We start from the raw sequence: 54,095 nt of genomic DNA, 5'->3' as shown, positions 1-54,095 counted from the left end.
GCGGCTTCGTTGCCTCGCCCGTGACGGGCACGCCCCAAGGCCTCGCGGTGTATCAGAATGGCGTCCGCATCAACGAAGCCTTCTCCGACGCCGTCAACTGGGATCTGATCCCGACCGCGGCGATCCGGTCGGTGACGCTCGTGACCAACAACCCCGCCTTCGGCCTCAACGCGCTGGGCGGCGCGATCAATTTGCAAATGAAGGACGGTTTCACCTATCAGGGCGCGGAGCTTGATCTCATGGGCGGCTCGTTCGGCCGCATCCAGGGCTCGGCGCAATGGGGCAAGACGGTCGACAAGAACTTCGGCGTCTATGCCGCGCTCGAAGGCTTGCACGACAGCGGCTTCCGCAATTTCTCCCAGTCGGACGTGCGCCGCTTCTACGGCGATGTCGGCTACAAGGCCGGCGACAGCGAATTCCACGCCAACATGGGCGTCGCCAAGAATGATTTCGGCGCCAGCGCCGCCGTTCCCGCCGAGCTGCTCGACAAATATTGGGGCGCGACCTACACGACCCCGCAGACCACTTCCAACCGCGTCGGCTATCTCAACCTGACGGGCAAGGTCGATGCGACGCCGACCTGGACGCTCGAAGGCACCGCCCATGTGCGCCGGTACGAGCAGAAGCTCGTCGACGGCAATCCGACCGACGCGCAGGAATGCACCGATCCGGGGCTCAGCGGCCTTCTTTGCTTCGGCGACGGCGCCACACCGGCCAACGGCGTGAACGGCCTGCCGCTTGCCAATCCTTTCGCGTCCGGGACCATCCTCGGCGAGATCGACCGCAGCTCGATACGCTCGACCACCTTCGGCGTGTCGGGGCAGGCCACCAACACCGATCAATTGTTCGGCCACGACAACCGCTTCGTGATGGGCACGACCTATGACGCCAGTGTCACGCGCTACAACGCCACCGCCGAAATCGGCACGATCGGAGAAAACTACGTCGTCAGCGGCAGCGGCCTCTTCCTGGGGCCGACCGGCGTACCGGATACCGTTGCCGGCCCTGTCTCGCTGCGGACCGTCAACCAGTATAACGGCCTCTACGCAATGGACACGTTCAATATCACGGACGCCTTCGCTGTCACCGGCGGCGGCCGTTTCAACGTGGCGCGCATCACGCTGGAGGATCAGCTCGGGACCGATCTCAACGGCGATCACACCTTCACCCGCTTCAATCCGGTGATCGGCGGCACCTACAAGATCACGCCGGAGCTGACGGCCTATGCCGGCTATTCCGAGGCCAACCGCGTTCCGACGCCACTCGAGCTCGGCTGCGCCGATCCTGCCCGTCCCTGTCTCATTGCCGCGTTTCTCGTCTCCGATCCGCCATTGAAGCAGGTCGTGTCCAAGACCGTGGAAGCGGGCCTGCGCGGCAGCAGGGAGCTGAACATCGGCACGCTCGGCTGGAAGATCGGCGGCTTCCGCGCCACCAATTACGACGACATCGTCGCCGTTCCCGCAGTCGGCCGCACCGGCTTCGGCTATTTTTCTAATGTCGGCCGTACCAGGCGTCAGGGGCTCGAAGCCGAGGTCAACATCAAGTCGCCCACGCTTCAGTTTCAGGCGAGCTACGCGTTCGTCGACGCACGCTATCTCGACGCTTTCGCGCTCGGTTCCGAAAGCCCGTTCAGGGATACGGTCACCGAGACCATTCAGGTGCTGCCCGGCAACAAGCTCCCGGCGATCCCGCGCCATCGCGTCAAGGTCGGCATCGACTATGCCGTCACCGACGTCTGGAAAGTCGGCGGCAACGCGCTGTTCGTCTCCAGCCAATATCTGGTCGGCGACGAGTCCAACCAATATGCGAAGCTGCCGTCCTATACCGTGTTCAACCTGCACACGTCCTACCAGGTGACCAAGAACGTCCAGCTCTACGGCAAGATCGACAATATCTTCGACAAGCGCTACGCGACCTACGGACAGTTCTTCGACACCAAAGCCGTGCCCAACTTCACCAATGGCGGTGCCGAGTTCACCGACCCGCGCTCGCTCAGTCCGGCAAGGCCGCGCGCCTTCTATGCGGGGATGCGGGTGACGTTCTGATCTGGCTCGGTAAGCCCGGGGGCTGGCGCGGGGTGGCGCCGCCCGGAACGGCGTGTCACGCCGGCTCTGTTCTACCTCAAGCCGATTGACTCATTGTTCATGTTTTGTTCTTATGTTGCTCGTCCAGCCAAGGGAGCGAGCCATGGACAACCGCATCAACGAAATCCGCAGGATCATCAGGGCATTACGCGTCAGCATGCGTGAGACCGAGGCGATCATGCATGAGCAGATCAACAGGGACGAGGACTGCAGCTTCGTCGCAGGCGAAGTCATGAAGATGCGCACCGTGATGAGCGGCCTCGTTCAGGAGCGGGCCGCGCTCGGAGACACCGACCCGATCGTCGTCGCCAGCCTCTTCGTTCCCCGCCGTCGGCCGATGCCATCGCGCGTTGGTGGTGAGAAGCACCGCCTTGTTCCGCCGCGAGAGATGGCACGGGCATGAAGGGGGAGAGGCCGACCTACTTCTCCGACATGCAGGAGCCCCCGGAATTTCTGAAGGCGCTCCATCATGCGCGGCGCCTGTCCTGCCTCGAGGGCTGGTGCCGCATGCACATCGAGGCCATCCAGGTTGCGATTGATCAATACGCGGAAGCGGCTCTCGGTAACCGGGAGTTCTTCCTCAACAAGCCGCACAGCATCGGCGAGAGTCGGAGAAGCGGTAATGTGCCGTAACAGCGGCGCATGTCGGCGTATCGACCTTTGACACGTCCGATGATCCCGCGCGCCGGCGAAGCCCGGCGTCGCGTTGTTTTTACCGATCGGAAACCATAGCGAATGATCCTAAAATTGTAACGAAACGACTTGGCTGTCTCTGCGTCGGTTTGTCGGAGGGCCCGTCCGATGACAGAGCACCAGTTGAGAGAGCAGGAATTTCAGATCGCGCGTTACCGGCGTTTGGAGCGCGAAGTGACCGATCCACTTGCCGCGTGTCTGCTTCACAGCATCATCGAGGACTTGGAAGCCGAGCTGCGCAGGGATAGCCCGGATTGGCACGGGCCGCGCGATTAACGCTTTGTTAGCGCTGATCGTGTGGATGATGCGCGAGGGAATACCGGGAGACTGCTCCCATGCTGAAGGACGGCACCTACGCCGCCTGGTACAAGACACCGCTCGATCAGGGGACCGGGATCGTCCACGTCGCAGACGGACAGATCTGGGCCTGCGACAGTCTGATGACCTATCACGGCTCTTGCAAGATCGACGGAGATCGCTTCACCGCCACCGTGTCGACGAAGCGCCACACCGACGGACGCGCAACGGTGTTCGGCGTCGATGATGAGCTCACGCTGGATATCGAGGGAAACTGCCCGGGCAAGGTCGCGACCTACACGGCGACGGCAGTGCAGGTGCCGGGAATGGTCCTCCAGGGTACGCTGATTTTGACGGAACAGCAGACGCCCGCACCTGAACGAAGCCGGCAGATGCCGCCGTTCAATCCCGACAAGCTGCCAAAGTTGCCGAAGCGCTCGCGCTGATCGCGGACGCCACCGTCATCAAGCAGATCACTGCGAATACGAAAGCTGATCTTCCGTGACGACTCGCTCGATTTTCTCCGACTTGCACTTGATGCGGTATCGGAGACGTCCATCGGCCTCGATGGGCATATGCTGGACGATGGTGTAAATCATCGGTGGCTCAGTTGCGGCACGTCCTTGCGGGCCTTGCGGCTGGTGGCGAACGTCTTCATTCAGCTTGTAGGCATACGACATATATCTACCTCGAAATTCACAGTGGCTCTGACGTGGGGTCAGTCGTTGTATCCCTGGCAGGACAGGCGCTTGGTCAAGCGGAAGAGGTCACCACAGTCCCATGCGGTCAAATCGCGTCATAAGTCAGTCGTTCCCTTGCTTGACCGGTGCAGACAGACAATCGCCCAGAGCGGAGCGGCGATGGCGCACCATACGCCATATTTGCGAACTTTGGTCGTAATTTCCGAGCGGTTTATGGCATTCTGTGAGCCTACGGGCCTTCGTATCGAGGGAACTGACAACTTCCTCGCCGGATTGGGCTGGAATTCAAATCACGGCGGGGCTGGTATTTCGGCTTTGGGGTAGCTCTGCCGACGATCGCCGTGGCCCCTTTCGGACAACTTTGTCGCATTCTGCAATCCTGCATCCTCGGCCCTCGGCTCGCCCGCTTCTCAAACGACCCGCGATTCGCCATGGTGCCGCCGCAAGAGCATCACCCCGGAGCAGGATCAATGTCGGACAAGGTCTCGCGTCGCCAGTTCGCCACGCTGGCGGGATTGTCCGCAGCCGGAATCGCCAATCCTCTCGAGGTCACGGACGCCAAGCCCGCATCGCCGCCGCGGAACGTGGACGGCTTTCCGGCGGGCTTCGTCTGGGGCACGGCGACTTCGTCCTATCAGGTCGAGGGCGCGGTCAACGAGGACGGGCGAGGGGCCTCGATCTGGGACAAGTTCGTTCGCATCCCCGGCAAGATCGAGGACGGCACCACCGGCGACCGCGCCAACGAGCACTATTACCGCTACAAGGAGGACATCGCGCTCATCAGGGAGCTCGGTTGCAAGGCCTATCGCTTCTCGGTGGCCTGGCCGCGGCTGTTTCCGGACGGCGACGGCAAGCCCAACCCGAAGGGGCTCGACTTCTACAACCGCCTGGTCGACGAACTCCTCAAGAACGGTATCGAGCCGTGGCTGACGCTCTATCATTGGGACCTGCCGCAATCGCTCCAGGACCGGTTTGGCGGCTGGCGATCGACGGAGACCTGCAGGATCTTCGGCGATTACGCGGCCTATGTCGCCGAGCACCTGACCGATCGCGTCAAGAACGTCTTCACACTGAACGAGAGCGGTCGCTTCGTCCATTTCGGCTACGGCATCGGCATCGACGCGCCGGGCGTGACGCTGCCGCAGGCCGAGGTCAACCAGATCAGGCACAACAGCGCGCTCGCGCACGGGCTCGCAGTGCAGGCGGTGCGCGCCCATGGCCGCCGCGGCACCAGGGTGGGACCGGCCGAGAACATCGATGCCTGCGCGCCCGCGATCGACACGCCGGAGAACGTCCGTGCCGCCGAGATCGCGCTGCGCGAGATGAACGCGGGCTATCTCAACGTCATCATGACGGGCCAGTATACCGATGCCTTCCTGAAGTTCGCCGGGCGCGCTGCGCCGAAATACACCGATGCGGAGCTGAAGATCATCTCTTCGCCGGTCGATTTCCTCGGCCTCAACATCTACGCGCCACAGAACTACGTGGTGGCCTCCGACCAGGGTGCGGGCTTCATGCCGCTGCCGATCCCGAAATCGTTCCCGCACATGAATTCGGACTGGCTGCGCGTCGGCCCCGAGACGATCTACTGGGTGCCGAAGCTGGCGGCGAAGATCTGGAAGACAGATGCGATCTATATCAGCGAGAACGGCACCTCCGGCGAAGACGCCGTGACGCCCGATGGCAAGATCTACGACACCGACCGCATCATGTATTTGCGCAACTACCTCGCCCAGCTCCAGCGCGCTACCGCCGAAGGCGTGCCGGTGCGCGGCTATTTCCTCTGGAGCCTGATGGACAATTTTGAATGGGTGTTCGGGCTCAACAAGCGCTTTGGGCTCTACCACGTCAATTTCGACACCCAGGCGCGCACGCCGAAACTCAGCGCCAGCTTCTACCGCAACGTGATCGCGAAGAACGCGGCGGGGGCGTAGCGGCGTCTCTTCGCCTCTCCCGCTTGCGGGGAGAGGCCGGATTTTACGCGCAGCGGAAAATCCGGGTGAGGGGGAGTCTCCGCGAGTCCGTCTGTCACCGTCTTTGTTGAGGCAGCCCCTCACCCCAACCCTCTCCCCGTAAGAACGGGGAGAGGGAGTGCAGCGCCGCGCATTGACTCCACTCTCTGCCTTATTCAAAACCGTCCTCAACCATTCATAACAAGAGGACACGCCAATGACCGACGCACTCATCATCGATGCCTGCCGGACCCCGCGGGGCGTCGGCAAGGCCGGCAAGGGGGCGCTCTCCGGCATTCATCCGCAGCAGCTCGGAGCAACCGTGCTGCGTGCGCTCGCGACGCGCACCGGCATCGACACCGCCGACGTCGACGACATCATCTGGGGCTGCAGCGCGCAGGTCGCAACGCAAGGCGGCGATCTCGGCCGCATGTCGGCGCTGGACGCCGGCTACGACGTGCGCGCCAGTGCCGTGACGCTCGACCGCTTCTGCGGCTCCGGCATCACCAGCGTCAACATGGCCGCAAGCTCGATCATGGCGGGCGCGGAAGATCTCGTCGTCGCCGGCGGCTGCGAGATGATGTCGATGGAAGGACGCCGCGGCGGTGGCCCGATGATGATGGACAACGGCAATCTGCGCCTGCGTGCGCGGCATCCGCAGTCGCATCAGGGCGTCTGCGCCGACGCGATCGCGACGCTGGAGGGCATCACGCGCAGGGACGTCGACGCGCTCGGCCTCGAAAGCCAGAAGCGTGCCGCGCATGCGATCGCGAACGGCCACTTCAAGAAGAGCCTCGTGCCGGTGCATCGCGAGGACGGCAGCCTCGCGCTCGACCATGACGAATATCCGCGGCCGCAGACCACGATGGAAGGGCTGAGCGCTTTGAAGCCTGCATTCCCCGCGGTCGCCGACCATGCGCTCGACGACAAGGGCACGACCTATCGCGGTCTGATCCTGCAGAAGTACCCCGACCTCGAGATCGATTTCATGCACCACGCCGGCAATTCGTCCGGCGTCGTCGACGGCGCCGCCGCGATCCTTCTGGCGTCGCCCGCTTACGCCAGGGCGCACGGCCTGAAGCCGCGCGCCCGCGTCGTCGCAATGGCGAACATGGGGGACTCGCCGACGCTGATGCTGAACGCGCCGGTGCCGGCCACGCGCAAGGTGCTGGCGAAGGCGGGGTTGACCATCGACGACATCGACCTGTTCGAGATCAACGAGGCCTTTGCCGTGGTTGCGGAAAAATACATCCGCGACCTCAAGCTCGACCGCGCCAAGGTCAACGTCAATGGCGGCTCGATCGCGCTCGGCCATCCCATCGGCGCCACCGGCTCGATCCTGATCGGCACCGTGCTCGACGAGCTCGAACGGCGCGACTTGAAGCGCGGTCTCGTCACCATGTGCGCGGCCGGTGGCATGGCCCCGGCCGTCATCATCGAACGTATCTAGCGCGAGCGAAGCTCGTCGCGCTCCTTAGAAATAAGGGAGAGAAAGTACCCGCCATCGCCGCATCACGACGATCTAGCCTTATTTTTCAGGGTGAATCGCGGCCGGCTTTCGACAAAGAGGCCGGTCGTCGCTTGTCGAAAGCATCGAATCAGCTTTAGCAAGGCTGCGTGCGGGCCTTTGAAACAAGGTAAAATCCGCTGCCTGAGGCTTCTCCCGCTCCGGAAGTGGCTAAAAAGCAGGGTTTTTTGCCACAGAGGGCCAAAAAAGCCCGTAAAACCCCGACAAAACTGTGCAGAAGGCTATAGGCCTTCACCGGTTGGTCTAATATGCAGCCGTCAACGAATCAGAGGAGACACGATGGCCACCCAAATGTCGAAATCGCAGCTGATCGAAAAGATCGCGACCACCACCGAGCTTTCCAAGCGTGACGTCAAGAGCGTCATGGAGACGCTGACCGACGTCGGCCACAAGGAGCTCAAGAAGAACGGCCTGTTCCTGGTGCCGGGCTTCGCCAAGTTCGTGGTCATCAAGAAGCCCGCGACCAAGGCACGCAAGGGCACCAACCCGTTCACGGGCGAAGAGATGATGTTCAAGGCCAAGCCGGCCCGCAAGATCGTCCGCGCCCGCCCGGTCAAGGCCGCCAAGGACGCCGTGGGCTAACAACGCAAAGGCCCCCTCGCGTGGAGGGGGCCTTTTGTTCGGGGCTGTCGCGAGGACTTGAGACGGAGGGCTCAACCCTTGCGGCGCTTCACGCGGACCGGGATCGGCTGAAGCCGCGGTCCTGATGCCGCCAGCGCATCGCGAACCCCGTCGATGGCGCGATCGAGCAACTGGCGCAGCCGTTGCGTTGTCCGCGATCGCTTCGCTCTTTCCAGCAGTTTTTTCATCGCATTCACTCCGCCGCTTCGACCTTGGCCTCGATCTTGGCCTCGGCCGGCTCGAGCGCCGCGGCGATGGCTTCGTCGACGCGCTCAAGCCAGATGAATTCGAGGTTATCCCGCGCGCTCTGCGGGATGTCGTCATAGTCTCGCTTGTTGCGCGCCGGCAGCATCACCCGCTTCAGGCCAGCGGCCGCAGCCGCCACCACCTTCTCCTTGATGCCGCCGACCGGCAGCACCAGGCCGCGCAGCGAGATCTCGCCGGTCATGGCGGTGTCGCTGCGCACCGTGCGATTGGTGAGCAGGGACGTCAGCGCCGTGAACATCGCGACGCCCGCGCTCGGCCCGTCCTTCGGGGTCGCGCCTGCGGGCACGTGAACGTGGATGTCGCTCTTTTCGAACAGCTGCGGATCGATGCCGAGCTGCGTGGCCTTACTCTTCACCAGCGTCATCGCAGCCTGCACGCTCTCGCGCATGACCTCACCGAGCTGGCCGGTCAGGATCATGCCGCCGCGGCCTGATACTCGCGACGCCTCGATGAACAGGATGTCGCCGCCGACCGGCGTCCAAGCGAGGCCGGTGGCCACGCCTGGAATGCTGGTGCGCTGTGCGATCTCACCTTCGAAGCGCGGCTGGCCGAGCACGGTGCCGATATCCTTCGGCGTCACGACGACCTTGGCAGCCGTGCCCTCGGCGACCTGCACGGCAGCATGGCGGAACAGCTTTCCGATCTCCCGCTCCAGGTTACGCACGCCGGCTTCGCGGGTGTAGCCCTTGACCACCAGCTTCAGCGCCTCCGGCTCGATCTCGGCCTGCTCAGCCGTCAAGCCATTGGCCTCGAGCTGCCGCCGCACCAGATAGCGCTTGGCGATCTCCAGCTTCTCTTCCTGGGTGTAGCCGGTGAGACTGATCAGCTCCATGCGGTCCAGCAGCGGACCCGGGATCTGGTCCAGCATGTTGGCGGTCGCGATGAACACCACGCGCGACAGGTCGAAGGGCACGCCCAGGTAATTGTCCCGGAATGTCCCGTTCTGCTCGGGGTCGAGCACCTCCAGCATCGCGGCGGAAGGATCGCCCTGCACGCCGCGACCCATCTTGTCGATCTCGTCCAGCATCATGACGCAGTTCCGGGCGCCCGCCTTCTTGATGCCCTGGATGATGTTGCCGGGCAGCGCGCCGATATAGGTGCGCCGATGCCCGCGGATCTCGGCCTCGTCATGCACGCCGCCGAGGCTGACGCGCACGAAGGGACGATCCATCGCGCGTGCGATGGACTGGCCGAGCGAGGTCTTGCCGACGCCGGGCGGTCCGACAAAGCACAGGATCGGCGCCTTGCCCTGCGGCGCCAGCTTGCGCACCGCCAGATATTCGATGATCCGGCTCTTGATCTTCTCCAGGCCAAAATGATCGGCGTCGAGGATGCGGCGCGCTTCCTTGATGTCGATCGGCTTCTCCGCAGGCAGCGCCCACGGCAGCTCGATCAGCCAGTCCAGGTAAGTGCGGACCATGCCGGCCTCGCCGGCGGCCTCCGGCATGCGCTCGTAGCGGCGCAGCTCCTTCTTCGCATGCGCGTCGGCCTCGGGCGGCATGTTGGCCTTGGCGATGGCAGCGGTCAGCTCGGCGACCTCGGCCGCCTTGCCGTCGCCTTCGCCGAGCTGACGCTGGATGGTCGCCATCTGCTCGCGCAGGATCGCTTCGCGCTGCCGCTCGTCGAAGCTGGCGCGGGTCTGCTGGCCGATCTCGTTGCTGATGCGCAGCACCTCCAGCCGCTCGGCCAGATGCTTCGACACCTTCTCGACGCGCAAGGCGAGGTCGATGGTCTCCAGCACCTCCTGCTTGTCCTGCGGCTTGATGTCCATGAACGAGGTCGCCAGATCCGCCAGCGCGCCGGGCGCGGTGGTGCCCTGGAACATCGCGATCAGTTCGGGCGGCGCCTGCGGCAGCAGCTCGATCGCCTCGATGGCCTGGCGCTGCAGGTTCAGCCCGCGGGCCTCGATCTCGGGCGTGCTCGTGGTCGGCTCCGGAATCTGCTGGATCCGCGCGGCCGGGAACGGCGTCCCCGGCAGGAAGTCGAGGATGCGCGCGCGCTGCACGCCCTGGCAGACGATGTGATGGGTGCCGTCGGGCGCGGTGATGTAGCGCACGATGTTGGCGATGGTCGCGACCCGATAGAGGTCGTCCGGTCCGGGCTCCTCGGTCTCGGGGCTGCGTTGCAGGACGATGCCGACCGGCCGCTGCTCGCGCAGCGCCTGTTGCGCGGCGGCGACCGACTTCGGCCGCGCGATCGCGATCGGCGCGATGGCGCCGGGGAATAGCACCATCTCACGCACGGGAATGATGATCAGCGCGTCTTCGGGAATCTTCACGTCGGAATTGCTCTGGGGATTGGTCGGTGCGGTATTCATTGGTTCGGTGGCCATGATCGACCTCAGGATTTGGCGAGGCGCAGCGCGACGCAGCCGTCCATCACGAAGCGGCTGATGGCGTAGCGGCCAACGGGCAATGCAATGCGGCGCTCAAAACGCCCCTGCGGCAGTTCGAGCCGGTGGATGCGGGCGTTGCGAAGCTCCGGCGGAAGGGTGCGCTGGCCGGAGATGACGAGCACGCCGTCATGGATGACAGTCTCGACATTGTCGGGATTGACGCCGGGAAGCGCGACCAGGATTAGGAGCTCATGCTCGGTTTCGAGCACGTCGATCGGTGGCTCCCAGCAGGCGTCCTGCCGGCCGAACTGCTGGCGCAGCCGTTCGGCGCGGGTCAGCGAGTCCAGGGCTTCGGACAGCATCCAGTCGAGGGGATTTTTGGGTTGCATGATGCGGGCTCGGCGGTGGGGAACGCTGAATATGGGGCCGGTTCCCCAGAATTCCAGCCCGGCGGCGCGGAGGTGCCATGCGGATCGTGCGATCCGAAAACACAAGCGCCGCGGCCTTCCGGCCGCGGCGTTTCGTCGTCACGCCACGTGTGGCTCAGGCCGCTTGGCGGTATTCCTCTTCCGCCTCGAGGTTGATCACGGAGGTGGCAAGCTCGGTCAGCGTGTGATCGGTCGCCTCTTCCTCGTCCAGCGTCGCCTGGAGCAGCCTTGCGGCGTCCTGCATGCCGAGCTCCTCGGCCCAGGTGCGCAGCGTGCCGTAGCGGGAGATTTCGTAATGCTCGACCGCTTGCGCGGCTGCGAGCAGGCCGGCGTCCAGCGCAGGAGCGTTCTTGAACTCCTTCATGATCTCGGCGCCTTCGTCGGTGATGCCGTTGATCGCCTCGCAAGGCTTGCCGCGGGCCGGCTTGCCAAGCATCTTGAAGATCTGGTCGAGACGTTTGACCTGGCCCTGGGTCTCGCGCAAATGCTTGTTGAAAGCCGCCGCGAGCTCCTTCGAGTTGGCAGCCTTGGCCATCTTGGGCAAGGTCTTGATGATCTTGTTCTCGGCGAAATAGATATCCTTGAGCGTTTCCAGGAATAGGTCGCTCAACATCTTCGGCGCCTGACGGGCGCGGCCCGTCGACGATTTCTTGGTTGTGCGCTTCTTCGCTTTCTTGGCCATAAATCCTCCTGTCGAGGTGACACGGGAAGGCATCGCCTTCCTCAATCCTCAGGCGATCCAAGCCTTTAGGTGAACGAAAGTTCCAAACGGCAAGCTGCACTCGCCGCGTCGCTCAGGTCGGACGCTTGTACGGGTCTTCCTGGCGCTGCCGCTCCTCGGTGTTGCGGTCGAGCTGCGCGCGCTCGCGGCGCCGCAGACGGCCCGCCTTCGCCACGCCGTAGACGAGGACCCCACCGAGCACGAAGGCTCCGATGAACCAGAGCCAGAGCAGGTTGCCCGAAAGGTGGCCCAGCAACATTCCAATTCCACTGTCGCTCATTGTGCATCTCCGGTGATCTTCAAAGCGGTTCTGCCGGGCTAAGTCAGTCCGCCAGCCATCGTTCCTGTGTCCAGGGAGCCCACCGAGACATGATTGATTTCTCCCTGTCCGCGTTCGTCACGTTGCTGCTGGTGGTCGATCCCGTGGGCCTTGCGCCCGCCTTCCTCGCCGCGACCGGAGGCATGCCCGACAAGACCAAACGCACCATCGCGCTACGCGCGCCGCTGATTGCGGCGTCGATCCTGGTGGTGATTGCCTTGATCGGAAACTGGCTGCTGCGCCAGCTCGGGATCGGCATCCCCGCCTTCCAGATCGCCGGCGGACTGCTGCTGTTCGGCGTGTCCTACCAGATGATCTTCGGCGACCGTCCGCATCGCGAGGCCCGCGAGGCCGACAAGGCGAGCTCCGAGCATGCCTCCGACGTCGCGGTATTCCCGCTGGCGATCCCGATGATGGCCGGTCCCGGCGCGATCGCGACCACGCTGCTCCTGACGGGCGATGCCGGCTACGGGCCGAGGCTCGCGATCATCATCGCGGTCGTCCTCGCCGTGTGCCTGCTCTGCATGCTCTGCTTTGTCTTCGCGAACATGATCGCGCGGAGCCTTGGGCGCACCGGCAACGCCGTCCTCTCGCGCGTGCTCGGCATGCTGCTCGCGGCCTATTCGGTGCAGTTCGTGATCAACGGCATCGCGGCGGTCCGGGCGAGCTTGTCATAGAGCTGCGACAATCTGTTAATGCGTTGATTTTCATGTTTATTTCATGATGCCATGAAGCGGCTGACGGGATCGCGCGTGATCCGGTCCGCTTTCTCTTGCGCTGCCATATTGCTTGACGTACTCCCCGTCTGACAGGCGCCCATCGTCAGGAAATCGAGATGTCGATGACAGCGGACGAGCTCGACAAGAGACAGGCCATCATCGGCGCCTGCCGCCGCATGAATACGCTCGGCATCAACCAGGGCACCTCGGGCAATATCAGCGTCCGGCATGTGGACGGGCTTCTGATCACGCCGACCAGCGTGCCCTACGACGCCATGACGCCGGACCAGATCGTGTTCATGACGATGAACGGCTCGCACTCGCCCGATCAGAAGCCGTCCAGCGAGTGGCGCTTCCACCTCGACATTCTGAAGGCCCGGCCAGACGTCAACGCTGTCGTCCACGCCCATCCGACCTATTGCACCATCCTGGCGATCATGGGCCTGGAGATCCCGCCCGTGCACTACATGATCGCGGCCGCCGGCGGCGACAGCATCCGCTGCGCGCCCTATGCCACATTCGGAATGGCAGAGCTGTCCGAACATGCCGTGCGGGCGCTGGAGGGCCGGCTTGCCTGCCTGCTCGACCATCACGGCATGATCGCGGTCGGCAAGTCGCTGGACAAGGCGATGTGGCTCGCCGTCGAGGTCGAGACGCTGGCGCGGCAATATCACGGCTGTCTCCAGATCGGAGAGCCGCCGCTGCTGTCGGGCGCCGAGATCGAGCGGGTCCGCCAGAGCATGTCCGGCTACGGCATGTCGGAAGAGTAGGGCGGGCCGAAAGTGTTCCTGCGGATCAGACATCTCGCCGACCGCAAGGGGACGAACCGTGTCATGGTTCGGCTGCGGGCGCTGCTGCGCAGCAACGAATTCTATCTGATCCCGCTGGCGCTGGTGATCGGCACGCTCGCCGGCGCCATCGTGACGCTGATGGCCGAGATTGCGCAGATTGCCCATATGGTGATCTACGGCATTCCCATCGACGTCCGCCTGTCCGCCAATACCAGCGTCAGTCCCTGGGCCGCGCTGATCGCGCCTGCGCTGGGTGGATTGGCGCTCGGTATCATGGAATGGTGGCGGCGACGGCTGAAGCTCTCCAGCGCGGTCGATCCGATCGAGGCGAACGCGCTGCGTGGCGGAAATCTGTCGATGCGCGACAGCGTGGTGGTGTCCAGCCAGACGCTGATCTCGAACGGCTGCGGCGCCTCCGTCGGCCTCGAGGCCGGCTATACCCAGATCGGCTCGGGCATCGCCTCGCTGCTCGGCAAGTTCTTCAATCTGCGCCGCAACGATCTGCGCCTGATTGTCGGCTGCGGCGCCGCTGCGGCGATCGCGGCCGCCTTCGGTGCACCGATCACCGGGGCCTTCTACGCCTGCGAGCTGATCGTCGGCGTCTATTCCGTCGGCAGCGCCGCGCCGATCCTCGCCGCCTCGCTCGCCGGTGCGCTGACCGCGCAATGGCTCGGCGGCGCGCCATACTCGCTCGAAATCCCCAAGGTGAGCGCCGTCGGCGTCGAGCAATATCTGGCGCTGATCGGGCTCGCGCTCGTCACCAGCGGCGTCGGCATCGCCGTGATGCGCTCGTCCTCGATGTTCGAACGCCTGTTCAAATGGTTGCCGGTCTGGCTGCGCCCGGTGATCGGCGGGCTCATCGTCGGCGGCTTTGCGATTGTCACGCCGCAGGTGCTGGCGGCCGGCCACGGCGCCATGGTGCTCGATCTCTTTCACGACATGACGATCGGTCTGATTGCGCTGATCATCGCCCTGAAAGTGACGGCCTGCCTGATCTCGCTTGCCTCCGGCTTCCGCGGCGGGCTGTTCTTTGCCTCGCTGTTCGTGGGCAGCCTGATCGGAAAGTTCTTTTCCGCGGTGCTGCTCTTGATCAGCCCGAACTTCGTGATCGATCCGCTGGTCGCGATGCTGACGGGCATGGCGACGCTCGGCGTCGCCATCGTCGGCGGTCCCTTGACCATGTCGTTCCTCGTGCTCGAGATGACCCGCAACGTCGACGTCACCGCCGTGGTGCTCGCCGGCTGCATCGTCACTTCGATCTGCGTCCGCTTCATGTTCGGACACTCCTTCTCGACCTGGCGCCTGCATCTGCGCGGCGAGACCATCCGCAGCGCCAACGACGTCGGCTGGCTGCGCAACCTCACCGTCGAGCGGCTGATGCGCTCCGATGTCGGCAAGGTGCCGTCGACCACGACGATCGCCGCGGTCCGCCGCGAATTCGCGCTGGGCTCGCGGCCCGGGATCGTCATCGTCAACAATGCGGACGAATATGTCGGCCTCGTCCTGCTGCCCGACCTGTTCTCGGGCGACCTCGACAGCATCGCCGACGAGATCCAGGTGATCGAGCTCGCCCGCCTGACCGAGATCGTGCTGATCCCGGAAATGAACGTGAAGTCGGCGATGGCGGTGTTCGACGAAGCGGAGGCCGAGATGCTGGCAGTGGTCGATTCCACCGACAGCCGCAAGGTGGTCGGCTTCCTCACCGAGACCTTCGCCCGGCGCCGCTATGTCGAGGAGATCGACAAGGCGACGCGCGGCGTACTCGGCGCGCTGTCGTAAGGTCATGCGGACGCGGGACGGCGTGCGTCATGCGCCGCCGTCCGCGCCTGCTATCGGCCTGGCTGCCAGGGAGCAGCGACAACGCAAGCCACGATCCGACGGACCAGTGGCAGCACCATCAGCAACGTGGGAAAGGCGACCAGCCATGACAGCGCCCAGGCGTCCGGCCAGGTTGCGATGAACGCCGGCGTTGCGCCGAGGCTTCGAAGGGTGGAAATGACCGACACCACGGCCGTCATGAGGATGGACAGCACGAATGGCATCACGACCGGCGCATAGCGCGCCGGCAGTTTGCGAACCGCAATCATCTGATTTTCTCTTTGGAATAGAGCGCGTCAGTCACGGTGAACCCAAGAATGGCATCGATCCCGACGGCGTCGGTTGATGCGTTGGTTCACGTAAAACGCTTACGGCGACCGAAAAACGGTCGCGTCTGTTCATTATCCGCTCATGTTGGATGGTGCAAGCTGGACCTGGACGTTCGGCTTACAATCGTTCAAAGCGTGGCAGATTGCCGCGATCACGAAACCATTTCAGTGGTTTGCGCATTAAGTCTTGTTTGATGATGTCGCTTTGAGCAGAACATGGGAAGGTCAAGATGAATAAGGTTCCGACGATTTCTGCAGCCGGCCGCAACGTTGTGTTGGCAGCTTTCGCAAGTCTTGTTCTGATTTCGGCCTCTATCACGCCTTCGGCTGCCAACTCGCCCGCGCCTCCCAAGTCCGCTGCTGCGGGCTCGGCCGCTCCGGCTGCGACCGATTTCAGCGCGGCTCGCCGTCACCGCTATTATCGACGGGGTCCGAACGCTGCAGGCCTTGCCTTCATGGGCGTGGCGGCAGGTCTGATCGGCGGCGCGATCGCAGAGAGCAGGCGCCAGGAGTACTACGAGGAGCGCTATAATTACGGCCCCGGTCCTTACTACGGCGGCCAGGGATATTACGGCGGCGGTCCCTACTATGGTCCGCGTGGCTATTATCAGCCGTATTAGGCGCCTGTCCTCGCCGCAGCCTCGTTTCGCGCCAAGGGGCGGTGTTTTGCACCGCCCCTTGTTGCTTCTGCGCGAGGCGTCTCATTGCGCGACCTGTGTCGCGGGCGCGTCAATCCCCTCCGGGAAAAATATTCCACTTTACCGAAATTCGGAAATGGCGTATATGTCGCCCATCCCGGCTCATCCTTGAGGGGCGATCTTGTGGTCGTCACGTTCGCGAGCCGGGCTTGCGGTGGACGCGGCAGCGTTCGGGTGCGAGAGGCCAAGGGCAGGGCGGATTGCTCTCCGTGAGCCCATGGCTTCGTTCCGACGAGCGGCGCTGTTAGGTTCGTCTCGTCTGTAAGTTTCCGGCTCCGTCGACAGGGCTGGAAAAACTGCGGCGAAATGGCGGGCCGTGCGTACGGCAAAACCGTGTGGTCCTGGCCGTCGTTGCTACGGTCAAGCTCTTGCGGATGCGGCATGCGCGTCAACCGGCGCGGTGTCGGCGACTTTCGCTGGGGTGAGGGAGGCCAAAGAGAACTCGGCTCCCGGGAGAGCACGGCATAAGCCGTCCAACCATCGCGCAGGGAAGGCCGAGTGATTGGCACCACCTGTATGCTGCTGTGCGGTTTTCCTGCGTGTGCTTTTCGCGCAGCGGACCGCGGGTGCGAGGTCAGCACCCGGCCTTCCCTGCGCCCTCTTGGATTTGAGGGTGGAGCGACGAATCAAAACTCGGCCGAAACGCGCCGCGAGGACGCGAAGCTGTGTCTGCAAATCAAAATGCGAGCTGGAAGAGTGGCGCTGCCGCCTCATACTCCGTCATTGCGAGCGCAGCGAAAGCATTCCAGAAATGCATCCGCGGAAAATGTCTGGTTTGCTTCGTCGCAAGAGCTCCTCGCAATGACGACATGGAGGCACTTTCGGTTGATCGCGCTAGGCTTCCGGCATCACCGTCCCGCTGGTGCAGACATCGCGCCGTTGGAATAGCGCGACCAGTCGGGCCCGGTCGGCTGCGATGGCCAGAGCGCGGCGTTGGAGTCGCGAACCGACTGGGTGATGGGATGGGGTTGCGCCTTGCGGACATGACGGCGGTCGTTCGCCGCGGCAGTCTGGATGGTGGCGGCGGCAATCAGCGTCGCGCCGAGAATGATGAAAGTCTTTTGCATTGTTTCTTTCTCCCGTGACGACAGCCCGGCTGTGAGATGTGTGTTTTGTGTGGTCACCGTCGCGGCTGACATGGCGACGCGCCTAGCCGATATCAGCGCTCGCGACATCACATTGGGGCGAGCCAATTTTCTAGCCTCGGCTAAATATTCGGCAATCGCGCCCGTGGCACCGATGGACTTGACCTGCGCAATCCGGTTCAATGGGCCAAATTTGGTTTTCAGGCGACAATGATGTCGAAATATCTGCTTGTCCTTCTGCTGATCGCCTCGCCGGCCGTGGCCCAGGTCAAGCTGACCCCAAAAACATCGGCGGCGCATCCGGACCCCTGCGTGCCGATCGGGCGGACCGCGGACGGCAAGCTGGTCTACTCCATGAAATGCGAGAATCTGCCGGTGCCGCCTCCGCCGCCGCAGGCAGAACTGAGGGAGGCGCCGCAGCCCGCCGCCGAGCCGGAGCCCGAGACGCGGCGGAGTGGCGTTTTCGGCTGGTCCTACGACCGCAGGTAACGGGCCGCGCCCCTTGCGCGAAGCCCGACGGAATGCTCTTTGCCTGAAAATTCCCCGTGGGGCCATCGCCCCCGATCCAGAGAGATGAGATGACCAAACTCGTTATCCGTGCCGGCGACTTCACCTTCGATGCCCGTTTCGAGGAGCAAGCGGCGCCCAAGACTGTCGCCGCGTTCCGCAAGGCGCTGCCGTTCGAAAGTCACATCATCCACGTGCGCTGGAGCGGCGAGGGCGTGTGGATGCCGCTCGGCGACCTCGATTTCGGTGTCGGCTACGAGAACCACACCAGCTATCCCGCGCCCGGCCAGATCATCCTCTATCCCGGCGGCATCAGCGAGACCGAGATCCTGATGGCCTATGGCGGCGTGCACTTCGCGAGCAAGATGGGCCAGCTCGCCGGCAACCATTTCATCACGCTGACCTCCGGCCTGGAGAATCTGGCGACGCTCGGCAAGAGCGTGCTGTGGAAGGGCGCGCTGCCGATCCGCTTCGAGGAAGTCTGAGTGACTGGTACCCGCTACCCGCGCGATCTCCGCGGCTACGGCCGCAACCCGCCGCACCCGCAATGGCCCGGCAACGCGCGGGTCGCGGTGCAGTTCGTCGTCAATTTCGAGGAGGGCAGCGAAAACAACATCCTGCATGGCGACCCTGCCTCGGAAGCGTTTCTGTCCGACGTGCTCGGCGCACAGCCCTGGCCCGGCCAGCGCCACGCCAACATCGAATCGATGTTCGAATATGGCTCGCGCGCCGGCTTCTGGCGGCTGTGGCGGATGTTCAGCGAGCGGAAGTGGCCGACCACGGTGTTCGGTGTCGCCACAGCGCTGAAGCGCAATCCGGAAATCGTAGCTGCCATGAAGGAGGCGGGCTGGGATATCGCCAGCCACAGCCTGAAATGGATCGAGCACAAGGACATGACCGAGGCGCAGGAGCGCGCGGAGATCGCGGAAGCGATCCGCGTCCACACCGCGGCGACCGGCTCGCGGCCGCTCGGCTGGTACACCGGGCGCTCCTCGATCAACACAAACCGTCTGTTGATGGAGGAGGGCGGCTTCCTCTATCTCAGCGATTCCTATGCCGACGATCTGCCCTATTGGCTCAAGGGCGCGAGCGGCAAGCAGCTCGTCATTCCCTATACGCTCGACGCCAACGACATGCGCTTCATCAATCCGCAAGGATTTGCCGAAGGCGAGCAGTTCTTCACCTATCTGAAGGATGCCTTCGACGTGCTCTATGCCGAAGGCGAGAGCGCGCCGAAGATGATGTCGGTCGGCTTGCACTGTCGTCTCGCCGGCCGCCCCGGCCGCGCGGCGGGGCTGATCCGCTTCCTCGACTACATAGGCAAGCACGATCGCGTCTGGGTGCCGACGCGGTTGCAGATCGCACAGCATTGGCACGACAAGCTCGCGCATCTTGCCGCCGACGCATTCGAGATCGAGTGAGGACGATGTCGCAAATATCGCTGTCTGATCTCAATGCCGCCGATGAAGCCGATTTCGTTGCCGCGCTCGCCAACGTCGTTGAATATTCGCCGTGGATCGCCGGGCAACTGGCCGCGAAGCGGCCGTTCGCCGGCATCAACCAGTTGCACGCCGCGCTGATGGCGGCGATCCAGAGTGCCGAACTCGACGTGCAATTGGCGCTGATCCGGGCGCACCCGGATCTCGCCAACAAGACCCAGCGCGCGGCGGGGCTCACCGCAGAATCGACCGACGAGCAGAACAGCGCCGGCCTCGATCGGCTGTCGGAGGCCGAATACGCGGCGTTCGAGCGCGTCAACAATGCCTATCGTGCGAAGTTTGACATCCCCTATATCGTGTGCGTGCGTCGTCACACCAAGGATTCCGTGCTGCGCGATTTCGAGACGCGGTTGCGCAATATCGCCAAGACCGAGACGCGACGTGCGATCGAGGAGATTGGCCGCATCTCGGCGTTGCGGCTCGATCAACTCGTCGCAGCCGATGACAAGCTCAAGGTCCATGGCCGGCTCTCGACCCATGTGCTGGACAACCACGCCGGCAAGCCCGCACCGGGCATTCCGGTCGAGCTGGTCGAGCTCGCGAACCTCGGCGAGAGCCGCGTGATAGCGCGCGCGGTGACCAATGCGGACGGCCGCACCGATCAGCCGCTGATCGGTGGCCGCCCGCTGCCGATCGGCCGCTACGAGCTCCGGTTTAGCGTTGCCGAATATTACGCCGAGCGCAACGTGCCGCTCACCGACCCGCCGTTCCTCGACGAGATCCCGCTGCGTTTTGCGATCAGCGAGCCGGAGAGCCACTACCACGTGCCGCTGCTGGTCACGCCGTGGAGCTATTCGACCTACCGCGGCAGTTAGTTACCGAACTTCTCGTGCAGCGCCGGAAACAGCCGGTCCGGCTTGAAGGGTGGCGCCGTGAAGCGAATGCCGGTGGCATCGGCAATCGCGTTGCCGAGCGCGGCGGCGACCGGATTGTACGGACTCTCGCTCATCGACTTCGCACCCAACGGTCCGATGGTGTCCAATGTCTCGGCGAAGAAGACCTCGGTGCGGGGCACGTCGGCGAAGGAGGGCAGGTGATAGTCGCGGAATTTGGGGTTGGCGACGCGGCCGTCCGCGTCGATCACCATCTCCTCGTAGAGCGCGGCACCGAGCGCCTGCGCGACACCGCCTTCGACCTGACCGCGGCACTGCATGGGATTGGCGACGACGCCGGCGTCCGCCGCATGCACGCTCCTGAGAATCCGGAGCTCGCCGGTGCCCTTGTTCACGGCGACGCGAAAGCCCTGCACGTTGAAGCCGACCGAACGCGGCGTGCCGCCGGAATTGCCGGCGCCTGCGAACGGCTGTCCGCGTTCGCGCGCGAGCTTTGCCAGCTCCATAAAGGACATCCGCCGCACGCCACTGACGACGGCTTCGCTCGCGAGCGCGCAGCTCCCGACGTCGCAGAGCCATGCGCCGGCGGCGGCCGCCTTCAGCTCGGTTGCAAGCTGCATGGCTGCCGCATGCGTCGCCTTGCCTGCCACGAACATGCCGGCGCTGCCATAGGCGCCGGTGTCGTGGCCGCCATGGGCGGTGTCGGACTGGCGCAGGCGGATCCGGTCGACGGTGGTCGCAAGCGTCGTCGCCGCGATCTGCCGGTGCACGGTGCTGGTGCCGTTGCCGAATTCGGCGGTGCCGACGGTGAGGTCAAAGCCGCCGTCGTCGTTGAGCGTGACCATCGCATCCGCGAGATGGCCCGCCGGGGGCACCGTGTCGATCATGGTCAGCGCGATGCCCTCGCCGATCAGCCACTCCGGCGACAGGCCTGGCTGCGGGCCATCAGCCTGCATCGCGCGCTCGACGAGGTCGAGGCATTGGTCCAGCCCGTAGGAGCCGTAGTGCACGTCGTGAAATTCCGACGGCGGCGGCGATACCATGGGGTCGCCGGGCTTGACGACGTTGCGCCGGCGCATCTCGTAAGGGCTGATGCCGAGCTGCTTGGCCAGTTCGTCGATCGCGGCCTCGACCGCAATCAGTGTTTGCGGCAAGCCATAACCGCGAAACGCGCCTGCCGGCACCGTATTGGTGTAGACCGCGTGGCCGTCGACCCGCTTGTTCTGGCAATTGTAGACGCTGATGGATTCCGCGAGCGAGTGGAACATCACGGGGCCGGCGTGATTGCCGTAGGCGCCGGTGTTGGAGAGGACGTCGAGCTGGAGCGCGGTGAGCTTGCCGTCCGCGTCGGCCCCGGCCTTGACGTGGACCCGCATCGGATGCCGCGTCGAGGTTGCGATGAACTGCTCCTCGCGGGTGAGCTCCAGCTTCACCGGCCGCCCGGTCTTGAGCGCGGCGAGCGCCAGAATGTCCTCCACGAACATCTCCTGCTTGCCGCCAAAGCCGCCGCCGACGCGCTCGCAGAACACGCGGACCTTGTCCATGGGAAGCTCGAAGATATCAGACAGCGCGCGCCTAGTCAGGAACGGCACCTGCGTCGAGGTGCGGACATTGAGCACGCCGGAAGCGTCGAGCCAGGCGAGGCCGCCGTGAGTTTCCAAAGCGGCATGCTGCACACGGTGACTATGGAAGGTGCCCTCGAAGGTGGCGGCGGATGTCGCGAACGCAGCCGCCACGTCGCCGAATTCGCCATGCGTCTCCGCGGCGAGGTTGCGCTGGGCGTCGGCAACGCGGTTCGCAGTGGTGCGGTCGGGATGAATGACAGGCGCGCCGGGCGCCATCGCCTGCTCCGGATCGATCAGCGCAGGCAGAAGCTCGTAGCGGACCTTCAGCCGGCGGCATGCGTCCTCAGCGGCGGCTTCGCTGTCTGCGACCACGGCGGCGACCTTCTGGCCGATGAAGCGGATGAGGTCGTCGAGGACACGGGTGTCCTCGGGATCCATCCAGTCCTTCTCGTGCCGCGCGGTCGAGAGCAGGATCGTGGGCGCATCCTCATGCGTCAGCACCGCGTGGACGCCGGGAACGGCCAGTGCTTCCGACTTGTCGATCGCGACGATCCTCGCGTGGGCGTGCGGTGAACGGAGCAGCTTGATATGCAGCAAGCCGTCGATCTGCGTGTCGAACGTGTAGCGCGCCTTGCCGCGCACGATATCGCGGCCAGCTGGTGCCGGCAGGCTGCGGCCGAATGCGGCGCCGGCCTCGACGCTCTCCTCGATGTTGGTCTTGCCGAGCAACGCATCCTCGATCGATCGATAACCGGTGCAGCGGCAGATATTGCCCTTCAGCGCCACGCCGAGATCGGTGCGCTGCGCCTGGTTCAGCGAGGCGCAGGTCAGGATCATGCCGGCGGTGCAGAAGCCGCATTGAAAGCCCTGTGCGTCAAGGAAAGCCTGCTGCATCGGGTGCGTGCCGCCGTCTCCGCCCAGACCTTCGATCGTGGTAACGGCACGGCCGTCGGCGCGGAATGCCGGGATCAGGCAGCTATGCACCGGCTCGCCGTCCAGCAGCACGGTGCAGGCGCCGCAATCGCCGGCGTCGCAACCCTTCTTCACGCCGAAATGACCGAGCTCGCGCAGGAACGTGCGCAGGCACTGGCCGGCGCGCGGCACTTGCGAAAACGGCTTGCCGTCGACCTCGAAGCTCATGACGACGTCGCTCCGAGGAGTTCGTCGCGGATCTCTTCGGCAAGCCGCAGTGTCATGTGCTTGCGCCAGAGCGGCTTGCCGTGAATGTCGGTGTGGTACAGATCGTCCGTGATCTGCTGCGCGATGGCCTCGCGAAGTGCTTTCGCGGCGGGGGCCTCGCGAAAGGACAACCGGATTGGCCGCACTGTCGATGCGGTGACCGTGAGCGTCAGCGTGCCATCGGTATCCAGGCTGCCGATCAGAAGCGCCGCCGAACGGCCGACCGGCGCCAGCGAGATCTGGCGGAAGGCCGTACGACGCTTCAACGCGGCAATCGGAACATCGATCTGCCGGAGCAGGTCCCCCGGCGCCAGAAGGTTGTGTTGGTTGCCGGTGACGAAGTCGACGACGGGCATCATCTGTTCGCCACCGCCGGCCTTCCAGATGGTGCAGACGCCGTCCAGCGCAGCCGTGAGCGAGATCATCGGTCCTGCCGGCAGCGACATGCAGAGATTGCCGCCGACCGTCGCCGTCTTCCAGATCTTGAACGAAGCAAGGAAGGCGCGGCAGCACTGGTTGATCAGCGGCGCCGCGAACCAGTCGCGTGGGCAGACGAATCCATCGAGCTGCGCAACGGTGCAGGTGGCCGCGATGCTGAAATGGCTCTCGGTGACCGTCAGCGCCGGCCATTTCAGGTCGGTGAGATCGATGAGCCGAGTGAGTTGAACTTGCGGCTCCGAGAACAGCCAGGTGCCGCCCGCGAGCCAAGCATCACCTGGCGTCCAAACAGGCAGCTGCGCGCGCGTTTGCGGATGGGCGACCGCTGTGATGGTATTCAAGTCCATGGCGACGCCAACGCTTCCAACGAGTGAATCGAGCCAGGAGAAAGTCTTGCAAGACGAGCGCCAAGTCGCAACAACAAGTCGCAGCAAAAGTGCAATCAGGCCGGCCCCTGTCGTGCAAGCCTGTCGTCAGCGGATGTGAGGAGAAGCAGGTTGATGAGCAACGCAAAGCCGATCTGGATCAGGGATCCCCTGGCTAGCCTCGCCGATGGCGCCGAGCGCGGGATCGTGGTGAAAGGCGGCCGGATCGTCGAGCTGGTGCCGGCCGGCGCTGCGCCCGCAACCGCTGACGTCGCGGTGTTCGATGCTAGCGACCACGTCGTGCTGCCGGGCCTCATCAACACCCATCACCATTTTTACCAGACGCTGACGCGGGCGTTGCCGGCGGCGATGGACCGCGAGCTGTTTCCCTGGCTCCAGGCGCTCTACCCGGTGTGGGCGAAGCTGACGCCGGATGCGCTCGAGCTCGGCGTCACGGTGGCGATGTCCGAACTGCTGCTGTCGGGCTGCACCACCACGACGGATCATCACTACGTATTTCCGGCAGGGCTCGAAGACGCCGTCGATATCGAGGTGGCGGTGGCCAGGCGGCTGGGCGTGCGCGTACTGCTCACGCGCGGCTCGATGAACCTGTCGCAGCGCGACGGCGGTCTGCCGCCCGATAGCGTCGTGCAGGATGAGGACACCATCCTCGCGGACAGCGCGCGCGTGGTCGCCAGGCACCATCAGCGCGGTGCGGATGCGATGGTGCAGATCGCGCTCGCGCCTTGCTCGCCGTTCTCGGTGACGACATCCCTGATGCGCGCCACCGCCGATCTGGCCGAGAAGCTCGACGTGCGCCTGCATACCCATCTTGCCGAGACCGAGGACGAGAACAAATTCTGCCAGGAGATGTACGGCTGCCGTCCGCTCGACTATCTCGAACAATGCGGCTGGCTCAATGCGCGGACGTGGCTCGCCCACGGCATCTTCTTCAATGCAGACGAGATGAAGCGGCTCGGCAGGGCGAAGACAACGATCAGTCATTGCGCCTGCAGCAACCAACTCCTGGCCTCCGGCTGCTGCCCCGTCTGCGAGATGGAGGAGGCCGGTGTCGGCATCGGCATCGGCGTCGATGGCTCGGCCTCGAACGACGGATCGAACCTGATGCAGGAGGTGCGGGCCGCGTTCCTGCTGCAACGTGCCCGCTACGGAGTGACGAAGGTCAGTCACAAGGATGCGCTGCGCTGGGCCACCAAGGGCTCGGCGGCCTGCATCGGCCGGCCGGAACTCGGCGACATCGCCGTCGGTAAGACGGCCGACCTCGCGCTGTTCCGGCTCGACGAGCTACGCTTCTCCGGCCATGGCGATCCCCTGGCCGCACTTGTGCTGTGCGGGGCGCATCGGGCTGACAGAGTGATGGTGGCCGGAAAATGGGCCGTGATCGACGGGACGATCCCGGGGCTGGATGTGGCAGACCTCATCCGCCGCCACAGTTCGGCGGCGCGGGCCATGCAGGCCGGATAATAATCAGGCGAAAATTGAAAGAGGGGGCGACCACAAGTGCCGGGTGCTTCTGGCCACCCCCTCCGAACCTGTTCCGGGAGGAGCAGGTGATCTAGGCAATGCAAGAAGCGTGCTACTTGCCCGGCAGCTTGTCGTCGATGCCCTTGACGTAGAAATTCATGCCGAGGATTTGGCCGTCGTCGAGATTGGCGCCGCCCTTGCACTCGACAGGCTTGCCGTCCTGCCCAACGACCGGGCACTTGAACGGATGCAGCTTGCCCGCAGTGATCGCGGCCTGGGCATCCTCGGCGATCTTCTTCACGTCGTCAGGCATGTTGGTGTAGGGCGCCATCGCGAACATGTGGCTGTCGAGGCCGCCCCAGCTGTCCTCCGATTTCCAGGTTCCGTCGAGCTCGGCCTTGACCCGGGCGATGTAGTAGGGACCCCAGGTATCGAGGATCGAGGTCAGCTGGGTCTTCGGCCCGAACTTGATCATCTCGGAATCTTGGCCGAAGGCGAGCTTGCCGCGTTCGCTGGCGATCTGCATTGCCGCCGGCGAATCGGTGTGCTGCATGATGATGTCGGCGCCCTGGTCGATCAGCGCCTTGGCGGCGTCGGCTTCCTTGCCCGGGTCGAACCAGGTATTGGCCCAGATGATCTTGACCTTGATGTTCGGGTTGATGGTCTGCGCAGCGAGGATCGTCGCGTTGATGCCGGAGACGACCTCGGGAATCGGGAACGAGCCGATATAGCCGAGCACGCCGGACTTCGACATCTTGGCCGCGATCAGGCCCTGGATGTAGCGGCCTTGGTACCATTTGGCCGAATAGGTCGACATGTTCGGGTTGCGCTTGTATCCGGTCGCGTGCTCGAAATGCACATTCGGATATTTCTTCGCGACCTTCAGCGTCGGATCCATGTAGCCGAACGAGGTGGTGAAGATCAGCTTGTTGCCGGCGCGGACGAGCTGCTCGATCGAGCGCTCGGCGTCGGGGCCTTCAGGCACGTTTTCGAGAAAAGTGGTCTCGATCTTGTCGCCGAGCTCCTTCACCAGCGCCTGGCGTGCCAGCTCATGCTGATAGGTCCAACCGAGGTCACCGACCGGGCCAAGGTAGATAAATCCGACTTTCAGCTTGTCGGCGGCGGAGGCTGCACTGACGCTCCCGGCAAGCAAAAGCCCGGCAGCCAGCGCAAGAAGTGATTTCCTCATCATCAATCTCCAAACATCAGGGGAAAGCCACGATCCCCAACGTGCGCGCCCCATCGCGCACGCCGCGGAAATGAAACGCTAGCGGTCGGGCACGAACACGGTGCCAAGCGCAGCCGGTGCGGTCGATCCGCCCGTGCGCGCACGGGAGAGCAGGACCAGGACGATGACCGTCGCAAGGTAAGGCAGCGCCGACATGAGCTGCGAGGGAATGCCGACGCCCCAGCCCTGCGCGTGCAGCTGCAGGATCGTCACCGCGCCGAACAGATACGCGCCGACCACGAGGCGGCCCGGCCGCCAGGACGAGAACACCACCAGCGCCAGTGCGATCCAGCCGCGACCTGCGGTCATGCCCGGAATGAAGAACGGCGTATAGGCGAGCGGCAGATAAGCGCCGGCAAGTCCGGCGCAGGCGCCGCCGAACATCACGGCGAAGGTCCGGATCCGCAGCACGGGGTAGCCGAGTGCATGCGCAGACACGTGGTTGTCGCCGCAGGCGCGCAGGATCAATCCTGGCCGCGTGCGGTACAGGAACCACCAGACGCCGGCGACCAGCGCCAGCGAAAAATAGACGAAGGCGTCCTCGCCGAACAGCACGCGGCCGATCAGTGGGATGTCCGTGAGGCCGGGAATGTAAAGATGCGCTGCCGGCGTGATGCGCTCGCCGACGAAACCGGCGCCGATCAGGCCGGAGAGTCCGACGCCCAGGATGGTCAGCGCCAGCCCTGTCGCAACCTGGTTGACGGCAAGTCCGAGCGCCATCAACGCGAAGACCAGCGACATCAACGAGCCGGCGACGATGCCGAACAGCGCGCCGATAAAGATCGAGCCGGTCAGCCACGCACCCGCAAAGCCACATGCGGCGCCGACGATCATCATGCCCTCGACGCCGAGATTGAGCACGCCGGAACGCTCGGTCACGAGCTCGCCGGTCGCCGCGATCAGGAGCGGCGTCGAGGCGGCGAGCACTGCGAGAATGATGGCTTCAATGAGTTCCACGAGCCACCTGTCGGTTCGGGAAGACCAGCTTGAAGCGATAGAGAATGAGGGAATCGCAGGCGAGCACGTAGAACAGCAGGATGCCTTGAAAAACCTTGGTGACGTCCAACGGGATCTTCATCGCGATCTGCGCCTGCTCGCCGCCGATAAAGGTCAACGCGAGAAAAAGGCCTGCAATTAATATTCCAAGGGGGTTCAACCGGCCGAGAAAGGCGACGATGATCGCCGTAAAACCGTAACCCGGCGAGATGCCGGGCTGCAGATGCCCGACCGGACCCGCGACCTCGATGATGCCGGCGAGGCCTGCCAGCGCGCCCGAGACGGCGAAGGTCAGGATGATCAGCTGGTTGGAATTGAAGCCGCCGAACCGCGCGGCACGAGGCGCCGCACCGACCACGCGAATCTCGAATCCCTTGATGGTGCGCCCGAGCAGGATCGCCGCGCCAGCGACGACGAGCAGGGCGATGATCGAGCCGAGATGCAGCCGGCCGCCCTCGATCAGCAACGGCACCGTTGCGACCGGATCGAACTCGGCCGTGGTCGGGAAGTTGAATCCGTGCGGATCGCGCCAGGGGCCGCGCACGAGATAGTCGAGGAAGAGATCGGCGACGTACACCAGCATCAGGCTGGTCAGGATTTCGCTGGCGCCGAACTTCACCTTGCAGATTGCCGGGATCAGTGCGTAGAGCGCGCCGGCGGCGGCGGCGAGCACGAGCATGACCGGCAGCACCCAGACGCCGGCGTCGGTGCCCTGCGTCTTCACCGCAATCCAGCTTCCGGCGACTGCACCGATCAGGAACTGCCCTTCGGCGCCGATGTTCCAGGCATTCGCGAGATAGCAGAGCGACAGTCCGATCGCGATCATCACCAGCGGTGTCGCCTTCACCGCGATTTCCTGGAGCGAATAGCCGTCGGTCAAAGGGGCGATGAAATAGGCGTGCAGGGCGAGCAGCGGATTCTTGCCGAGGATCGCGAACAGGATGACCATGGTCACGATCGTGAGGCCGATCGCGATCAGCGGAGAGATCAGCGCGATCGTGTTGGAGCGTTCGGCGCGCTTCTCAAGCACCAACTGCATGCGCGGCCTCCCTCGGCTCCAGCGTGCTGCCGCCCATCAACAGGCCGAGTTTTTCGCGCGTCGCCTCGCTGGCGGCGAGCGGTGCGGATAGATGGCCATGGAACATCACGGCGATGCGGTCGGCGATTTCCGCGAGCTCGTCGAGGTCCTGGCTGGTCACGAGTACGGCGGCGCCTGCGGTTGCGAGATCAAGCAGTGCCTGGCGGATGACGGCGGCAGCGCCGGCGTCGACGCCCCAGGTCGGTTGGCTCACCACCAGCACCGCGGGATTGCGCAGGATCTCGCGTCCCACGATGAATTTCTGCAAATTGCCGCCGGAGAGGGATGCTGCTTCCGGATCGCGCTTGGCCTTGCGGACGTCGAACGTCTCGGTTGCGCGGTCGACCGTCTTCAGAGTGGCCGCAGTATCGATGAAGCCGTGATGGACCATGCCGCTGGCGGCGTGCCCGGTGAGCAGCGCATTCTCCGAAAGCTTCATGCGCGGCGCGGTGCCATGGCCGAGCCGCTCCTCTGGAACGAAGGCCGCCCCGAGCTTGCGGCGCTGCGTGATCGAGAGATGGCCGGCGGCAAGGCCTTCGATTACGATCGTGCCGGGATCCTTCGACAGGCGTTCGCCGGACAGCGCGGCGAACAATTCGTCCTGGCCGTTGCCGGCGACCCCGGCGATGCCGAGGATCTCGCCGCCTTTTAGCTCGAACGAGATGTGCTCAAGGCGCACGCCATGCGCCTCGCCGGGGGCGAGCGAGAGGTCGTTGACGACGAGGCGCGGCACGGTCGTCTGCCGGCCTGCGGTCGCCTTCACCTCCTTGATCTCGCCGCCGACCATCATGCGCGCGAGTGAAGCGGCGGTTTCAAGCCTGGGATTGCAGGTCTCCACCTTCTTGCCGCCGCGCAGGATCGTTGCCGTGTCGCACAGGCGCTTCACCTCCTCGAGCTTGTGGCTGATGTAGAGGATGGCGCGACCTTCGGCCTTGAGCCGCTCCAGCACGACGAAGAGCTGGTCGGCTTCCTGTGGCGTCAGCACCGCGGTGGGTTCGTCAAGGATCAGGAATTGCGGATCCTGCATCAGCGCGCGCACGATCTCGATGCGCTGGCGCTCGCCGACCGACAATTGCCAGACCTCGCGTTTGGGATCGAGCGGCAATCCATAAGTCTTCGACACCTGCTCAAGCCGCGCCGACATGTCCTTGAAGGATTCTCTCCCGTCGAGGCCGAGCGCGACGTTCTCCGCGACAGTGAGATTGTCGAACAATGAGAAGTGCTGGAACACCATGCCAATGCCGCGGCTGCGCGCCTCCGAGGGACCGGACAGCATGATCGGCTGGCCCCGCCAGAAAATCTGGCCGGCGCTGGGCTGGATCAGCCCGTAGATCGCCTTGACCAGCGTCGACTTGCCGGCGCCGTTCTCGCCCAGCAACGCATGGATTTCCGTTGGCCAGATATCGATGTCGATGGCATCGTTGGCGAGGAAATCGCCATAGCGCTTGGTGAGCCCGACCGTCCTGAGGAGCGGGGACTCGCCGGAATGCAGGCTGTTAGCCGTGGGATCCAACATTCGCTGATGCGCTTGCATGGGGTGAAGTGCCTCAATACTGGGCTAGTTTGAACCGCTGCGTAAGGTGTGAAAAAGCGTCATCCCTTGCTCAACGCTTCGGCAGGCAGGTGGTGTCGGCGAGTCGCAGCTCTCGCCTGCGGCGATCGTCTTCAGATATCTTCCGAGCAGCCTTTGCAGTCATGGCTTGCGTATGACGCCTGTTGCAAATTTGTGACGGCTCAAGCCAAATCGGAACCCGCTATGCAGGCTTGGCGTGAAGTTAAGCAGAGACGCGCCATCACGCGTATGCATTTGCGAACACTGCGACAGTAGCTCCCGCCCATTCTGTCTGCCTCGTCCGCTCGACATGAAAAGGCGAGCGAAATCAAATGGGAATATCCGGCAATGGCCGCTCTCGCCTGGCCGCGCGGCGGTGAGGTTGGCGTTCAAATCGGCCGGTGAAACGCAGTGCCCTGTGCAAACAAGCGGCATGCCTTGAAATAAGTTGAGGCTTCTCACTCCGGGAGATCGGCGCAAGTGTCGCACCCAAGGGACGTTCATTTTTACGTGTCCAAACTTGGGGGTATTCAGGATGTCGTTTCGTTTCAAGGCAATTGCAGCAGGCGCGCTGTCACTTGCCACGCTCGCTACCGGTGGCCTGGCTCAGGCGGCGGATCTGCCGGTCAAGGCTGCCAAGAAGACGGCGGACCTTCCGTTCTTCCTGGTAATCGACGACCGCGTCACCTTCTCCTACATCTTCAATGCCTCGCAGCCCGGTGCGTTCACCAACACCAACGGCGTGATCAACGCCAAGACGACGAAGCAGGTCTACTCCTTCACCCACTTCGATGCCTGGACTTACGGCACCAACTTCTTCACCATCTCGATGTTCAAGTCGGACCACAACGATCCGGCAGGCCCGTGTACTGCCACAGGCGTGGTTGTGTCGCCGGCTGCAGGCTTCGCAGCGACGCCGACGAGCTGTGCCGGCGCGACGGAGATCTACGGCCTTTTCCGCTCAACCTTCGGCTGGAACGAAATCTTCAACACCAAGGCCTTCACGCAGGGGCCGCTGCATAACATCTCGTTCGAGGTTGGCATGGATGCCAACACGGAGAACCGGTATTTCGGCGCCGCCAAACGCGACGTTGTCGCCGGTCTGCAGTTCGCCTTCGACCTTCCCTATAAGGGCTACTTCAACGTAGCGCCGCTGGTGTATTGGGAGTTCGCCAACCACAACTCCTTCTCGCAGTGCGGCGCCGGTTGGTCCGCTCCGTGTATTGCCGACGGCAACACGTCGTTCAAGCCGACCTGGGCGATCGAAACCAACTACTATATGGACCTCGGCTTCCTGCCGCAGAACATGCAGTATTTCTCGATCAGCGGTCGCGCGGCGTGGTACGGCAAGAAGGGCACTGACACCGAGCCGCTTCCCGCCAGCATTGCCAACAACGTCTATCCGACCAAGGTCGAGTTCAATTCCGAGCCGATCCGCCTGACCCTCGATGCCTCGAAGGCGATTTGGGGTGAGAAGTACTCGCACTTCGTCGACGTCTGGGTCGCCTATCGCTACTGGCAGAACAAGTTCGGCCTCGATCACAACAATGCCTTTGCTTGCACTACCTTCGTCGGTGGTACGAAGGTGAGCACCGGATCCTGCACCGAGTCCTCGCTCTACTCCGGTATCACTGTGAAGTTCTAGCCACCTGACATTCTTCAGGTGAACGACGATGGCGCCGCGTCAAACCTCCGCGGCGTCATCTTCGTTTGGGGGATGGGCTGGGTACCGTCAGGCGGCCCTTCGGTGAGTGCGGGGCAAGGCCCGCTTGGCGCCGTCTACTTCGTCCACACGCCGTCGTGCAGGGCTTCGGCCTCGTCTTCGAGCAGCGGCCCCGCAACCTCTGTCGGCCGCTGGCCGCTGGTAAAGACCTCGCGACAGGGCAGGTCGAGTGTCGGGTTCTCCGGATGATCGCCGGTGATGCTGCGCAGGCGGTGCTCGCTGAGCCCGTAAACGACACGGCCGATGCCGGCCCAGTAGATCGCGCCGGCGCACATCGCGCAGGGCTCGGCGGAGGAATAGAGCGTGGCCCTCGCCAACACCTCGCGGTCGAGCGTGCGGCAGGCCTGCGTGGCGGCGAGGCGCTCGGCATGCGCGGTGCCGTCGTATTCCGGCATGTAGCCGTTCTCGGCTTCGATCAGGACCTTGCCCTCGGCATCGACGACGATGCAGCCGAAGGGATGGTTGCCGTGTGTGAGGGAACGGCGGGCGACCGCAAAGGAAAGGCGGAGGAAGTGCTCGTCGCGCCCGGATCCGCCGCTCATCGCTCTTCCCCGGTCAATGCCCCGCCATATGCCGGCCGACCACGGTGAGATCGGCTTCGCTGGTCCGTGCTTCATACACGAATTCGCCGTGGAACATCACCACCAGCCGATCGGAGAGTTCAAGGAGTTCGTCGAGGTCCTCGCTGACCAGCAGCACCGCGGCGCCGCGGTTGCGCGCAGCCATGATCTCGGCATGGATTTGCGCCACCGCCGCGAAATCGAGCCCGAAGCAGGGATTGGCTGCGATCAGCACCTCGACGTCGCCGCCGAGCTCGCGGGCCAGCACGGCGCGCTGGACGTTGCCGCCCGACAGCGCCGAGATTGGCGTGTCGGGCGTGCGGGTCTTGATCTTGTACTGCGCGATCTTCTTCCTGGCATCGACGCGGAAGGCGCCGCGGTTGAGCCACCAGCCGAGGCTTGCGAAGGGCGCGCGGTCGAACTCGCGGAAGGCGATGTTGTCGGCGACGCTCATGCCGCCGACACAGGCGTTCTTCAGCGGCTCCTCCGGCAGGAGCGACATATTGTGCCGCCGCATCTCCTCGCGGCTGGCATGATAGGGATCGCCTGCGACGCGGATCTCGCCGCTCTCGGCTGCGCGCTGCCCCGCCAGCACCTCGACGAGCTGGCGCTGGCCGTTGCCGGAGACGCCGGCGATGCCGACGATCTCGCCGGCACGGACCGTGAGGGAGACGTCATGCACGGCGATGGCGCCGGCGTCGTCGAGCGCGCGCATCTTCGCCAGTTCAAGCCTCGCCTTGCCGGCTTCTCCGGTGCGCGGCGGCTGCACCGTCAGCTCCTCGGCGCCGATCATGGTGCGCGCCATCGCGTCCGGCGTCAGTTCGGAAACCTTGCCGGCGCCGGCGAGCTTGCCGCGGCGCAGGATCGTGACGTCGTCGGCGAAGGCCATGACCTCGCGGAACTTGTGCGTGATCATCAGGATGGTCAGCTCGCCCTTGACGACCATGTCGCGGAGCATGCCGAGCACTTCGTCGGCTTCCGCCGGGGTCAGCACCGAAGTCGGCTCGTCCAGAATCAGGAAGCGGCGCTTCAGGTAGAGCTGCTTGAGGATCTCGCACTTCTGCCGTTCGCCCGCGGAGATGTCGGAGACTTTTGAGCTGAGCGGTACCTTGAACGGCATGCGCGCGAGAAAGGCCTCGAGCTCCTTCATCTCTTTCGGCCAGTTCACGACAGCCGGCACGTCATCGCGCGCCAGCACCAGATTTTCGGCCACTGTCATCGCCGGCACCAGGGTGAAATGCTGGTAGACCATGCCGAGGCCGAGGGCGTGGGCGTCCTTCGGATTGCCGATCGCCTGCTCGCGGCCCCCGACGAGGATGTCGCCCTCGGTGGCGTGATAGTAACCCATGATGCATTTGACGAGGGTCGACTTGCCGGCGCCGTTCTCGCCGAGCAACGCGTGGAACGAACCCGGCCGCACTTTCAGCGCGACATTGTCCAGCGCCAGGAAATCACCGAAGCGCATGGTCATGGCGATGGCATCGACGCCGAAGGCGCCCGATGGTGGAGGCGTTTCGCCGACGATCACGAAATCGCTCCGATGAAGGCGTCGGAGGTCGAGACCGCACCGAACACGCCACCCTGCATCTTGATCATCTTCAGCGCGTGGTCGTGGTTGCTCCTGTCGGTCGCGCCGCAGCAGTCATGTAACAGCACGCATTCGAAGCCGCGGTCGTTGGCCTCACGCATGGTGGTGTGAACGCAAACGTCGGTGGTGATCCCAGTGAGCACGATGTTCTCGATACCGCGCACGCGCAAGATCAACTCCAGATCGGTGGCGCAGAACGAGCCCTTGCCGGGCTTGTCGATGATGGGTTCGCCGGGCAGCGGCGCGAGCTCCGGGATGATGTCCCACCCGGGCTCGCCGCGCACCAGGATGCGGCCACACGGGCCGGGATCGCCGATGCCGGCGCCGATCTGCCGGGAACGCCAGCGCTTGTTGGCAGGCAAATCCGACAGATCGGGACGGTGGCCTTCGCGGGTATGGATGATGTGAAAGCCTTGGGCGCGCATAGCCGTCAGCAATTTCTTGATCGGCTCGATCGGCGCCCGTGTCAGTGAGAGGTCATAGCCCATCTTGTCGACATAGCCGCCGACGCCGCAGAAATCGGTCTGCATGTCGATGATGATGAGCGCAGTATTTTCGGGACGGAGATCGCCGTTATAGGGCCAGGCATAGGGCTCGGACTTGATGGTGCGCTCGGGCATGATCTGGCTCTCTAGCGGGTGATCGACAATTCGGCCGGGGCGCCGGTCAGCGTGCGTTTCGGCGAGCAGGTGATGATCATGATCGCCAGCGTCAGGATGTAGGGTGCGGCGTTGAAGAGATGGTAGCCGGAGGTGACGCCGACCGATTGCAGCGCCGGGCCCAGCGCCGCGGCGCCGCCAAAGGCGAGCGAGGCCCACAGACACAGCAATGGGTCCCAGCGCGCGAAGATCACGAGCGCCACGGCCGTGATGCCCTGGCCCGACGACAGGCCCTCGTTCCAGCTTCCGGGATAGAACAGCGACAGGAACGAACCACCGATGCCGGCGAGGAAGCCGCCGACCATGGTCGCGCGCAGGCGGATTAGCAGCACCGAGTGGCCCATCGCACGCGCGGCGTCCGAACTCTCGCCGGCGGTGCGGATCAAGAGGCCCCAGCGCGTGGTCCGGAAGGCCCAGTAGAGAATTGGCGCGAGCGCGACGCCGATCAGGAAGAGCACGTTGACCCGTAGGGCCGCGCGCACCTGCGGAATGTCGCTCCACCAGCCGAAATCAATCGCGGGCAGCCGAGGTGCTGTCGGCTCGATCAACGGTTTGCCGAGGTAGAAAGCTAGGCCGGTGCCGAACAACATCAGCGCGATGCCGACCGCGACGTCGTTGACGCGCGGCAGGGAGCAGATGCCAGCATGCAGCGCACCCAGAAGCGCGCCGGTGATGCCAGCGGCGAGCACGCCGAGCCACGGCGATCCCGTGAGGTAGGAAATGCCGTAGGCGCTCATCGCGCCCATCACCAGCGTGCCTTCGAGGCCGAGATTGATGCGGCCGGAGCGCTCGGTGATACATTCGCCCAGGCTCACGAACAGGAACGGCGTCGAGACACGAATGGCGCCGCCGAGCACGGCGAGCGGGACCGTCCAGAGTCCGATCGAGCCGTCTGCCATCTCAGGACTTTCCCTTCAGAAACCCGATGCGGCCGTAGAGCGCATCGCTGGCCAGCACGAAGACGAAGATGATGCCTTGCAGCACCAGCACGGATGCATCCGGCAATCCAAGGCGGCGCTGCAACAGCCCGCCGCTGGCGCTGATACCACCGAGCAGGATCGCGACGGGGATAATGGCGAGCGGATTTTGCCGCGCCAGGAAGGCGACGAGAATCCCTGTGAAGCCGTAGCCTGCGGCGAGGTTAGCATTGGTGCGCCCCTGCACGGCGGCGACCTCGACCATGCCGGCAAGGCCAGCGGCGCCGCCGGCGAGGAAGCAGATGGTCAGGATCAGCTTGCTGACATTGAGGCCGACGATCTTCGCAGCCCGGATGTTGCCGCCGGCAACGCGCGCGGCGAAGCCAAACACGGTGTGATAGATCAGGATATAGGCGGCGATCGCGGCGATCAGGCCGAACACGAGACCCCAATGCACGTCGGTGCCGGGAATCGATCCGATCATGTTGGCCGCGCCGATCTCGCGGGTCGACGGCTTGTTGAGGCTCGAGGGGTCGCGCATCACGCCTTCGACAAGATGGTTGAGGACCGCGAGCGCGATGTAGACGAGCAGCAGGCTTGAGATCGTTTCGTTGACGCCGCGATATTGCCGAAGCGCGCCCGAAAGCATGACCCACAGGCCGCCGCCGATCACGCCGGCGATGACCATGGCGATCTGCACGATGAGCGGCGGCATGCCCTGAAGCACCAGTGCCGCGCTGGTTGCCGACAGCGCGCCGATTAGGAGTGCGCCTTCGCCGCCGATAATGACCATGCCGAGCTGCGCCGGCAGCGCCGTGCAGAGTGCGGTAAGGATCAACGGCGCCGCGCGCGTCAGCGTGTTCTGCCACGAGAACCAGGTGCCGAACGCGCCGTAGTACATGTAGAAATAGAGGTCGAGCGGGCTCTTGCCGAACATTGCGACGAAGATGCCGAAGACGCCGAGCGCGCCGGCCAGCGCCGCGCCCGGGATCAGGATATATTCGATTGCTCCGCCGTGACGTTGGAGGAATCCCGGATCGGCGGCCGGGGCAACCGTCCCGACCGCATCAACAGGATCCGCAGCTTCCGTCGTCACGAAGTCGCCCCGACCACGCCCTCCACGAGATAGTCCATCTTCTCGAGCTCGGGATCCTTCTGGCCGCGATCGGTGCCGGCCGCGATCACCGTCTTGCCCTTGTTGTCGACCAGGCCTCCCTTGAAGATGGCGTAGCCGTCACCGGACAAGAACTTGGCCTTGACGTCGTCGGCGTGCTTGCGCGCCTCGGCGGAGACCGCTTCGCCATACGGCGAGGTCTTGACGATCTCTTCCTTGAGGCCGCCGCGATAGAAGTTCGGGATGCTCTCGCCGGCGGCGATCATCTTGACGAACTTGGGGTACAGCGCTTCCCAGTTCCACTCGGCGCCCGTGAGATACGCCTTCGGCGCGAGCGGCGACTGGTTGACGTGATAGCCGCACACCATGGCGCCCCGTCGCGCGGCGTTCTCGACCATGGTCTTCGGACCGTCGACATGGCAGGTCAGCACGTCGACGCCTTGGTCGATCAGGCTGTTGGTGGCCTCGGCTTCCTTGACCGGCATCGACCAGTCACCGGTGAAGATGACCTGCGTGGTAGCCTTGGGGTTGGCAAGCCTCGCGCCGAGCGCGAATGCGTTGATGTTGCGCAGCACCTGCGGGATCGGCTTGGCGGCGACGAATCCGAGCTTGCCGCTCTTGGAGCTATAGCCGGCGACGATGCCCGAGATGTACTGAGCTTCATCGATATAGCCGAAATAGCTGCCGGCGTTTTTCGGGTCCTTGTCGCTCCAGAGGCCGCCGCAGTGCTCGAAGTGCAGCTTCGGGAACTTGTTGGCCATCTTGACCATGTGAGGATTGTAGTAACCGAACGAGGTGGGGAAGAGCAGGGTGGCGCCGTCGAGATTGATCATGGACTCGATCGTCTTCTCGACCGCGTCGGTCTCCGGCACCTTCTCTTCTTCCACGACCTTGAGGCCGGGAATCTTTTTCAGCGCCGCCGCGCCCTGGGCATGTGCCTGGTTGTAGCCATAGTCATCGCGCGAGCCGACGTAGATGAATCCGATGGTGGTCTCGGCCGCGAAGGCCGGACGAATGCCCGTCGCCGCACCGAGGGTGAGGGCCGCACCGCCCTGCAACAAATGACGTCGTGAGATCCTGCCAAATTCCATTGCTTGCTCCCCTTGGCGGATGCACCGCCTCATCTCGCGCTGCGCCGGTCTGGCGGAGCCCGGGATAGATTGTCGCAAGCTTCGTGCCAGAGACTGCCGAGACAGAACTTCCAATTAAGCTATTGAAGGTAAATCGCTATTTTCGGCGATCTGAGCTTGATCGGGAAAGTGGCAGATGAAAATATAGGCAGTATTTTATGATTGTATGCAATGGAGTTAAGCAGTCTTAACCGGCTTGGACGTGTGCATGACGAGGGCCGGGCGGTCTGCCGGCGACCGCATTCATGCTAACCACGCGCTGATTGGAACGATGTCGGCAGCGTGATTTCGCTGGCACCGAACTTGAATCGATTGCCGCCAGGACCGCCGTCGCCGCGGTCCCAAGAGATGGAAAGCCCGCCGAGATGGCTGCTGGTACCGCCGTTCAGAATGGTTCGCTCGGCGAAGAGATCGTGCGAGGGATCAACGACCTCGCGGCGATCTCGGAAGAAGGCGACAAGCTCACCCGCATCTATCTGACCGGCGAGCTGCGCAAGGCCGCGGACCTCATCCTGAGCTGGATGCGCGATGCCGGCATGAGTGCGCGTCTCGACGCGATCGGCAATGTCTGCGGGCGCTACGAAGGCGAGCTGCCGGGCGCGCCGTGCCTGATGCTCGGCTCGCACTACGACACCGTGCGCGATGCCGGCAAATGGGACGGGCCGTTGGGCGTGATCACGGCGATCGCCTGCGTCGCCGATCTCAACCGCCGCGGCAAGCGCCTGCCGTTCGCGATCGAAATCGTAGGTTTTGCGGATGAGGAAGGGGTGCGCTTTGCCTCGACCCTGCTCGGCAGCCGCGCGGTGGCCGGCACTTTTGACGAAAGCGTCCTGAACACACGCGACAGCGATGGCGTCGCCATGCGCGATGCGCTGGTGCAGTTCGGACTCGACCCCGATCATATCGGCGCGGCCGCGCGGGCCCGGCGCGAGTTGCTTGGCTATCTCGAGCTGCACATCGAGCAGGGGCCGGTGCTGGAAGCCCAAAACCTGCCCGTCGGCGTGGTCACCGCGATCGCGGGCGCGACACGGCTTGCCGCGCGGCTGACCGGCATGGCGGGCCACGCGGGCACGGTGCCGATGGCACTCCGGCGCGATGCGTTGGCGGCCGCGGCCGAATGCATCGGCGCGATCGAGCAGTTTTGCCGGACCGACGAGGGTGGGCTGGTCGGCACCGTCGGCTACATCCAGGCGAGGCCCGGCGCAACCAACGTCATTCCGGGCGAGGTGTCGTTCACCATCGATATGCGGGCGCCGACCGACATGCACCGGAAGCGCGCGGTCGCCGATGTCGTGAGGCAGATCGAAGCCATCGCAAGGCGCCGTCAACTGTCGCTTCAGCTCGACGTCACCCACGAGAACCGCACCGTGCCCTGCGCGCCCTGGCTCCAGGAGCAGATCGCCCAGGCGATCAAAGCGGAAGGTTTCTCCGTGTTCGAGCTGCCGAGCGGGGCCGGGCATGACGGCATGGCCATGATCGACATTGCCGACGTCGGCATGATCTTCGTTCGCTGCCGCGGCGGCATCAGCCATCACCCCGACGAGCATGTCGAGCTAGCCGATGCCCATGCCGGTGCGCGGGTGTTGCTGCGGGTGATCGAGAATTTTCGGCCGCGGGAGGACCGCACCGGCGCGGACTGAGTGTCGGGAGTTCACGTCATCGGAGCGAGACGCGAATCAGCCATGCTTGGAATGGTGACCGGCCAGTGCCGGGATCACCGCAGACCAGGCGAACATGAACAGCGATATTTCCTTGCCGTCACATCGTGAGAACCGATTTTATCAAGGCGCGGCTGCGACCTTTGTCGCCAACGCGCTTCAGGCGGTGAATTTTCTCGGTGATCGATTCCTGAGGCAGTCACATCATCCGTTCACGGCCATCGAGGACCTCTACCGGCACTCGATAGACATCGCCTTTTCGATGACCGAGGCATTCCTCGTCACGGGGGCGCCGCACGCTTCCGCCTATTACCCCCGCGACTTCGCCTGGTTCTATCCCGACGTCCTCGACCCCGAAACCATCATGGGCCCGCAGGATGCGGTGCGGCGGGCTCGTCTGCTCGAAAAGAGCGTCCGCCTGTTGCTGGAAGCGGTTCGCGCCGACGTCGTCACGACGACCATCGTCCCGGCGGGTCGCGCCCGGTACCTCGGCGTGAACTATTTCTCGCGCCCCTCGGATACGCTGCTCGGCATTCTGGCCGGCCTCCAGCAGATGATCTCTGCCGAGCAAAGAGCGTCATCCTATTTGGCGATGTCGCAATGCGCGCATGCCGGCCGCCTGCTCCTGGCCGAATATGGTGGTGATCTGAAGCGCGCGATCCTCCAGCTCGCAAGCGAGCTCGAACCTTTCAATGATGATGGCTCCACGTATTTGCTGTGCGATGCCAGTGCTCCGCGCTCCGCGGCAACCGACACGCGCGCCGAGCGCAGGCGTTTCGTCACCAATGCCTGCGTCTACACGACGTTCGTGTGGGGCGTGCGGCTCGGAATCGTCGACGAGAACGAGCTGAAGCGGCGGCTCGGACGCGATCTGGCGCAGTACAAGAGGGACCTGCTCCGCCTGTTCGGCAAGGGCGGCTATATCAGGCATTCCCTGGACGGCCCCGCGGGCTCGCCGGTATTCTCGGTCGCGTTAGATTTCGTCAGCGTGCATCGCGGCTTCTGGGATCTGAACGAGGCAAGCGAGCGCGCACTGTTCGCGGCCACGGCGGATCTGATCATTGCGGAGCCGCGCTTTCGCATCCCCACCACGTTCCACTTCCTGGTGTCGGCGGATAATCCGCGCAATAAGATGATCCACAAGATCGCGGCTCCCGCCTACCAGGGACGTTCCTCCTGGCCGACGTTCAACGTCGAGTTCGCGGATCGCATGCTGGACTATGACGAATTCTCGGGGAGCGATACCTACCGCGCCTGCGCGCAAGGAATATTGAAGGACATCCGCACCGCGACCGAAGTCCACGGCGGCTATCAGGAACTGATCTCGGAGCAGGGCCTGAAATATCGTACGTGGGCCTACAAGGGCGCCGTGGCCCACTCCTGGTTTCCGCGTTTCCTGTCCGTCTGGAGGAGGGCGTATGGAACGCCGCTCCTCCAGTGGAATGACTGAACGGCGGTCGTTACCCCGCCGTCACGTCCACAAGCTCACCACCGTCGAGGACCTTGGCCGCCTTGGCGCGGTCGAGGTCGCCTTCCCAGGCGGCCACCACCACGGTCGCAACGCAATTGCCGGTGAGGTTGCCGACCGCGCGTGCCATGCCGATGAACCAGTCGACCGACAAAACCAGCACGAGGCCGATCGCGGGGATGCTCGGCACCGCGTTCAGCGTCGCCGCCAGAATCACGATCGCAGAGCCAGGCACACCATGCGCGCCTTTCGACGTGATCAGGGAGACGCCGAGCACGAGCAGGAGGTCGCCGAAGGAAAGCGGCGTGTTGGTCGCCTGCGCGATGAAGACGACCGCAAGCGTCAGGTAGATCGAGAACGCGTCGAGATTGAAGGAATAGCCGGTCGGAATGACGAGGCCGACGACGGAATCCTTCACGCCCATCCGCTCCAGCTTCTTCATGATCTGCGGCAGCACGGCGTCGGACGAGGCGGTCGCGAGCACGATCGTCAACTCCTCGCGCAGGTAGGCGAGGAATTTGAGAATGTTGATGCCGGCAAGCGCCATGACGCCGCCGAGCACGCCCAGCACGAAGATGCCGACCGAGACGTAGAACAGCGCCACCAGTGAGACGAGCTGCTTGAGCGAGCCGACGCCGTATTTGCCGACGGTGTAGGCGACTGCGCCGAGCACGCCAAGTGGAGCAACGCGGACGATAAGCCCCATGACGCGGAACAGCACGGTCGAGGCGGCATCGATCATCGACGTGACGAGCTTGCCCTTCTCGCCGCCGACCAGTGCGAGGCCTACGCCGAACAGCACGGCGAAAAACAGTACCTGGAGCACGTCGTTGCGCGACAACGCGTCGAACGAGGTGCTCGGGATCACGTTGAGGAGGAAGGAGCCGATGCCGCCGCCCTGAAGCTTGTGGGCGTTATCGGCATAGCTATTGAGCGCTTTGGCGTCCAGCGTCGAGGGATCGATGTTCATGCCATGGCCGGGGCCGAAAGTGTAGGCCAGGATGAGACCTACCACGAGTGCGACTGTGGTCATCACCTCGAAATAGACCAGCGCCTTGACGCCGACCCGTCCGACCTTCTTGAGGTCGCCCGCGCCGGCAATGCCGTGCACGACGACGCAGAACACGATCGGCGCCACGATCATCGAAATCAGCTTCAGGAAGGCGTCGCTCAGAATCTTGAGGGAGATGGCAAAATCCGGCACGGCCACGCCGAGGATAATACCAAGGATCAGCGCGGCCAGGACCTGGACGAACAGCGATGTATAGAGCGGTTTCGGCTCGGCGGCCGGGGCCGCGGCAATGGTCGACATGGTGACTCCCCCGTTTTGACGTCTCGATCGTCTAAAGGAGCAACTAGCGTGCCAGATTGTCGCGGTTCGCTGAGGAGGAGGTCTATTCGGCCCTTTTGCGGTGCGACCGGGCATCGGCGTCGGCACGGGGAAACCGTTCCAGATGCCGACGGTCACGTGGACAGGAGATTTGCGGTCCTGCTGTCACGTTCCGCACGCGCGTGGCCGCGTCACGCCGCGAGATCCAGCAGCCGACACGATCCGCGTACCAGCACCTTGCGTCCATTCGGCGTCATGACCGGCACGCCGTCGCGGACGACGACAAGACCAAGCTTGACGAGGCCCTCGATGAGATAAGGCTTCGAAAGGCGACCGTACGACACCGGGTTGCGAAGCGCCTTCAGAACCTCCCATTGGTCCGGCGCAAGATCGAAGTCGCTGTCGTTGCTCATGTTGCCTCAAGCCACAGTGCCGTTCGTGCGCCTCTGTTAGAGGCGCTGCATGAAGACCGTGCGACGACAATGAGTCGGGAATCCGGTGAGGCGTTTAGAACTTCTCTTCACAAATTGCTGCACGCCATTGCGCCGCAAGAGTTAAGACCGCCCGATCACGAGGACCATCCGGAGCCTCGATCACATATTGATGATGTGGGCTTGATGTTGGTCCGCGAACTACCGCACTGCACGGGAAGCGCTGCTGTCCCATTCTGCGTCGCAATATGCACAGAAATCATGAGACGAAGGGTTCGGGATTCTGTTACGCTGATTCGCGGGGAATGGCTTCACACGGCAGGAGTGGAGTGCATGAACAGGCTGGTCGAAATTCGCAGTCAGGAATCCTTGTGCCGGGAGCGCGCCGCGCTTGATTTCGAGCGCCGGGTTTTCTGGCTTGCGCAAGCTCAGGAATGGGAGCAGCGCGCGCTCGACGAGATCGCCTATCATTTCCGGGAGTGCAACGTGGCTCAGACGGAGCTGGTGCGAAACTGACGTCGGCTGTGGGTAAGGCCTACTGATAAGTCGCCACAATATCGGACACGGCGCGCTCGAGCTGCTGCGCGGTGGCGCACTGGCGCACCACGCTGCAGAAGGTCGCATAGCGCGGCATCTCGGAATCGCCAAAGCCCCAGGCGAGACGTCCCTCGGGATTGAGCCACACCAGTCGCTTCGAGCGCTCGGAGATGCGGCGCAGGATGTCGGCGCGCGGATCGAGATTGTTGCTGCGGGCATCGCCTAGCACGATCACCGTGGTCTGTGGCGTCAGCGCGCTCATGAACTCCTTCTCGAAATCGGCCAGCGACGAGCCGTAGTCGGAGGAGCCGAAGCCGACCTTGGACATGATCTCGGCCATCGCTTCTTCCGGCGATTTCTTCTCGAGGATGTCGCTGACTTCGATCAGATGCGAGGAGAAGGCGAAGGAATGGACGTCGTCGACGACCTCGTGCAGCGAGTGGATCAGGAGCAGGAAGAAATCCGAGACCTGTGCGACCGACCCCGAGACGTCGCAGAGTGCTACGATCTTCGGCCGGTCGCGATGCTTGCGCTTCCAGGCCGTGAGAAAGGGGATGCCGCCCCAGGCGGCATTGCGGCGCAGCGTGCGGCGGACGTCGAGATGACCGCGCCGTTGGCGCTTGCGCGGTTTCGAATAGCGCTCGCGCAGGCGCCGTGCGATCTGGCGGATGAGAGCGCGCATCTCCGCGACATGGCGCCGCTCGATGCGGGCAAGCGGCGCGTTGCGCAAAATCTCATTGCGGAGGTTCTCGGCCTCCTCGCGGGCATAGAGCGCAAGCCCCTGCGCGACGGTGTCGCGAACGGCTTCGCGCAAGCCATCGAGCGCGGCGCGCAGCCGCTCGGCCAGTGCCGGATTGGTCGCGGTCAGCTCGTCGAGATCGTCGCGTAGCCGCTGGAGCCCCATGGCGTCGAGGATGCGGCTGGAGAAGATGCCGCGTTGGGTGGAGTAGCGGATGTCGGACAGGGAGGCCGCCCCTGAGGCGCTGGCGATCGCGGCGGTGATCGCGTTGCGATCCTGAGACAGCAGCATCTGCGCGAGGGGACCCAATTCTGCGGGAGGCGAACCGCCGTTCGCATCGCTGGCCTCGTCAGACGACGGAGATTGATCCGCGTTCTCCGAAACATCGTTGCCGTCGGCTTCAGGCTGTTCCTGCCGCGGCTCCGGCTGGCTGAAGAACAGATCGAAACAGTCACCGAGCGCGAGCTTTTCGTCCTGCGACTTGGCGAGCGTCAGAAGGAGCGCATCGCGCAGGATGGTCCGGTCGGAAACGCCGACCTGTGCGACCGCGCGCATCGCATCGATGCTTTCGGCAGGCGAGACATGGACGCCGGCGCCCCGTGCCGCACGGAAGAAACGATGGATATTCTCGCGCATCGGCGTCAACCGAAGACGTTGGATCGTGCTGCCTTGGCAATGAAGGTCGTAATCTGAGGCTGAGCCGCCTCGATGTCGGCCTCGTATTTCAGGAGCACGTTGAGCGTGTCCTTGACGATCTCGGTGTCGAGCTCCGAGGCCTGCAAGAGCACCAGCACGCGGGCCCAGTCGATGGTCTCGCTGACCGAAGGCAGCTTCTTCAGGTCCAGCGAGCGGATTTCGTGGATGAAGCCGACCATCTGCCGCCGCAGCGTCTGCGAAATACCGGGGACGCGGCTCTCGACGATGCGCTCCTCGAGCCGTTGCTCGGGGAAGCCGATGTGCAGATGCAGGCAGCGCCGCTTCAGGGCGTCGCCGAGATCGCGCTCGCTGTTGGAGGTGAGGATCACCGTTGGCGGCGTGATCGCGGAGACGGTGCCGAGTTCGGGGATCGTGACCTGGAAGTCGGAGAGAATTTCCAGCAGCAGCGATTCGAACTCCGCATCCGACTTGTCGATCTCGTCGATCAGGAGCACGCAGCCGCCCGGCTGCTCCAGCGCTTGCAGCAGCGGGCGCGGCTCGACGAACTCCTTGGAGAAGAACACGTCACCGAAATCGTGGAGCTGATTAAGTGCAGCGTGCAAAGTCTGCGCGCCGCCGAGGACTTCGCCAAGCTTGTCCTTGAGGATCTGCGTGTAGAGAAGCTGCTTGGCGTATTTCCATTCATAGAGCGCCTTGGCCTCGTCGAGGCCTTCGTAGCATTGCAGGCGGATCATCTTCAGGCCGCGCCAGGCCGCGATCGCCTTGGCAAGCTCGGTCTTGCCGACGCCCGCGGGTCCTTCGACCAGGATCGGCTTCTCGATCTGTTGCGACAAATAGACGGCGGTCGCGATCTGCCGGCTCGCGATGTAGCCTTGCGCGGCGAGGCCGCTCTCCACTGCCTCGATCGCTGTCGAGGGCTTCTGTTCAGCCACGAAAAGGCGCTCCCAAAGGTCTTGATTGAGGCTTGTTCTGCCTGCGTTCACGGCAAAGAACAAGCCTCGTTTGGGAGAGCCCAGACCCGCGCGAATGGGCGTTTTTTCCGCTCAACGCAAATAGTCGGACGGCTACCGGCCGCCGATCAGTGCCGCAGCAACTCCGGCTTGCGGATCGTCTGTCTGACCTCGGCGCCGCAATCGGCGCATTCATAGACGAAGTCGATCTTGGCAAGACTCCAATGCGGTTCGACCTCGCGCACATACATCGGAAGGAACCCCATGCAAGCAGGGCAAATCACTGGCGCGATTTCGATATCCTGATGATGCTGTACATAAGCTGGCATCTCGGCTCTCCTTCGCAGACGACCTCCAAACCCGCGCGAAGGCTACTGCCGGCCGGCGCAAGGCCGACATCAACTCTTTCGAACAGAGACGGAACGGCGGAGGTTTGTCGTTCGCTGTGACATTCTTGTTACGTCTCTGTACTGTGACGGGCGGACCAAATACCTATTTCGAAAGCCCGAGCCGGTATTCGGCTTTACCTCAACGATAAGGGAGCAACGCCCATGACGCATGCCATTCGCTTTCACAAGACTGGTGGTCCGGACGTGCTGGTCTGGGAGGAGGTCAGTGTCGGCAAGCCCGGACCGGGCGAGGCGCGCATCCGCCACACCGCCGTCGGTCTCAACTTCGTCGACATCTACAACCGTTCGGGCCTTTACCCGGTGCAGCTGCCGAGCGGGCTTGGTAGCGAGGCTGCTGGTGTCGTCGAGGAGGTCGGGGCCGGTGTCACCGATTTGAAGCCGGGCGATCGCGTGGCCTACGGCGCCTCGCCCCTCGGGGCCTATTCCGAGGCGCGGCTGATCCCGGCCGACCGACTGCTGAAGCTGCCGGACGGTGTCGACGACAAGACCGCGGCGGCGATGATGCTGAAGGGGCTCACCACGCAATATCTGATCCGGCAGACCTATCGCGTGAAGGCCGGCGACACCATCCTGCTGCATGCGGCCGCCGGTGGCGTCGGCCTGATTCTCTGCCAGTGGGCCAAGCATCTCGGCGCGACCGTGATCGGCACGGTCAGCAACGACGAGAAGGCCAAGCTCGCAAAGGCGCATGGCTGCGACCATGTCATCATCTATAGCCGCGAGGATTTCGTGAAGCGCGTGGACGAGATCACAGGCGGCAAGAAGGTGCCGGTGGTTTATGACTCCGTCGGCAAGGACACGTTTCTGAAGTCGCTCGACTGCCTCGCGCCGCTGGGCGTCGCCGCGCTGTTCGGTGCGTCCTCCGGCGCCGTCGAGCCGCTCAACCTTGGTCTGCTAGCGCAGAAGGGCTCGCTCTACGTCACCCGGCCGACGCTGTTCACCTACGCCGCCAAGCGTGAGAGCCTGGTCGCGATGGCAGGCGAGCTGTTCGACGTCGTCAAGTCCGGCGCGGTCAAGATCGAGGTGCACCAGACCTATCCACTGAAGGACGCCGCCAAGGCGCATGCCGATCTCGCCGCGCGCAAGACCACGGGATCGACCGTCCTCACGGTGTGATCTCCGACCGGGCTGCCGCTTGGGCCTGCGTCACGTCCGCTCGTGCTTACGCAGATCGCGGGCGTGATCGAGGCGGAGAGCCTGTAGGTCGACTTCTTTGGGGCGGATCTCCGGGAGGGCCGCCTCGGCGAGGATCGCCTCGGTCACGTCTTCGACCGAATTCTCCACGATTTCCTGGATGAACGAGATATTCCGATATTCACCTGAGGCGACGCGGGAAATGACCTCGCGCCTGGTGATTTCAGGGTCGACGACCGCCTCGCGGCCGCGGCGCCCATAGTCGATCATCACGACGAAATACTGCATGAAACGATCCTGCCGTGCCCACGGTCGGGCACGGCAGAGTATTTCCGAAAAACGGAATCAAGTCAAGGTGAATTTCGTAAAAACGGAAATTGCAGCCTACTTGCTCCTCTTGCGAGGGCGCGCCGACTTGGCGCGCAGCCGCTCCAGCTGCCCCTTGGGCATCGACAGGCAGATCTCGCCGACCCACTCCAGTTTCACGCCGACGATCTGCTTGGCATTGAAGCTGCTGAGATTGACGACGGAGGGGGATTTGCCCCGCTCGATGGTCTTCAGATAGCGCTCGCCGGTCTTGAGCCGGACCACGGCCTCCTCGCCGTAGAAGCTCGACAGCGGATGGCGCTGGTCCTTGTAGACTACGATTACGTCGCCGCTCTCGTATTTGGGCAGCATCGAATCGCCCACGATCTCGAATGCGATGGTCTCCTCCATGATCGGAAAGGGCAGCGCGATGTCGCCAAGGCCTTCGGGGGGAACCTGCTCATAATCCGGCTCGATCACGGCACCGGCCCCGACCCGGCCCATGATCGGCGCGAGATTGAGCTCGAGATATTCCATGATCGGAATGATTTCCGAAGCCTTCACCAGGCGTTCGCCGCCTAGGATCTCCGAAACTGCGCCGGGGCGTACGCCCATGGCAGCCGCCAGGCCGCCCTTGCTCTTGCCCGTCTTTTCCAGGCCCCGTTCGATCATCGCAGCGTCCAACATGGTGATTCCCTCGACTGTCCATCGTTCCGCCTCTTGTAATCCGAAATTCGGAATTGATGCAATTATGAATATCAGAATTATTGCTTGACTTCGACTTCGGAATACCGGAATTTAGGCCCGCCTCGCGATCGTGCGATCGGAGGAGGCGCATCACAGGACAGCAGCATGGAACCGGGCCATTGGCCGTCGGAGCACTCCGACGCGCTTCGCGACTATCTTCTCAAGGGAATGTCTTATACGGAGATCGGAAGACAGATTAATGCAAGGTTTGGAACGGCTTACACGCGCAATGCGGTGGTCGGCCGCGCCAAGCGGCTCGGGCTGATCGTGCAGGTGCGGACGACGAGCCCGTCGATCGTGCCGGTGCTGCCGTCTGGAGCCTGTCTTATCCTCCCGCACCGTCCCGCGTTACTGAACCTGCCTCCGAAATCCGCGATGAAGCCTGCCGCGCAGATCAAATTGCGCTGCGTCGGCGTCCAGCCGCGCCTGGTCCCGCTGGTCGAACTCGCTGGCGAGGACTGTCGCTATCCCTATGGCGGCGACAAGGACGGGGAGGAGATTACCTTCTGCGGCCATCCAAGTGAGCCGGGCTCGAGCTATTGCACGCCGCATGCGCGCCTGACGCGCCGCGCCGGAGCTGGCTCCGCGCGCGTCGCCGGCCCGGTCGTGCTGAGGCTGGTCTCCGCCGCCTGATCCGACGACCGCCCGTCCAATCGTCAATTTCGCAAGGAGTACCCGAGTGGCACGTGTCCGACGCAACAGATCCTACAAATTGGCGAATGTCTACGACCGACGCTCACGTGAGATACCGTTCAATGCGGAGGTGGCGGAAGTCGAGGTGGACAATCCGCTGGCGCTCGACCCCGGCGAGAAGATCATGGCCGTGCGATCCATCCGCAGCGATCCGCTCGGCCGGCTGCATGCGCACCATCAGATCGACGAGGCGCAGTATCGCGGGGGGCGCGCCTTCCAGGACGATTGGGAGAAGGCCGAGCGAGGCCTTCAGGCAATCGACCCGACTCGCGAATATGTCGATGGCGCGCGCACGCGCGAGCCGGTCACCGAGAGCCAACGCGAGGCGGTGCTGCGGCTGAACCGGGTCGAGCGCGAACTCGGCACCGACGGCGCCGCGCTAGTGCACGACGTGTTGGTGCTGGGCCTGACCATGGACGAGATCGGCCAGCGTCGCGCCGTCCGTACGCAGCGCTGGACCGACTATTTTGCCCGACGTTTTCGGGAATGCCTGGATCGGCTGGCGCTGATCTATGGCTTTGCGACGGAAAAGGGGACACGGCGTGCAGGGCAACGCCGATGACAACGGCGCGCCCGCGACCGCGGTCGCGGGCGCGCCAGTCTGCTGCTTAGGGATGCGGCAGGATCTGATAGGTCGTGGTATAGGGCTCCACGCGCAGCGAGGCGTTGGCCAAAAGCCCTATTCTGGCGGTCGGCGCTTGCTGTAACTCGCCGTTCGGACCGCGATGCACGTTGTATTGCCAGACGGTGAGATCGCCCTTCTGTGCCAGAGCATGTGCAACGGCGCTGGCATCGTTGCCGCCGAGCGCCTGAAGCTCCTCCGTCGACAATCCAACGACGATTTCGTCCTTGATGGTGACGATCTTGAACAGGTTCATCCTGGTCTCCTGCGCCCACGCGCCTTGTATCGAGAAGGTGAGAAGCGCGACTGCGGCGCCCTTGATGAGATCGCAGCGAGAAAGCATGCCGTCGTCCTTTGGTGCTGGGGCGCCCGAATCGATCGAATGCATCGGCCAGGGCGCCCGTGATCTGCGTGACTGTTTCGCCACCGCTTTGTCGTTTGTTCCTCGAAAACGGTTCACGGCCGGAAACAAATGCGGCCCGATGAATCCTGGTGCGAAGAGGCCTGCCCAAGTCCAAGAGCTCGAGTGGGCGGGTTTGGATGAAAATCCAAATGCCATAGTTTGTCTCTTGGTTCAGAAGGCCGCGCTGTGGCGGCCTATCCATGGCGCGAGATCCACGTCTATTTCGTCGACGATACAACCGCTGGCGCCGGACTCATCAATTACGTGTATACGCTGAAGAAGCACTGGTTCGCGTCCACCAACGTCCATTCACATCCGAAACAAGACTAAACGCAGCGTCGATTGACGGCGATCGAGGCTGTATGCTGATCGATGACGCTTCTTGACGCAGGTGGGTGACGGCGGGCCATATTCCTGTTATCCGGAATTGCCGTGGTGCGATGCAGACGAAGCATCGCTGCGCCAACTGTTAGGCTTGCCGGAGGGGTTGTTTCTTGACATAGTTGCAACCTGTTCAGGTGTGCGCGCTTGCACATGAAGCTCGGCGTGCGAACGTACCGGGCTTCCCCCCCGGCCGAAGGCGCGCCGTCGCCATAGCATCCGGTTGGTTATGGCATCCGGTTGTGGCGTTTGGTTCTTAGTTGGGATCTCGATGTTGGATCACGAAGTCCGATGCTTGTCATAGGTGCGAGATGAAGAACCTCAATTTCGCAGCTGAGCTGCACCTCAAGCTCGGCGCGCCTGCAAGCGGCACTGTCGAAAGCCTGCGGCTGCTCCGCGCGTTTCTGAAGCTCGCGCCCCGGCAGCGTTTCGAGGTCATCAAGCTCGTCGAAGACCTCGCCACCGAAGAAACTCTCCCCGAACACCCCCTGTCCTGAGCCGGCCTGCGCGCCGGCCTTAACGCCTTGCCGTTCGTTTCCTGCCAGAGCCGGCCGCCGGGCGACGTCCCCCCGGCTGGACGCTGGCAGTCGATCCGGCAAGTGTGGTATTCAGTTCAGAAAACGGGAGGAGTGCGACCATGATCGAACCGAAGCTCGAAGTTCCGGCCGAACTGCGTGACCTGGCCGAGAAGACGATTGACCAGGCGGAAAAGGCATTCGGAATGTTTTTCGAAGCCGCCACCAAATCGATGACGACCGTTCCGGGCGCGGGGGCGGACGTGTCGAAGCAGGCGCTCGCTTTCACCGAGCAGAACATGAAGTCGGCGTTCGAGCATGCCCGCAAGCTCGTCCATGCCACCGACCTTCAGGAGGCGATGCGAATCCAATCGGATTTCCTGCGCAGCCAGTTCACCAGTGCCGGAGACCACATGCGCCAGATGACCGGCAGTCTCATGCAGCCGGGGAAGGGCAAGTCCTGATTCTCGGAGTGTTTACGGCGCGTCCACAGATTGGACTTGCGCAGCGTGAATATCCGCACGTCGATGCGGGTACCGGTCCATGATGGGCCGTCGAATGGACCTCATTCACAGCCCATCATCCTCCTGCCGATTCCTGTCGGTTCTCAGGCAGGATTTGCATCGTCGCAGGTGTCGACCGATCGGCCGCTCTGCTAACGCAGCGATGCGATGTAGGCCGCGATGTCGCCGGCTTCAGTCCGGCTCAAGGGGAAATTCGGCATCTTCGGGTGCGGATCTAGCAAGAAAAAGGCGAGCCTTTCCGAACTGAAGTCGGGCCTGCGCGCAACGGACGCGAAAGAGGGGACGTCGGCGCTCGCCTGGGTCTGGCCGTTCGCCACGACATGGCAGCTGGCGCACCAGCGCCTCGCAAGATCGGCGCCGTGATCTGCATCGGCGGCGAGAGCGGACAACGTGCCCATGCTCGAGGCCATTGCAACCAGCAGGCAAATTCGTCTCAAATGCCGGTGCATAGAGCAACCCTGTGTGTTGTTGGCGTGCGACGCCGTCCTCATCCGCAACACGAACCCGGAAACTGCGAGAGGTCGATGCGGGCGATGATCGACCGCAGCAGCTTGCGAGCCGAACGATAGAGATGCCGGGCGAATCTCGGCGTCCTTGCCACGGGCAGGCCAAAGCTTGTCCTATCGAGTCTTTTCGTATCAAGGCTTTCGATCGAGTGCGACACGTGCCTCTCCGAGATGGCGAGACCCTTTCTATCGTGGTCGGGTCGCGGCAGCCTTGATCTGCCGCAAAGGGGCCGGACTAATAGTCGCCGGGGTTCATGATCATCGGGCTTCGTGTATCGGCCGGGGCGAGCGCGCTGCTGGCGCTGTCCCGCAGGAAGCGGTCGAGTGTCGCCTGGATCTTTTCTTTGACAGCGTCGGGACCGCGATCGCTCATCTCGGTATGCTGTGCGCCAGTGTGGATAATGTCGATTCCGCGCGCCTTGGCCTCTTCCGGCGTCGGCAGCACGCCGGGATCGGTTACGAAATGCGGATCCTTCGAGCGGAACGACAGGATCTTCATGTTGTCGCTAAGCACGAAAGGCACCCGCAGATTGTCGAGCGTGATCACTTTCGACACCAGCTCCGGGTGCTGATGGGCGACATACATCGAAACGTCGCCGCCGTTGGAATGCCCGACGAGCGTGATGTGGTCGTAGTCGGCGTTCTCCTGCCGCCGCTTCAACTCGCCCAAGGTGAAGAGGATGTTGGCCTCGCAGCGGATATAGACCTCGCGCCGGCCGACATATGGCTGGCCGGCCTTGGTCATCAGCGGCGGATCGCTCGGCAGATCCTGCTGGATACTGGCGACAAGATAACCGCGTGCGGCGAGCACGTTGGCGAGGAAGGAATATTCGGTGGCCTTGACGGTATTGCCGTTGCTGATGATGGCGAGCGGGAGCTTCCAGAGGCCGAGATTGGCCTTGGTCTCGTAATCACGCCGCACAGCGATTTCGACCGCAATCGGCCGCTGGCGCGCGGCGTCGAACAGGGTCAAATCCTCATGGCGGATCGCGAACCGGCTGACCACGAAGTACTGGCCGACGCCGAGGACGCAGAGAAACGCCAGAACTGCAAACACCTTTTTCATGGTTCCGTCTCAATCACTTTTGACTGAACATGGCCATTCGGAACTCCCGGATCGAGCGATCGTGAGCAGGTTACGGGATTAAATTTAGGCAAGCTTGTGAGCCACGCCTCGAAAAGGGCCGCATGCCGGGGGCCATAGCGCAAAGGACAATGGGCTTACAGACAGCCGCCCTTGCCGCGTTCGGAGCAGAGCCGCAGCGCGCTTGACAGGGTAAACAGGAAGCGCGGGCTGCGGCGCTCGTTGTCTGGCGCCCGGTAGCTCAGGGGGACAGCCACGCCGAGATCGGCCTGGAAATCGTCCGGCAGGAAGAACCGCACGCCAGCTCCGGCCGAGGTCAGCGACAGGCCGTCGCTTAGGCGGTAAGCGTCGTTCCAGACGGCGCCGGCGTCGCCGAAGGCATAGAGCTGATAGCCGGTCCAGTAGCGGAAATTGAGATTCTGGTCGAAGCGCAGTTCGAGCGAGCCGGCAAGACCGTTGTCACCGCTGATCTCGGCTGCGCCATAGCCGCGCCCGAAGGCAACGCCGCCGAGATAGAATTGCTGCGAGGTGAACAGCGGCCGTGACGCCGTCTGGCTCGCAGCGGAGAGCTTGAGCGACCAGACGTCGTTGAGCGTCTGGTAGCGCGTGAACCAGAGGTTCAGCACGGAGAAGTTCGATGACGCGCCATCGCGCGACAACAGGTCGTCATCGAAATGCGAGGCACCGAAGATGTCGAGCCCCTGGCGGTAGGTCAGCGTCGCGAAATTGGTGCCGCCGAAATGATCCTGGAGCCGGTAGTCGGCGGTCAGGCTCGCGGTCCTGATGTGGTCGTTGTACCAGGGGCCGTAAAGGTCATGCTCGGACACGTTGCTGAAGGTCGTCGCCGCGGTCAGGATCAGCGAGGAGGATTGCGACTGCAATGGGACGATGCCGGCACGCAGCTCGAACGCCTCGGTCGTGGTGATGTCGCTGTTGAGGCGGCGGGCATCGCCCGGTCTGACCGCGCTGTACAGGACGGACCCGCCGAGACGCACGCCGTCGACGCCGACGGGTGCATCGTAGGACAGCCGTGCGAAGCCAAGCTGGCGGGGGTCGTTGGCGATGGTCGACAGGTTGACCGCCAGCGTGTCGCCGGGCGTGAGATAGGAGTTGAACGCGCCGGTCGCGTAGGTCTGCCACGGACCGACTGATGATGAGCCCAGATTGTCCAGACCGAATGAGGAGAAGACGTGCCAGG

Annotated in this window: 58 protein-coding genes (2 of these 58 cut by a window edge); 27 read left to right on the top strand and 31 right to left on the bottom strand. The window is 63.8% G+C overall.

Annotation, left to right across the window (positions count from 1 at the left end; all coding sequences use genetic code 11):
• The 5 genes from BRA471DRAFT_RS26595 to BRA471DRAFT_RS26580 form a co-directional block, all read left to right on the top strand.
• Positions 1-2,045 carry the 3' portion of a TonB-dependent receptor gene (locus BRA471DRAFT_RS26595; RefSeq protein WP_007612919.1) on the top strand. The gene continues 445 nt to the left of window position 1, outside the view, so the window shows 2,045 of its 2,490 coding nt (coding positions 446-2,490); the start codon falls outside the window, past its left edge; it ends in the stop codon at positions 2,043-2,045.
• Between the two features lie 142 nt (positions 2,046-2,187).
• Positions 2,188-2,487: a hypothetical protein gene (locus tag BRA471DRAFT_RS39125; protein WP_007612918.1), complete on the top strand. Its 300-nt coding sequence runs from the start codon at positions 2,188-2,190 to the stop codon at positions 2,485-2,487.
• Positions 2,484-2,717, top strand: coding sequence for a hypothetical protein (locus BRA471DRAFT_RS39120; protein ID WP_007612916.1), 234 nt, complete (start codon positions 2,484-2,486; stop codon positions 2,715-2,717). Before BRA471DRAFT_RS39125 ends, BRA471DRAFT_RS39120 begins: the two co-directional genes overlap by 4 nt.
• Before the next feature lie 168 nt (positions 2,718-2,885).
• Positions 2,886-3,053, top strand: a complete 168-nt coding sequence (locus BRA471DRAFT_RS39115; RefSeq protein WP_007612915.1) for a hypothetical protein — start codon at positions 2,886-2,888, stop codon at positions 3,051-3,053.
• 59 nt (positions 3,054-3,112) lie between these two features.
• Entirely contained in the window at positions 3,113-3,520 is a 408-nt protein-coding gene (locus BRA471DRAFT_RS26580) for a hypothetical protein (RefSeq protein WP_007612914.1), read from the top strand.
• 27 nt (positions 3,521-3,547) lie between these two features.
• Here BRA471DRAFT_RS26580 and BRA471DRAFT_RS26575 read toward each other — a convergent pair whose 3' ends face one another.
• Positions 3,548-3,754 (bottom strand): hypothetical protein, encoded by a 207-nt coding sequence (locus BRA471DRAFT_RS26575; RefSeq protein ID WP_007601421.1) that lies wholly within the window; start codon positions 3,752-3,754, stop codon positions 3,548-3,550.
• A gap of 491 nt (positions 3,755-4,245) precedes the next feature.
• Between BRA471DRAFT_RS26575 and BRA471DRAFT_RS26570 the strand changes: the two genes are divergently transcribed.
• The 3 genes from BRA471DRAFT_RS26570 (at position 4,246) to BRA471DRAFT_RS26560 (ending at position 7,837) form a co-directional block, all read left to right on the top strand.
• A complete protein-coding gene (locus tag BRA471DRAFT_RS26570) occupies positions 4,246-5,709 on the top strand; it encodes a GH1 family beta-glucosidase (protein ID WP_007612912.1) in 1,464 nt (487 codons plus the stop codon).
• A 235-nt stretch (positions 5,710-5,944) separates the two neighbouring features.
• Complete coding sequence (locus BRA471DRAFT_RS26565; RefSeq protein ID WP_007612911.1) at positions 5,945-7,177, top strand: acetyl-CoA C-acetyltransferase; 1,233 nt, start codon at positions 5,945-5,947, stop codon at positions 7,175-7,177.
• 357 nt (positions 7,178-7,534) lie between these two features.
• Positions 7,535-7,837: an HU family DNA-binding protein gene (locus BRA471DRAFT_RS26560; protein ID WP_007601427.1), complete on the top strand. Its 303-nt coding sequence runs from the start codon at positions 7,535-7,537 to the stop codon at positions 7,835-7,837.
• Between the two features lie 71 nt (positions 7,838-7,908).
• Here the strand turns inward: BRA471DRAFT_RS26560 and BRA471DRAFT_RS39110 are convergent, their stop codons facing one another.
• The 5 genes from BRA471DRAFT_RS39110 to BRA471DRAFT_RS26540 form a co-directional block, all read right to left on the bottom strand.
• The gene (locus BRA471DRAFT_RS39110) at positions 7,909-8,064 is read right to left on the bottom strand and encodes a hypothetical protein (protein ID WP_007612910.1); all 156 of its coding nucleotides are present in this window, start codon (positions 8,062-8,064) and stop codon (positions 7,909-7,911) included.
• 5 nt (positions 8,065-8,069) lie between these two features.
• The gene (gene lon / locus BRA471DRAFT_RS26555) at positions 8,070-10,475 is read right to left on the bottom strand and encodes an endopeptidase La (RefSeq protein WP_007612909.1); all 2,406 of its coding nucleotides are present in this window, start codon (positions 10,473-10,475) and stop codon (positions 8,070-8,072) included.
• Positions 10,476-10,483: 8 nt separating this feature from the next.
• Positions 10,484-10,867 carry an Hsp20/alpha crystallin family protein gene (locus BRA471DRAFT_RS26550; RefSeq protein ID WP_007612908.1) on the bottom strand — a complete coding sequence of 128 codons (384 nt, stop codon included), beginning with the start codon at positions 10,865-10,867 and terminating at the stop codon, positions 10,484-10,486.
• A 154-nt stretch (positions 10,868-11,021) separates the two neighbouring features.
• The gene (locus BRA471DRAFT_RS26545) at positions 11,022-11,588 is read right to left on the bottom strand and encodes a ferritin-like domain-containing protein (protein WP_007612902.1); all 567 of its coding nucleotides are present in this window, start codon (positions 11,586-11,588) and stop codon (positions 11,022-11,024) included.
• Positions 11,589-11,700: 112 nt separating this feature from the next.
• On the bottom strand, positions 11,701-11,907 hold the full coding sequence (locus BRA471DRAFT_RS26540; RefSeq protein ID WP_007612900.1) for a hypothetical protein: 207 nt from the start codon (positions 11,905-11,907) through the stop codon (positions 11,701-11,703).
• 89 nt (positions 11,908-11,996) lie between these two features.
• Between BRA471DRAFT_RS26540 and BRA471DRAFT_RS26535 the strand changes: the two genes are divergently transcribed.
• From BRA471DRAFT_RS26535 to BRA471DRAFT_RS26525, 3 genes are all read left to right on the top strand, one after another.
• Positions 11,997-12,623, top strand: coding sequence for a MarC family protein (locus BRA471DRAFT_RS26535; protein ID WP_007612898.1), 627 nt, complete (start codon positions 11,997-11,999; stop codon positions 12,621-12,623).
• Positions 12,624-12,781: 158 nt separating this feature from the next.
• A complete protein-coding gene (locus BRA471DRAFT_RS26530) occupies positions 12,782-13,435 on the top strand; it encodes a class II aldolase/adducin family protein (protein WP_007612893.1) in 654 nt (217 codons plus the stop codon).
• A 12-nt stretch (positions 13,436-13,447) separates the two neighbouring features.
• Positions 13,448-15,235, top strand: a complete 1,788-nt coding sequence (locus tag BRA471DRAFT_RS26525) for a chloride channel protein (protein ID WP_007612892.1) — start codon at positions 13,448-13,450, stop codon at positions 15,233-15,235.
• A 50-nt stretch (positions 15,236-15,285) separates the two neighbouring features.
• Here the strand turns inward: BRA471DRAFT_RS26525 and BRA471DRAFT_RS26520 are convergent, their stop codons facing one another.
• Entirely contained in the window at positions 15,286-15,543 is a 258-nt protein-coding gene (locus BRA471DRAFT_RS26520; protein ID WP_007612890.1) for a DUF2798 domain-containing protein, read from the bottom strand.
• Between the two features lie 290 nt (positions 15,544-15,833).
• On the opposite strand from BRA471DRAFT_RS26520, the gene BRA471DRAFT_RS26515 reads away from it, so the two are divergent.
• The gene (locus tag BRA471DRAFT_RS26515; protein WP_035974290.1) at positions 15,834-16,223 is read left to right on the top strand and encodes a hypothetical protein; all 390 of its coding nucleotides are present in this window, start codon (positions 15,834-15,836) and stop codon (positions 16,221-16,223) included.
• 926 nt (positions 16,224-17,149) lie between these two features.
• Here the strand turns inward: BRA471DRAFT_RS26515 and BRA471DRAFT_RS26510 are convergent.
• Positions 17,150-17,368, bottom strand: coding sequence for a hypothetical protein (locus tag BRA471DRAFT_RS26510; protein ID WP_007612884.1), 219 nt, complete (start codon positions 17,366-17,368; stop codon positions 17,150-17,152).
• Positions 17,369-17,596: 228 nt separating this feature from the next.
• Between BRA471DRAFT_RS26510 and BRA471DRAFT_RS26505 the strand changes: the two genes are divergently transcribed.
• From BRA471DRAFT_RS26505 to uraD, 4 genes are all read left to right on the top strand, one after another.
• On the top strand, positions 17,597-17,875 hold the full coding sequence (locus BRA471DRAFT_RS26505) for a hypothetical protein (protein ID WP_007612882.1): 279 nt from the start codon (positions 17,597-17,599) through the stop codon (positions 17,873-17,875).
• A gap of 89 nt (positions 17,876-17,964) precedes the next feature.
• Entirely contained in the window at positions 17,965-18,378 is a 414-nt protein-coding gene (locus tag BRA471DRAFT_RS26500) for a DUF3830 family protein (protein ID WP_007601448.1), read from the top strand.
• Positions 18,379-19,314, top strand: coding sequence for an allantoinase PuuE (gene puuE, locus BRA471DRAFT_RS26495; RefSeq protein WP_007612873.1), 936 nt, complete (start codon positions 18,379-18,381; stop codon positions 19,312-19,314). It begins immediately after the preceding gene.
• A gap of 5 nt (positions 19,315-19,319) precedes the next feature.
• Positions 19,320-20,207 carry a 2-oxo-4-hydroxy-4-carboxy-5-ureidoimidazoline decarboxylase gene (gene uraD, locus BRA471DRAFT_RS26490; protein ID WP_007612871.1) on the top strand — a complete coding sequence of 296 codons (888 nt, stop codon included), beginning with the start codon at positions 19,320-19,322 and terminating at the stop codon, positions 20,205-20,207.
• Here the strand turns inward: uraD and BRA471DRAFT_RS26485 are convergent.
• Together BRA471DRAFT_RS26485 and BRA471DRAFT_RS26480 are read right to left on the bottom strand one after the other, a co-directional pair.
• Positions 20,204-22,930 (bottom strand): molybdopterin-dependent oxidoreductase, encoded by a 2,727-nt coding sequence (locus BRA471DRAFT_RS26485; RefSeq protein ID WP_007612870.1) that lies wholly within the window; start codon positions 22,928-22,930, stop codon positions 20,204-20,206. The genes uraD and BRA471DRAFT_RS26485 overlap by 4 nt on opposite strands.
• On the bottom strand, positions 22,927-23,754 hold the full coding sequence (locus BRA471DRAFT_RS26480; protein WP_007612868.1) for an FAD binding domain-containing protein: 828 nt from the start codon (positions 23,752-23,754) through the stop codon (positions 22,927-22,929). Before BRA471DRAFT_RS26480 ends, BRA471DRAFT_RS26485 begins: the two co-directional genes overlap by 4 nt.
• Positions 23,755-23,907: 153 nt before the next feature.
• Between BRA471DRAFT_RS26480 and BRA471DRAFT_RS26475 the strand changes: the two genes are divergently transcribed.
• Entirely contained in the window at positions 23,908-25,257 is a 1,350-nt protein-coding gene (locus BRA471DRAFT_RS26475; protein ID WP_007612864.1) for an 8-oxoguanine deaminase, read from the top strand.
• A 112-nt stretch (positions 25,258-25,369) separates the two neighbouring features.
• Here the strand turns inward: BRA471DRAFT_RS26475 and BRA471DRAFT_RS26470 are convergent, their stop codons facing one another.
• The 4 genes from BRA471DRAFT_RS26470 to BRA471DRAFT_RS26455 form a co-directional block, all read right to left on the bottom strand.
• Positions 25,370-26,446, bottom strand: a complete 1,077-nt coding sequence (locus BRA471DRAFT_RS26470) for a BMP family ABC transporter substrate-binding protein (protein ID WP_007612862.1) — start codon at positions 26,444-26,446, stop codon at positions 25,370-25,372.
• Positions 26,447-26,524: 78 nt separating this feature from the next.
• Positions 26,525-27,442 (bottom strand): ABC transporter permease, encoded by a 918-nt coding sequence (locus tag BRA471DRAFT_RS26465; protein WP_007612860.1) that lies wholly within the window; start codon positions 27,440-27,442, stop codon positions 26,525-26,527.
• A complete protein-coding gene (locus BRA471DRAFT_RS26460) occupies positions 27,429-28,520 on the bottom strand; it encodes an ABC transporter permease (protein ID WP_007612859.1) in 1,092 nt (363 codons plus the stop codon). Before BRA471DRAFT_RS26460 ends, BRA471DRAFT_RS26465 begins: the two co-directional genes overlap by 14 nt.
• A complete protein-coding gene (locus BRA471DRAFT_RS26455) occupies positions 28,504-30,075 on the bottom strand; it encodes an ABC transporter ATP-binding protein (RefSeq protein ID WP_035974288.1) in 1,572 nt (523 codons plus the stop codon). The genes BRA471DRAFT_RS26460 and BRA471DRAFT_RS26455 overlap by 17 nt, the downstream gene beginning before the upstream one ends.
• Positions 30,076-30,646: 571 nt before the next feature.
• Here BRA471DRAFT_RS26455 and BRA471DRAFT_RS26450 point away from each other — a divergent pair.
• Positions 30,647-31,756: a hypothetical protein gene (locus BRA471DRAFT_RS26450; RefSeq protein ID WP_007612847.1), complete on the top strand. Its 1,110-nt coding sequence runs from the start codon at positions 30,647-30,649 to the stop codon at positions 31,754-31,756.
• Positions 31,757-31,890: 134 nt separating this feature from the next.
• Here BRA471DRAFT_RS26450 and BRA471DRAFT_RS26445 read toward each other — a convergent pair whose 3' ends face one another.
• Genes BRA471DRAFT_RS26445 through BRA471DRAFT_RS26420 form a run of 6 tightly spaced genes read right to left on the bottom strand, consistent with a single transcriptional unit; the run spans position 31,891 to position 37,763 of the window.
• Positions 31,891-32,376, bottom strand: a complete 486-nt coding sequence (locus BRA471DRAFT_RS26445; RefSeq protein ID WP_007612843.1) for a nucleoside deaminase — start codon at positions 32,374-32,376, stop codon at positions 31,891-31,893.
• Positions 32,377-32,389: 13 nt separating this feature from the next.
• Entirely contained in the window at positions 32,390-33,922 is a 1,533-nt protein-coding gene (locus BRA471DRAFT_RS26440) for an ABC transporter ATP-binding protein (protein WP_007612842.1), read from the bottom strand.
• Positions 33,919-34,602, bottom strand: a complete 684-nt coding sequence (locus BRA471DRAFT_RS26435; protein WP_007612841.1) for a cysteine hydrolase family protein — start codon at positions 34,600-34,602, stop codon at positions 33,919-33,921. Before BRA471DRAFT_RS26435 ends, BRA471DRAFT_RS26440 begins: the two co-directional genes overlap by 4 nt.
• 11 nt (positions 34,603-34,613) lie before the next feature.
• The gene (locus tag BRA471DRAFT_RS26430) at positions 34,614-35,540 is read right to left on the bottom strand and encodes an ABC transporter permease (RefSeq protein WP_007612833.1); all 927 of its coding nucleotides are present in this window, start codon (positions 35,538-35,540) and stop codon (positions 34,614-34,616) included.
• A 1-nt stretch (position 35,541) separates the two neighbouring features.
• A complete protein-coding gene (locus BRA471DRAFT_RS26425; protein WP_007612831.1) occupies positions 35,542-36,654 on the bottom strand; it encodes an ABC transporter permease in 1,113 nt (370 codons plus the stop codon).
• On the bottom strand, positions 36,651-37,763 hold the full coding sequence (locus tag BRA471DRAFT_RS26420; RefSeq protein WP_007612830.1) for a BMP family ABC transporter substrate-binding protein: 1,113 nt from the start codon (positions 37,761-37,763) through the stop codon (positions 36,651-36,653). The genes BRA471DRAFT_RS26425 and BRA471DRAFT_RS26420 overlap by 4 nt, the downstream gene beginning before the upstream one ends.
• Positions 37,764-38,167: 404 nt before the next feature.
• Between BRA471DRAFT_RS26420 and BRA471DRAFT_RS26415 the strand changes: the two genes are divergently transcribed.
• A complete protein-coding gene (locus BRA471DRAFT_RS26415; protein WP_007612828.1) occupies positions 38,168-39,442 on the top strand; it encodes an allantoate amidohydrolase in 1,275 nt (424 codons plus the stop codon).
• A gap of 94 nt (positions 39,443-39,536) precedes the next feature.
• Positions 39,537-40,910 (top strand): hypothetical protein, encoded by a 1,374-nt coding sequence (locus tag BRA471DRAFT_RS26410; protein WP_007612827.1) that lies wholly within the window; start codon positions 39,537-39,539, stop codon positions 40,908-40,910.
• Positions 40,911-40,920: 10 nt separating this feature from the next.
• Here the strand turns inward: BRA471DRAFT_RS26410 and BRA471DRAFT_RS26405 are convergent, their stop codons facing one another.
• Together BRA471DRAFT_RS26405 and BRA471DRAFT_RS26400 are read right to left on the bottom strand one after the other, a co-directional pair.
• Positions 40,921-42,240 (bottom strand): dicarboxylate/amino acid:cation symporter, encoded by a 1,320-nt coding sequence (locus tag BRA471DRAFT_RS26405; RefSeq protein ID WP_007612826.1) that lies wholly within the window; start codon positions 42,238-42,240, stop codon positions 40,921-40,923.
• A gap of 209 nt (positions 42,241-42,449) precedes the next feature.
• Positions 42,450-42,671, bottom strand: coding sequence for a hypothetical protein (locus BRA471DRAFT_RS26400; protein WP_007612825.1), 222 nt, complete (start codon positions 42,669-42,671; stop codon positions 42,450-42,452).
• A gap of 351 nt (positions 42,672-43,022) precedes the next feature.
• Here BRA471DRAFT_RS26400 and BRA471DRAFT_RS26395 point away from each other — a divergent pair, with 351 nt between their 5' ends.
• Positions 43,023-43,205: a hypothetical protein gene (locus BRA471DRAFT_RS26395; RefSeq protein WP_007612823.1), complete on the top strand. Its 183-nt coding sequence runs from the start codon at positions 43,023-43,025 to the stop codon at positions 43,203-43,205.
• Between the two features lie 19 nt (positions 43,206-43,224).
• Here BRA471DRAFT_RS26395 and BRA471DRAFT_RS26390 read toward each other — a convergent pair whose 3' ends face one another.
• From BRA471DRAFT_RS26390 to BRA471DRAFT_RS26380, 3 genes are all read right to left on the bottom strand, one after another.
• On the bottom strand, positions 43,225-44,601 hold the full coding sequence (locus BRA471DRAFT_RS26390) for a VWA domain-containing protein (protein WP_007612821.1): 1,377 nt from the start codon (positions 44,599-44,601) through the stop codon (positions 43,225-43,227).
• 5 nt (positions 44,602-44,606) lie between these two features.
• Entirely contained in the window at positions 44,607-45,554 is a 948-nt protein-coding gene (locus BRA471DRAFT_RS26385) for a MoxR family ATPase (RefSeq protein WP_007612819.1), read from the bottom strand.
• Between the two features lie 146 nt (positions 45,555-45,700).
• The gene (locus BRA471DRAFT_RS26380) at positions 45,701-45,901 is read right to left on the bottom strand and encodes a hypothetical protein (protein WP_007612817.1); all 201 of its coding nucleotides are present in this window, start codon (positions 45,899-45,901) and stop codon (positions 45,701-45,703) included.
• A 222-nt stretch (positions 45,902-46,123) separates the two neighbouring features.
• On the opposite strand from BRA471DRAFT_RS26380, the gene BRA471DRAFT_RS26375 reads away from it, so the two are divergent.
• Entirely contained in the window at positions 46,124-47,098 is a 975-nt protein-coding gene (locus BRA471DRAFT_RS26375; RefSeq protein ID WP_007612816.1) for a quinone oxidoreductase, read from the top strand.
• 30 nt (positions 47,099-47,128) lie between these two features.
• On the opposite strand, the gene BRA471DRAFT_RS26370 is transcribed toward BRA471DRAFT_RS26375, so the two are convergent.
• Entirely contained in the window at positions 47,129-47,404 is a 276-nt protein-coding gene (locus BRA471DRAFT_RS26370) for a hypothetical protein (protein WP_007612813.1), read from the bottom strand.
• 96 nt (positions 47,405-47,500) lie between these two features.
• Positions 47,501-48,109: a S24 family peptidase gene (locus BRA471DRAFT_RS26365; RefSeq protein WP_007612810.1), complete on the bottom strand. Its 609-nt coding sequence runs from the start codon at positions 48,107-48,109 to the stop codon at positions 47,501-47,503.
• A gap of 165 nt (positions 48,110-48,274) precedes the next feature.
• Here BRA471DRAFT_RS26365 and BRA471DRAFT_RS26360 point away from each other — a divergent pair, with 165 nt between their 5' ends.
• On the top strand, positions 48,275-48,802 hold the full coding sequence (locus BRA471DRAFT_RS26360) for a GcrA family cell cycle regulator (protein WP_007612808.1): 528 nt from the start codon (positions 48,275-48,277) through the stop codon (positions 48,800-48,802).
• Positions 48,803-48,848: 46 nt separating this feature from the next.
• Positions 48,849-49,424, top strand: coding sequence for a hypothetical protein (locus BRA471DRAFT_RS26355; RefSeq protein ID WP_007612804.1), 576 nt, complete (start codon positions 48,849-48,851; stop codon positions 49,422-49,424).
• A 46-nt stretch (positions 49,425-49,470) separates the two neighbouring features.
• Here the strand turns inward: BRA471DRAFT_RS26355 and BRA471DRAFT_RS26350 are convergent, their stop codons facing one another.
• On the bottom strand, positions 49,471-49,827 hold the full coding sequence (locus BRA471DRAFT_RS26350) for a hypothetical protein (protein WP_007612800.1): 357 nt from the start codon (positions 49,825-49,827) through the stop codon (positions 49,471-49,473).
• Between the two features lie 246 nt (positions 49,828-50,073).
• Here BRA471DRAFT_RS26350 and BRA471DRAFT_RS38480 point away from each other — a divergent pair, with 246 nt between their 5' ends.
• The 3 genes from BRA471DRAFT_RS38480 (at position 50,074) to BRA471DRAFT_RS26340 (ending at position 51,247) form a co-directional block, all read left to right on the top strand.
• Entirely contained in the window at positions 50,074-50,217 is a 144-nt protein-coding gene (locus BRA471DRAFT_RS38480; RefSeq protein ID WP_007612799.1) for a hypothetical protein, read from the top strand.
• A gap of 362 nt (positions 50,218-50,579) precedes the next feature.
• Positions 50,580-50,765 (top strand): hypothetical protein, encoded by a 186-nt coding sequence (locus BRA471DRAFT_RS39105; RefSeq protein ID WP_007612798.1) that lies wholly within the window; start codon positions 50,580-50,582, stop codon positions 50,763-50,765.
• Between the two features lie 140 nt (positions 50,766-50,905).
• Positions 50,906-51,247 (top strand): phasin, encoded by a 342-nt coding sequence (locus tag BRA471DRAFT_RS26340; RefSeq protein WP_007601491.1) that lies wholly within the window; start codon positions 50,906-50,908, stop codon positions 51,245-51,247.
• 191 nt (positions 51,248-51,438) lie between these two features.
• Here BRA471DRAFT_RS26340 and BRA471DRAFT_RS26335 read toward each other — a convergent pair whose 3' ends face one another.
• The 3 genes from BRA471DRAFT_RS26335 to BRA471DRAFT_RS26325 all read right to left on the bottom strand — a co-directional run.
• Entirely contained in the window at positions 51,439-51,756 is a 318-nt protein-coding gene (locus BRA471DRAFT_RS26335; protein WP_007612797.1) for a cytochrome c, read from the bottom strand.
• 292 nt (positions 51,757-52,048) lie between these two features.
• The gene (locus BRA471DRAFT_RS26330; protein WP_007612796.1) at positions 52,049-52,879 is read right to left on the bottom strand and encodes an alpha/beta fold hydrolase; all 831 of its coding nucleotides are present in this window, start codon (positions 52,877-52,879) and stop codon (positions 52,049-52,051) included.
• A gap of 155 nt (positions 52,880-53,034) precedes the next feature.
• On the bottom strand, positions 53,035-54,095 hold the 3' portion of the coding sequence (locus BRA471DRAFT_RS26325) for a ShlB/FhaC/HecB family hemolysin secretion/activation protein (RefSeq protein WP_007612794.1). Its footprint extends 736 nt past the window's final position; 1,061 of the gene's 1,797 nt are visible here — the last part of the coding sequence; the start codon falls outside the window, past its right edge; the stop codon is at positions 53,035-53,037.

The organism is Bradyrhizobium sp. WSM471, from assembly GCF_000244915.1.
In the GTDB taxonomy this organism is placed as follows: domain Bacteria; phylum Pseudomonadota; class Alphaproteobacteria; order Rhizobiales; family Xanthobacteraceae; genus Bradyrhizobium.
This window is presented reverse-complemented; position numbering and strand designations above follow the sequence as displayed.

What these genes read in the sequence shown, in the direction of transcription:
- BRA471DRAFT_RS39125 (WP_007612918.1), top strand. Translation starts at nt 2,188, where the DNA reads ATGGACAACCGCATCAACGAAATCCGCAGGATCATCAGGGCATTACGC.
- BRA471DRAFT_RS39120 (WP_007612916.1), top strand. Translation starts at nt 2,484, where the DNA reads ATGAAGGGGGAGAGGCCGACCTACTTCTCCGACATGCAGGAGCCCCCG.
- BRA471DRAFT_RS39115 (WP_007612915.1), top strand. Translation starts at nt 2,886, where the DNA reads ATGACAGAGCACCAGTTGAGAGAGCAGGAATTTCAGATCGCGCGTTAC.
- BRA471DRAFT_RS26580 (WP_007612914.1), top strand. Translation starts at nt 3,113, where the DNA reads ATGCTGAAGGACGGCACCTACGCCGCCTGGTACAAGACACCGCTCGAT.
- BRA471DRAFT_RS26575 (WP_007601421.1), bottom strand. Translation starts at nt 3,754, where the DNA reads ATGTCGTATGCCTACAAGCTGAATGAAGACGTTCGCCACCAGCCGCAA.
- BRA471DRAFT_RS26570 (WP_007612912.1), top strand. Translation starts at nt 4,246, where the DNA reads ATGTCGGACAAGGTCTCGCGTCGCCAGTTCGCCACGCTGGCGGGATTG.
- BRA471DRAFT_RS26565 (WP_007612911.1), top strand. Translation starts at nt 5,945, where the DNA reads ATGACCGACGCACTCATCATCGATGCCTGCCGGACCCCGCGGGGCGTC.
- BRA471DRAFT_RS26560 (WP_007601427.1), top strand. Translation starts at nt 7,535, where the DNA reads ATGGCCACCCAAATGTCGAAATCGCAGCTGATCGAAAAGATCGCGACC.
- BRA471DRAFT_RS39110 (WP_007612910.1), bottom strand. Translation starts at nt 8,064, where the DNA reads ATGAAAAAACTGCTGGAAAGAGCGAAGCGATCGCGGACAACGCAACGG.
- lon (WP_007612909.1), bottom strand. Translation starts at nt 10,475, where the DNA reads ATGGCCACCGAACCAATGAATACCGCACCGACCAATCCCCAGAGCAAT.
- BRA471DRAFT_RS26550 (WP_007612908.1), bottom strand. Translation starts at nt 10,867, where the DNA reads ATGCAACCCAAAAATCCCCTCGACTGGATGCTGTCCGAAGCCCTGGAC.
- BRA471DRAFT_RS26545 (WP_007612902.1), bottom strand. Translation starts at nt 11,588, where the DNA reads ATGGCCAAGAAAGCGAAGAAGCGCACAACCAAGAAATCGTCGACGGGC.
- BRA471DRAFT_RS26540 (WP_007612900.1), bottom strand. Translation starts at nt 11,907, where the DNA reads ATGAGCGACAGTGGAATTGGAATGTTGCTGGGCCACCTTTCGGGCAAC.
- BRA471DRAFT_RS26535 (WP_007612898.1), top strand. Translation starts at nt 11,997, where the DNA reads ATGATTGATTTCTCCCTGTCCGCGTTCGTCACGTTGCTGCTGGTGGTC.
- BRA471DRAFT_RS26530 (WP_007612893.1), top strand. Translation starts at nt 12,782, where the DNA reads ATGTCGATGACAGCGGACGAGCTCGACAAGAGACAGGCCATCATCGGC.
- BRA471DRAFT_RS26520 (WP_007612890.1), bottom strand. Translation starts at nt 15,543, where the DNA reads ATGATTGCGGTTCGCAAACTGCCGGCGCGCTATGCGCCGGTCGTGATG.
- BRA471DRAFT_RS26515 (WP_035974290.1), top strand. Translation starts at nt 15,834, where the DNA reads ATGAATAAGGTTCCGACGATTTCTGCAGCCGGCCGCAACGTTGTGTTG.
- BRA471DRAFT_RS26510 (WP_007612884.1), bottom strand. Translation starts at nt 17,368, where the DNA reads ATGCAAAAGACTTTCATCATTCTCGGCGCGACGCTGATTGCCGCCGCC.
- BRA471DRAFT_RS26505 (WP_007612882.1), top strand. Translation starts at nt 17,597, where the DNA reads ATGATGTCGAAATATCTGCTTGTCCTTCTGCTGATCGCCTCGCCGGCC.
- BRA471DRAFT_RS26500 (WP_007601448.1), top strand. Translation starts at nt 17,965, where the DNA reads ATGACCAAACTCGTTATCCGTGCCGGCGACTTCACCTTCGATGCCCGT.
- uraD (WP_007612871.1), top strand. Translation starts at nt 19,320, where the DNA reads ATGTCGCAAATATCGCTGTCTGATCTCAATGCCGCCGATGAAGCCGAT.
- BRA471DRAFT_RS26485 (WP_007612870.1), bottom strand. Translation starts at nt 22,930, where the DNA reads ATGAGCTTCGAGGTCGACGGCAAGCCGTTTTCGCAAGTGCCGCGCGCC.
- BRA471DRAFT_RS26480 (WP_007612868.1), bottom strand. Translation starts at nt 23,754, where the DNA reads ATGGACTTGAATACCATCACAGCGGTCGCCCATCCGCAAACGCGCGCG.
- BRA471DRAFT_RS26475 (WP_007612864.1), top strand. Translation starts at nt 23,908, where the DNA reads ATGAGCAACGCAAAGCCGATCTGGATCAGGGATCCCCTGGCTAGCCTC.
- BRA471DRAFT_RS26470 (WP_007612862.1), bottom strand. Translation starts at nt 26,446, where the DNA reads ATGAGGAAATCACTTCTTGCGCTGGCTGCCGGGCTTTTGCTTGCCGGG.
- BRA471DRAFT_RS26460 (WP_007612859.1), bottom strand. Translation starts at nt 28,520, where the DNA reads ATGCAGTTGGTGCTTGAGAAGCGCGCCGAACGCTCCAACACGATCGCG.
- BRA471DRAFT_RS26455 (WP_035974288.1), bottom strand. Translation starts at nt 30,075, where the DNA reads ATGTTGGATCCCACGGCTAACAGCCTGCATTCCGGCGAGTCCCCGCTC.
- BRA471DRAFT_RS26450 (WP_007612847.1), top strand. Translation starts at nt 30,647, where the DNA reads ATGTCGTTTCGTTTCAAGGCAATTGCAGCAGGCGCGCTGTCACTTGCC.
- BRA471DRAFT_RS26445 (WP_007612843.1), bottom strand. Translation starts at nt 32,376, where the DNA reads ATGAGCGGCGGATCCGGGCGCGACGAGCACTTCCTCCGCCTTTCCTTT.
- BRA471DRAFT_RS26435 (WP_007612841.1), bottom strand. Translation starts at nt 34,602, where the DNA reads ATGCCCGAGCGCACCATCAAGTCCGAGCCCTATGCCTGGCCCTATAAC.
- BRA471DRAFT_RS26430 (WP_007612833.1), bottom strand. Translation starts at nt 35,540, where the DNA reads ATGGCAGACGGCTCGATCGGACTCTGGACGGTCCCGCTCGCCGTGCTC.
- BRA471DRAFT_RS26420 (WP_007612830.1), bottom strand. Translation starts at nt 37,763, where the DNA reads ATGGAATTTGGCAGGATCTCACGACGTCATTTGTTGCAGGGCGGTGCG.
- BRA471DRAFT_RS26415 (WP_007612828.1), top strand. Translation starts at nt 38,168, where the DNA reads ATGGCTGCTGGTACCGCCGTTCAGAATGGTTCGCTCGGCGAAGAGATC.
- BRA471DRAFT_RS26410 (WP_007612827.1), top strand. Translation starts at nt 39,537, where the DNA reads ATGAACAGCGATATTTCCTTGCCGTCACATCGTGAGAACCGATTTTAT.
- BRA471DRAFT_RS26405 (WP_007612826.1), bottom strand. Translation starts at nt 42,240, where the DNA reads ATGTCGACCATTGCCGCGGCCCCGGCCGCCGAGCCGAAACCGCTCTAT.
- BRA471DRAFT_RS26400 (WP_007612825.1), bottom strand. Translation starts at nt 42,671, where the DNA reads ATGAGCAACGACAGCGACTTCGATCTTGCGCCGGACCAATGGGAGGTT.
- BRA471DRAFT_RS26395 (WP_007612823.1), top strand. Translation starts at nt 43,023, where the DNA reads ATGAACAGGCTGGTCGAAATTCGCAGTCAGGAATCCTTGTGCCGGGAG.
- BRA471DRAFT_RS26390 (WP_007612821.1), bottom strand. Translation starts at nt 44,601, where the DNA reads ATGCGCGAGAATATCCATCGTTTCTTCCGTGCGGCACGGGGCGCCGGC.
- BRA471DRAFT_RS26380 (WP_007612817.1), bottom strand. Translation starts at nt 45,901, where the DNA reads ATGCCAGCTTATGTACAGCATCATCAGGATATCGAAATCGCGCCAGTG.
- BRA471DRAFT_RS26375 (WP_007612816.1), top strand. Translation starts at nt 46,124, where the DNA reads ATGACGCATGCCATTCGCTTTCACAAGACTGGTGGTCCGGACGTGCTG.
- BRA471DRAFT_RS26370 (WP_007612813.1), bottom strand. Translation starts at nt 47,404, where the DNA reads ATGCAGTATTTCGTCGTGATGATCGACTATGGGCGCCGCGGCCGCGAG.
- BRA471DRAFT_RS26365 (WP_007612810.1), bottom strand. Translation starts at nt 48,109, where the DNA reads ATGTTGGACGCTGCGATGATCGAACGGGGCCTGGAAAAGACGGGCAAG.
- BRA471DRAFT_RS26360 (WP_007612808.1), top strand. Translation starts at nt 48,275, where the DNA reads ATGGAACCGGGCCATTGGCCGTCGGAGCACTCCGACGCGCTTCGCGAC.
- BRA471DRAFT_RS26350 (WP_007612800.1), bottom strand. Translation starts at nt 49,827, where the DNA reads ATGCTTTCTCGCTGCGATCTCATCAAGGGCGCCGCAGTCGCGCTTCTC.
- BRA471DRAFT_RS39105 (WP_007612798.1), top strand. Translation starts at nt 50,580, where the DNA reads ATGAAGAACCTCAATTTCGCAGCTGAGCTGCACCTCAAGCTCGGCGCG.
- BRA471DRAFT_RS26340 (WP_007601491.1), top strand. Translation starts at nt 50,906, where the DNA reads ATGATCGAACCGAAGCTCGAAGTTCCGGCCGAACTGCGTGACCTGGCC.
- BRA471DRAFT_RS26335 (WP_007612797.1), bottom strand. Translation starts at nt 51,756, where the DNA reads ATGCACCGGCATTTGAGACGAATTTGCCTGCTGGTTGCAATGGCCTCG.
- BRA471DRAFT_RS26330 (WP_007612796.1), bottom strand. Translation starts at nt 52,879, where the DNA reads ATGAAAAAGGTGTTTGCAGTTCTGGCGTTTCTCTGCGTCCTCGGCGTC.